Consider the following 45947-nt stretch of genomic DNA (forward strand, 5'->3'; position numbering starts at 1 on the left):
CCGACGCGCGCCCCCCCGCGGCGCCGCGCGGCCGTGCGGCGAGGGCGCGACGCGCGGCCATCTCGGCCGCCGCCCCGTCGCCGTCCGCCTGCGCCTGCGCGGCCTCGGAAATGCCGGAGAGCCAATCGCACAGCGGCTCCCGGGCGGCGGCGCGCGCGGAAGCAACCGATAGTAAAGCAAGCAGCGCGAAACCCACGCGGGCGTAAGCCCACGCGCGTGCGAACCTTTCCAGGCCGCGCGCGGGAGCGGGTTCACTCCGCGTCTGGTGGGGCTTGACTCGCTGCATCGAGCGGCGCCATATAGCGCGCGCGCCCAGCCCTTGTCGATGAGGGGCTCGCGCGAGCCACGGCGCTTGCATCGGCGCCGGGTCGTACGCCGGTTCTCGAGGGGGGACCGCGGCGATCGGACGGGGGCGGGTCGCGCCTTCGCGCCGCCTGGAGGGATGGCCCGGCCATCCAGAGGAGTCCATCGTGCTCGACAAGCCGTGCCCCACCGAGCTCACCGCTCCGATCAACCCCGACCGTGGTGTCGAGGGCCACCGCAACCTCTTCTGCAACTACTACGACGCCTGTCTCGACGAGGCCGTGAAGCAGGGCTGGAACAGCTGGACGTGCACCCGCTGCCCCCTGCACGCCCTCCAGCCCGAGGTCGAGGGGGGACTCGAGAGCTACGCCACCCAGCGGAGGCTCGTCTAGCCCCGCCAGACGTACACCGCGACCCCGGCGTACCCGGGCGTGCGCTCGATGCGTCCGGACGGCGCGCTCTTCCCCGTCAGTCCGTGTAGATCACCGCGATCCAGAGCCGACGCGCACCGTACCGCCGGCTGTCCCCCGTCGCCACGCCCACCCCCACGCGATGGAAGCGTGGATCCGGCAGGTTGCGCGACCGGGTCGCCTCCGCGGGCGCGCTCGCCACGAACACGTCCACCGCGGCGACGCCCCTGCCGGCGAGCGCTCGCGCCCCGAGGTCACCCGCGTCAGGAGAGTCCGCGCGCCGCATCGACTCGGCGGCGTCGCGCGCGAGCGCGTCGAGCGCGGGGTCGCCGAGGAGCGGCGGGCGTCCGAGCCGGGCGCGCTCGCGCCAGAGCGCCTCGCGCACGCGCGCGTCGGGGAGGAGCGCGCTCTCGGCGCCGTCGTCGGGCGGCTGCACGAGGACCTCGGTGAGGTAGACCGCAGGAGCGCCGGAGGGGAGCGTGCCGCGCGCGAGGCCCACGCCCACCCCTGTCGCCCGGGCGAGGAGGTTCGCGAGGTGCGCCGGGCTCTCCTCGATCTTGGCGTGCGCGGAGACCGCGCTCGGCCCCTGCGCGACGTTCTCGTACGCGAAGCGGTACGCCACCCCGGCGCGCCGCAGCCGATCGCCGACCTCGCCCGAGCCGGGGAGGACGTGCGCCACCGTCGCCGCGTCGCGCATCGCGGCGCTGTGCCGGCGGGCCACCCCGGAGAGCTCCGCCGAGGCCGTCACCGCCGGCAGGCCGCGACGGCGACGCGTCGCGTTGATCGCGCTGACGATCGCCGCCTCCGCGGCCGCAGGGTCCTCGGGGTCGACGGCCGCGAGCGCGGCCCGCGCAGGCGCTTCGACCGCGACGCCGCCCGCGGCGACGGTCAGGATCGCGGCGACCTCGGGCCCGCGCGCGCTCTCGCCGACCACCTCCACCGTGTACCGGCCGCGCGAGGGGAAGGAGAGGCGCGCCCGAAAGCCGCTCCCGCTCGCTGCGGTGTCCACCTCTCGCGCGTCGCCTGCCGGGACCGTGACGAACACGCGGGCGGCGCGCAGGCCACGCGACAGCGTGCCCGAGAGCACCGCAGCGGCGCCCGCCGGCACCTCGCGCGGGAACGGCTCGAGCGCCGCCTTGCGCTGCGACGCGAGCACGAAGGCGTAGAGCACGCCGTCGCGCTCGACCGCCCCCGCCCCGACGTGGCTCGCCGCGGAGCCGGGCAGGAGCCGAGCCAGCGCGTCGGGGGCGTCCTCGGCGCGCGCGCGCAGCGAGTACACGGTCGGTGACGGATCGTAGCAGAGGGCCCGCGCGAGCGCCTCGCGCGAGGCCGGGCCCGAGGTCGCCTCGGGATCGCCCGCGGCGGCCCTGGCGGCGAGCTCGCGCGCGGCGAGCGAGAGCGCCCCGGAGGACCGCGCGCCGCGCAGGTGCGCGAACGCGACGTCGAGGAGGCGCTGCTCGACAGGCGCGAGCGTCGCCTCGGGCTCGGGGCCGTAGCTCCCCTGGGCGGGCGCCGCGGCGCGCTGCGGGACTGCGCCCGGGCCAGCGGTCCCGGATGCGGCGTCGGGCCCCTGCGCGGTGGGGCCGGGCGGGCGCGGCGCCGCGCATCCCGCGAGGAGCGCCACGATCGTCGTCGCGAGCGCGGCGATCGACCGGGCGCGCGCCGGCGCTCCCGCGCGCAATCAGCGCTCCGGCGCCACGCGCACCTCGAGGCCGCTCGCGACGACGCGGCCGAGGCGAGCGTTCACGCGCTCGCACAGCGGGCTCTCGAGGGCGACCAGCTGGGCTGCCCACTCCTCCGAGCGAACGAGCACGAGGAGGCGGCCATCGCGCAGCACCCCGCGCATCGAGACCTCTCGCGCGAGGCGCGGCCCGCAGGCATCGGCGAACGCGGTGGTGAGCGCTGCGCCTTGCGCGGCGGGCCACTGCGAGAATGTCTCGGCGAGCACGGAAGCGACGGTTCGGCGGCGGCCTCTCACGGGGGTCGCAACGTACGGTCAGCGCGCGACATGCGTCAAGCAGCCGCGCCGTGAGGCACGCCTGCGGCAACGGGTCGCGCGGCGGCCGCACGCGTTCGGGTGTGGTAGTTTCGCCTGGAGGTATCGGTCGATGCGCGCCCCGCAGGCCCAGATGGCGACGGTGGAAGCACCCGCGACCACCCCCGTCCCACATCACACGACGGCGCGCGGCGAGACGCGCGTCGAGCGCGCACGCCTGAACCTCTCCTGGATCGTCCAGCTCCACTGGTGGGCGATCCTCGGCCAGGTCGCCATCGTGGTCGGCGCGTCGTCCTGGACCCACATCGGCGTCCCGATCGTGCCGCTCCTCGCGATCCTCGTGCTCGAGGTCGGAGGCAACCTGGCGCTCCGCACGTGGGCGCAGCACGCCAGCCCGCACGCCACGAGCGCGAGCGTCGCGGCGGTCATGTTCCTCGACGCCGCGGTGCTCACGGTCCTGCTCGATCTCACCGGCGGCGCCTCCAACCCCTTCTCCACGCTCTACCTCGTCAACGTCGCGCTCGGCGCGGTCCTCCTGCCGCCCCGCTGGTCGTGGACGCTGATGGTGGCGAGCCTCGCGGGGTTCGCGTCGCTCTACCTCCACGAGGAGGCGACCTCGCCGGCGCACCACATCCGCACGCACATGGATGCGGCGCAGATGATGGACTCGCACCTGCGCGGCATGTGGATCGCGTTCGCCATCGCGTCGGTGTTCATCGTGTTCTTCGTCCAGCGCGTCTCGCGGGCGCTCGCCGCGCGCGAGCGGGAGCTGCAGCAGGCGCGCGCGCTCGTCGAGCGGCGCGAGAAGCTGGCGTCGCTCGCGACGCTCGCGGCCGGCGCGGCGCACGAGCTCTCGACGCCGCTCTCCACGATCGCGGTCGTGGCGAAGGAGCTGCAGCGCTCGCTCCCCGACGTGCCGGCCGAGGTGCGCGGCGATCTCCAGCTCGTGCGCGAGCAGGTCGGACGCTGCCGCGACATCCTCGATCGCATGTCCGCGAACGCGGGCGAGCACGCCGGAGAGCCGCTCGCGCCGATGAGCGTGCGCGCCTGGGTGGAGACGGCGCTCGACGGGCTCCCGGCGCGGGATCGTGTCGAGCTCGCGCCCGAGGAGGATTCGCTCGACGCGTACCTCGTCGGGCCGCCCCGCGCCCTCGGCGACGCGCTCCGCGGCCTGCTCAAGAACGGCATCCAGGCCTCGCCTCCGGAAGAGCGCGTGACGCTGCGCCTCGCGGCGACGGAGGGCTGGGTTCGCGCGCGGGTGGTGGACCGCGGGCGCGGCATGACGGCCGACGTGCTCCGGCGCGTGGGCGAGCCGTTCTTCACCACCAAGAGTCCGGGGGAGGGGATGGGCCTCGGTCTGTTCCTCACCCGGGCCCTCGTCGAGCAGCTGGGGGGAAGCTTTCAAATCACCTCGCGTCCCGGTGCCGGGACGGAGGCCTGCATCGATCTGCCGGCGGCGGACGCCGCCGAGAGGAGCGGTCCATGAACGTCGAAGGAACGCACGAAACCCTCCCGAGCATCCTGCTCGTGGACGACGACGAGGTCCTGCGCGAGCGCCTGGCGACCGCCATCCGCGCCCGCGGCTACGAGGTCCGCACCGCCGGCAGCGCCGACGAGGCGCTGCGCGAGGCGGCGAGGGAATCGCCGGAGATGGCCGTCCTCGACCTGCGCATGCCTGGCGGCGGCGGGCTCGATCTGCTGAAAGAGCTGCGCAGGCACGATCCCGCGACCCGCGTCCTCATGCTCACCGGCTACGGCAGCATCTCCACCGCGGTGGAGGCCGTGCGCGAGGGGGCCGTCGGATACCTCCCGAAGCCGGCCGACGCCGACGAGATCCTCGCCGCGCTGAACGGCACGAACACCGCGAAGCAATCCGGCGTCGAGACGCCGTCGCTCGCGCGCGCGGAGTGGGAGCACATCCAGCGCGTGCTCACCGACTGCGGCGGCAACATCTCGGAGGCGGCGCGGCGGCTCGGGATCCACCGCCGCTCGCTGCAGCGGAAGCTCCACAAATACCCGCCGTCGCGCTGACGCGGGATCGCCCGCACGGGCGGCGTGCTGGACGGGGCCCTGCCGCCACGCCGCTCGCCGCCTCGCCGTGGCCCTCCCGGGGCGTCGTCCGTCCGCGGACGCGCCCCGAATCCTTTCGGCGCTCGGCGGATCCAACTTTTCGACAGGCGCCTGGGGCCGACGGACGGCGGGCGGCGCTGAAAGGATTGGAGATGGGGAACGCGACGGTCGAGATCACCGGCAAGAACTTCAAGGAGACGGTCGAGAAGGACGGCATCGTCCTCATCGACTGGTGGGCGCCCTGGTGCGGCCCGTGCCGGGTGTTCGGGCCCACGTACGAGAAGGTCGCGGCGAAGCACCCGGACGTCACCTTCGGCAAGGTGAACACCGAGGCCGAGCAGGAGCTCGCCGGGGCGTTCGACATCCGCTCCATCCCGACGCTCATGATCCTGCGCGACAAGGTGCTGCTGTTCTCGCAGCCGGGCGCGCTGCCGGAGGCGGCCCTCGAGGATCTCATTCGCCAGGTCCGAGCGCTCGACATGGAGAAGGTTCGCGCCGAGATCGCAGCCCAGGAGCGCGACGGGAGCGCGAAGCGCGCCACGGTCTGACGCGAAGATCGCGACGAAAGCAAAGGGCGGGCGGCCGTGCGGCCGCCCGCCCTTCGTCCGTCAGAGTGCCGACGTGAGCTAGTAGCCCTTGCTCGGAGGCGGCGTCGCGCCGCTCGAGCCGGAGCCCGTCGTGCCGGTTCCGGTCGCGCCGGTGCCCGTGTCCGACGGGGGCTTGGTCGTGCCGGTGCCCGTGTCGGATGGGGGCGTGGTCGTCGTCGTGCCCGTGCCCATGCCGGTGCCGGTCTCGCCCGCGCCGGTCCCCATCGAACCGGAGGTCATCACGTCGATCCGGTTCACCTGCAGCGTGTCGCCCGTGCCGGAGAAGCTCGCGCGGACCTGGTCGCCCTCCTTGATGTCGCTGAGGGAAGCGCGCTGGCCGTCCTTCATCACGCGCGTGCTGTCGCTCACCTTCAGCTTCTTGTCGCTGTTCGCGAGCGTGAGCTCCTTCGTGTCACGGTCGAACTTCTCGACCTTGCCCGTGAGCTCGTTCTTGCTCTTCATGCCGGACGTGTCGCTCGCCGTGCCGCTGGAGCCGGTGCCCATGTCGCTCGTCGTGCTGCTGGAACCGGTGCCCATGGTCGAGCCGCTCTGCGGCGACGTCGAGCCGGACCCGGTCGTCGAGCCGGTCTGAGACGACGTCGAGCCGCCCATCCGATCGTCGGTCGACTGGCCGCTGGTCGTGGAGCCTGCCGTCGAGCCCGACTGCGCGTGCGCGGGGATCCCCGCGACGAGAAGGCCTGCGACGCCGATGCCGGCCACGGTTCCCCATCCTAGACGCTTCATTCCAATACCCTCCCTGCTCCGAATGACGGAGCCCGGCCGAACTGCCGTGGCTCTCTTGTGTGCGCATACGGTGAGCATCGAGGTCCCGCGTGTCAGAGCGAATTGCTACAGGTTGCGGACTGAACGCATGAGCAGTTATCTTCCTGCGCGGAGGCAGCGGCGTCATGTCGGCGGGTGCGGAGCGTCATCAGGTGGTCGAGCGGCTCCGCGACGAGATCCGCCGCATCGAGCGGCGCCCCGCTCGACGGGCGGGTGCGCTCGCGTGCGGTCGCCCCGAGATCGACGCGCTGCTGCCCGAGGGCGGTTTCCGTCGTGGCGCACTCACAGAGCTGGCGGGTGGGCCGGCGAGCGGGAAGACCGCGATCGCGCTGGCGCTCTTTGCGGCGCTCGGACCGGGAGACCTCGCCGCCTACGTCGATGGCCGAGGCGAGCTGTATCCGCCTGCAGCCGCGGTGCTCGGGGTCGACCTCGCACGCCTCCTCGTCGTGCGGCCCCCGCCCCGCACGTCCGCCGAAGGCCCGGCGCGCGACCCCGCGCTCGTCGCGCTGTGGGCCGCGGAGGCGCTCCTCGCCTCGGGCGCGTTCGCCGCCGTGGCGGTCGACGTGCCCGTCGCGCGCGCCGTGCGGGGGGCGGACGCTGCCGCGCGCCGTCTCCAGGCGGCCGCCGAGAAGGGTGGCGCGGTGGGGCTGTGGCTCGTCGCGCCCGGCGGAGCGGCGCTCCGCGTGCCGGTGGCCGTCCGGCTCGAGTTGAGCGCGGAGGATGGGCGGATCGTCGGGCGCCGCCAGCACGTGCCGGACGAGGCGGCGCGGGCGAGCGGCGCGGCGCTCCGTTCGCACGGTGCCGGCCTGCGCGCATCGTGGCGGCCCCGGGCGGTGGTCCAGGAGGGTGACGATGCGGCGTGAGGCGAGCGGGCTGCGCGTCGTCGCGCTGTGTCTCCCCGAGCTGCCGCTCCAGCGCGCGCGGCGCCAGCGCGCCGACGGCTGCGACGGCCCGTTGGCGGTCGTCTCCGAGGGCCGGATCGTGCACTGCGACGGCGCGGCGGCCGCGGACGGCGTCCGCCCCGGGGCCACGCTGTCGGAGGCGCTCGCCGCGTGCGGTCGGATGCGTACGGTTCCGCTCGATCCCGCGGCGGATCGCGCCGCGCTGCGCGCGGTCGCCGAGGCGGTGCTCCTGCTCGCGCCCGCGGTCGAGCCGTGCGCGCCGGACGTGGTGCTCCTCGACGCGAGCGCCGCAGGGCTTCTTGCGAGGCCGAACACCGCTGCGCTCAGCGCGGGCGAGCGGATCCTCGCGGAGCGCGCGATCGCGGCGGCGGCGGAGATGGGGTACGCGGCGCGCGCGGCGGTCGCGACCGGTCGCGCCGCGGCGCGGGCGCTCGTGCGCCACGGCGCGTTCACCCGCACCGGCGAGCTCCTCCACGTCGCGCCCGAGGCGACCGCGGGTGCGATCGCGGCGCTCCCGCTCGAGGCGCTCGGGCTCGCGCCGGCGGTGGGGGCCCGGCTGCGCGGGCTCGGGATCGGCGACGCGGGCGCGCTCGCGCGGCTCCCGGCGGGCACCCTCGCGCACCGGTTCGGACCGGACGGCGTCGCCGCGGCGCGCCTCGCCCGCGGCGAGGACGACACGCCGCTCTCGCCGTACGTGCCGGAGACGTTGCCGGTCGAGGCGCTCGAGCTCGAGGCGCCGGCGGAGAGCGCCGAGCCGCTCCTCTTTGCGCTGAAGCGGCTCGCCGATCGGGTCGCCGCGCGCCTCTCCGGCCGCGGCCTCGGTGCGACGCGGCTCAAGGTCGTCCTGAAGCTCGATCCCCGCGGCGAGGAGCGGGTCATCGTGCCGCTCGCGCAGCCGACCGCCTCCGCCGCGCGCTGGCTCGTCCCGGCGAAGGAGCACGTGTTCTCGCTGCGGCTCCCCGGGGCGGTGACCGCCGTCGAGCTCGCCGCGATCGAGGTCGCGCCGCTCGCGGCGGAGCAGCTCGCGATCGACGACCGCCCCGAGGCGCTCGCCGCGCTCGAGACCGTCCTCGCGCGACTGGGGGTGCGGCTCGGCGACGGCGCGCTCTTCGCGGCCGAGCCGGTCGAGCGGTACCGTCCCGAGGCGGCGTACCGCGCCGTTCCGTTTCGCCCAGGCGGCGCGCGCGGCTCCACGACGCGGGCACTCGGCGCCGGGGTGCTCGCGCCATCCCCCGTGGCCGAGCCGCGGCCCACCCGACTCGTGGAGCCGCCCATGCCGATCCTGGCGGAGGGCGAGGGGGGGCGCGTGACGGCGCTCCGGGTCGAGGGCCGCGCGCGCGCGGTGCTCGCGATGGAGGGCCCGGAGCGGCTGCGCGGGGAGTGGTGGGCGCCCGTGCCTTTCGACCGCGACTACTACCGCGTCCGGCTCGACGGCCTCGGGGACTGCTGGGTGTACCGGGACGCCGCCGACGGGCGGCTCTACCTGCACGGATATTTCGACTGACGTGAACCACGAGCGACGCAGGATCGACACGGGTGGGATCGGGGCCGGCGCGCGGGAGGCGCCGCGGCCCGCCGCGGTGCGCTACGCGGAGCTCCGCTGCCACTCCTGCTTCTCCTTCCTCGAGGGGGCGAGCCACCCGGAGGAGCTCGTCGCTCGCGCCGCGGAGCTCGGGCTCTCGGCGCTCGCGCTCACCGACGTGAGCGGCCTGTACGGGATCGTCCGCGCGCACACCGAGGCCAAGCGGCGCGGGTTCCCGCTCGTCGTCGGCGGGGAGCTGGTCGTGACGGGGCTCACGCCGGGCCGCCCGGCGCGGCTCGTGCTGCTCGCGCAGGATCGTGAGGGGTACGCGGGTCTGTGCCGGCTCGCGACGCGCGCGCACGGGGCGGAGGATCCGGCGCGGGCGGCGCCGCGGCGCCCGCGGGAGGAGGTCGCCCTCGCGCTCGAGGCGGTGGCGGCGCGCGCGCGCGGGCTCTTCGCGCTCTATCCCGGCGCCGACGGCGACGCGGCCGCACGGCTGAAGGAGATCTTCGGCCCGCGCCTCGCGCTCGCGGTGGCGCGCCACCGGGTGGCGGGCGAGGAGGCGCGCGTGCTCGCCGCGCGCGCCATCGGCCGGCGGCTCGAGATCCGCGTGGCGGTCACGAACGACGTCCACACGCACGACCGGCGCCGGCAGGTGCTGCAGGACGTGCTCACCTGCGTCCGCCATGGGACCACCGTCGATCGCGCCGGCCGCCGCCTCTTCCCGAACGCGGAGCGGACGCTGAAGGGGCCGGAGGAGATGGCGCGGCTCTGGAGCGACTTCCCCGAGGGGCTCGAGGCCGCAGCGGAGATCGCGGACACATGCCGGTTCCGGATGGAAGAGATCCGGGGCGAGCACCCGCTGCCGCCCGTCGTCCTCGAACGCTCCGCCCTCGCGGGAGGCGCCGCGGTCGCGATGTCGAGCCCGCCTCAGGACGAGCGCGCCGTCGCGCCGGCGCCGAACCGGTCGCTGCGAACGACCTCGACCCCGACCCCGGCCCCGACCCCGACCCCGACCTCGACCTCGACCTCGACCTCGACCTCGACCTCGACCTCGACCTCGACCTCGACCCCGACCGCGACCCCGACCCCGACCCCGACCCCGACCCCGACCGCGACCGCGACCGCGACCGCGACCGACTCCGCCGACGCCATCACCGGCATGGCGCTTCTCCGCGAGCTCGTGCGCGAAGGGGCACGCTGGCGCTACGGCGGAGATCTTCCGGAGGAGGTCGCCCGGCAGCTCGCGAGGGAGCTCGAGCTCGTCGAGCAGCTGGGGTACGCGAGCTACTTCCTCACGGTCTGGGACATCGTCCGCTTCGCGCGATCGCGCGGGATCCTGTGCCAGGGGCGCGGCAGCGCCGCGAACTCCGCGGTCTGCTTCGTGCTCGGCATCACCGCGATCGATCCCGTCCGCATGGGCCTCCTGTTCGAGCGGTTCATCTCGGCGGAGCGCGGCGAGCCGCCGGACATCGACGTCGACTTCGAGCACGAGCGGCGCGAGGAGGTGATCCAGTACGTCTACGAGCGGTACGGGCGCGATCGGGCGGGCATGGTCTGCGAGGTCATCTCCTACCGGGGCAAGTCCGCGCTCCGGGACGTGGGCAAGGCGCTCGGCCTGTCGCTCCCGCAGGTCGATCGGCTCGCGAAGCTCATCGGCATGTACGAGGACCTCTCGCAGGTCGGACCGGAGCTCCTCGCGCAGGCGGGGCTCGACGTCGATGCGTCGGAGCGGGTGCGCATGACGCTCGACCTCGCGCGCGAGCTGCAAGGCTTCCCCCGCCACCTCTCGATCCACGTCGGCGGGTTCGTGATCACGCGCCGGCCGCTCTGCGAGACGGTGCCCATCGAGCCGGCCGCCATGCCGGGGCGGACCATCGTCCAGTGGGACAAGGACGACCTCGCCGATCTCGATCTGCTGAAGGTCGATCTCCTCGGGCTCGGCATGCTGACCGCGCTCTCGCGCGCGCTCGCGCTCCTCGCCGCCCACCGGCCGGCGCCGGCGCTCCTGAGCGCCGTCCCTCATCCCGACTCCCTAGCAACCATCCCGGCCGAGGACCCGGCCGTCTACGACATGCTCTGCAGGGCGGACTCGATCGGCGTGTTCCAGATCGAGTCGCGCGCGCAGATGTCGCTCGCGCCGCGGCTCAAGCCCCGGAACTTCTACGACCTCGTCATCTCGGTGGGGATCGTGCGTCCGGGCCCGATCCAGGGCGGGATGATCCACCCGTACCTGCGCCGGCGCGACGGCAAGGAGCAGGTCCGCTACCCGTACCCGCCGCTCGAGCCCGTCCTCGCGAAGACCCTCGGCGTGCCGCTCTTCCAGGAGCAGATCATGCGCCTCGCCGTGGTCGCGGCGGGGTTCACGCCGGGCGAGGCCGACGAGCTGCGCCGCCTCATGACCCACCGGCGCTCCCACGAGAAGCTCGCCGCGATGCGGGCGCGCCTCCTCGCGGGCATGGAGCAGCGCGGCATCTCCGCGGCGGACGCGGAGCTCATCTTCCACCAGCTGCTCGGGTTCGCCGGCTACGGCTTCCCGGAGTCGCACTCCGCCTCGTTCGCGCTGCTCGTCTACGCCTCCGCCTGGATCCGCCGCTATCATCCCGCCCCCTTCGCCTGCGCCCTCCTGAACAGCCAGCCGATGGGCTTCTACGCGCCGCACACGCTCATCGAGGACGCGAAGCGCCACGGGGTCGAGGTGCGGGGGATCGACGTCTGCGCGAGCGGGTGGGAGAGCGCGCTCGAGGGCGCGGCGGGCGCGCCGGCTGCTCCCGGCGACACACCCGCGCTCCGGCTCGGGCTCCACCTCGTCCGCGGGCTGCCGCGCGACGTGGGCGACGCGATCGTCGCTGCCAGGTGCGCGCGGCCATTCGCGGACCTCGGCGACCTCGTGCGCCGCGCGGGGGTGTCGCGCGCGTGGCTCGTGCGGCTCGCGGAGGCGGACGCCCTCGGGCCGCTCGCGCCGGATCGGCGCAGCGCGGTGTGGCGCAGCCTCGCGATGGAGGCGGACGGGGGCGACCTGTTCGCGGGCGTGACCCCGGCGGAGCCGGCTACCGCGCTGCCACCCGCGAGCGCCGCGGAGGAGGTTTCTGCCGACTTCGCGACCACCGGCGTCTCGGTGCGCGGCCATCCGATGGCGGTCCTCCGCGCCGCGCTCCCGAGCGCGACCGTCCGCACCGCACGCGAGCTCGCCCGCCTCCCGGACCGTGCCCCCGTGGAGGTCGCCGGGCTCGTCATCGTCCGGCAGCGTCCCGAGACCGCCGCGGGGATCGTGTTCGTGAGCCTCGAGGACGAGACCGGGATCGCGAACCTCGTCGTGATGCCCGACGTCTACGAGCGCTTTCGGCCGGTGGTGCGCGGCGCGCCGTTCCTCGTCGCGCGCGGGCGGGTGGAGCGGAGCGGCGAGGTGGTGAACGTGCGCGTGAGCTCGGTCGCGCCGCTCGCCCTCGCCCCGCAGGTGGGGAACCGCGCGCGGGAGTTCCGCTGAGCCCCGGCCTCGGTGACCCTGCGGCCGCGATCCGGATCTCTACGGGCAGACCCGGTAGGGCACCCGTCCCGGAGCGGCGCCGAACGCGCCGATGAAGACACGGAGCGGGCGTGGATCCCCGTCGATGTAGAGCGCCAGGTTCACGCAGCTGCCCCCGAAGTCGAACCCCGCGTCGTCGCCCGCCAGGAACGAGAAGCGGATGCGGCCGCCGCCGGCGCTCACCGCGTCCGGCGCCACGCCCTGCGGCGTCACCCGGCCGCTGGCACCCGCGATCTCGCCGTGGAACCGCCGCGGCAGGTCTGCCCGCGCGCGCAGGTGCCACCCGGCGCCGTCGTGCCACAGCCGGTACGCCTCCGACCCGGGATCCTCCAGCGGCGGACCGGGCTCGACCCGGCGCGCAAGCACCGCGCCCCGCGAGAAGCCGCATCCTCCGGCCAGGAGGAGCAGGAGGGCAGTGGCGGCACGCGCACGCGCGGTCATGGCGAGACCTCCGCCACGAACGTTCGGCTCTGCCGTTCCAGGGGCAACGGATGGCGGACGGTGAAACGGGGGAAGGGGAGGAGGGACCCGGCGCCGGTGGAGGGAGCGCCCCGCGGCTCGAGGCCCCGATCCGATCCGACCTCGACCTCGACCTCGACCTCGACCGCGACCGCGACCTCGACCGCGACCTCGACCTCGACCTCGCCGGCTCCGACGACCGAGGCCGAGCCCATCACCCACCCCGCCCGCAGCGCGCCGCCCCACGTGGCGGGACCTCGCGCCCGCAGGCGGGCCACTGGACTCGGTAGGCACCGCCCCGACCCACGGACCGCAATGCAACGCGGTCGGCCTCGGCACCGTCGCCCATGTGCAGCCAGCGCCCGCAGCCCCGCGTTGCCGGCGGCGTCTGGCGGACGGCACCGCTCCCCGTACCTTGTCCCCGTCCATCGTGGCCCGCCGAGGACGTGAGGTCCCGCCCAGGCGGCGCGCCACGGTGACCTCGGCCGGCTTCGACTCGAACCTCGTGAGGTGGCATTCACGGAGCGTCACCCCATGTCTTCGCGCAGGCGGCCGCCACCGACTGACGTCGCCTCGGGTTCCGTCCCTGCCGGCGCTCGCACTCTCGTGGGTCGTCCTGCCGTCCGCTGGAACCCCTCTTCGAGCGGACCTCGCTCGACCGATTCTCCAAACGCCCGCGAAACCCCTGGCGTATCGCACGGCCGGCACCTCGACCCCTGGGCTAGGGGTTCCCGCGTAGCGTCCTCGGGAGGCATACGTCGCTGCGCACGTCCACCTAGCGTCGACGAACGGTCGGCAGGAGGGGGACATGAAGACGACGAGGCGAGTGGAGAGGTGGCTCCGCACCGGCGCGGCCTTGCTGGCGGCGGTGTGGACGAGCGCCGGGTACGGTCAGACGCAGACGATGCTGCCCGGGAGCGCGATCCCGAAGTGGAAGGAGGCGCTCCCGCGGCTCGCAGGTCAGGGGGGAACGATCAACACGCTCCTCGGCTTCGTCCCAGGGACGACGCCGGCGCCGGGCCAGCTGACGCTGCACATGTGCGAGGTGAAGGTGAACGCGCTGCCGGCAGGCACGTTCGCACCGAACGTGAAGCCTGCGACGTGGGCCTGGGCGTACATCGCCGGTCCGTGTCCGGACTACACGAAGGATTCGACGCTGCCGCTCGACACGTACATCGGCCCGGTGATCCTCGCCCAGCGCGGGGTGCCTACCGAGGTCACCTACGTGAACGCGCTCGGCGACGCAGCGTCGACGAACGTGCTCGCGTACAAGACGAGCACCGACCAGACGCTGCACTGGGCCGATCCGCTCGAGCTCGGCTGCATGATGACGGCGGCGATGGGGAGCTGGACGGTGAACGGCGTCGGGGTGATGTACCCACCCCAGGCCGATCCGTGCGCCTGGAACTACGGCGGGCCGATCGCCGCGGTCGCGCACCTGCACGGCGGCGAGGTTCCGGCAGAGGTGGACGGCTCTCCGGACTCGTGGTTCACGAGCGAGGGCGCGGCTCTCTTCGGCCCCAAGTACTACACCAAGGGTGACGTGACGCCGGGCCAGGCCGTCTACACGTACCCCAACGTGCAGGAGGGTGCCCCGCTCTGGTTCCACGATCACACGCTCGGCGCCACGCGCCTCAACGTCTACGCCGGCCTCGCGGGCGGGTACTACCTGCTGGACCCCGAGGCGAACCTCGCGCCGAACCTCCAGCCGGTCTCCGACGTGATCCCGCTCGTGATCCAGGACCGCATGTTCGACACGAACGGTCAGCTCTTCTTCACCGCCGGGCTGAACGGCTTCAACCCGGCGCTGGCGAGCCCGGGCTGGGCGCTCAACCCCGAGCACCCGTACTGGAACCCCGAGTTCGTGGGTGACGTCATCGCGGTGAACGGGAAGGTGTGGCCGCGCCTCGACCTCCAGGCGAAGCGGTACCGCTTCCTCTTCCTGAACGGGTCCAACGCGCGCACCTACGAGCTCTTCCTCACGAACCCGGCGACGAAGGTGAACGGGCCGCCGCTATGGGTGATCGGCAATGACGGCGGGCTGCTCGACGCGCCGGCGCTCATCGATCCCAACGCGGCGAAGCCGAGCCCGACGAAGCTCGTGATCATGCCGGGCGAGCGCTACGAGATGATCATCGACTTCACGGCCTACGCCGGCCAGACGTTGTTCCTGCGCAACACGGCGAAGACGCCCTATCCCGGCGGCGCCACGCCCAACGGCGCGACGGTCGGGCAGATCCTGCAGCTCAGGATCGGCGCGGCGGTGGCGGACGCGAGCTACGACCCCGCGAAGGACGGCGCGCTGCGGCCGCCCATGCAGCGGCTCGTCGCGGCGGGCGCCGTGACGCCGGCCGTGAAGCCCGACCTCGTCCGCCAGCTCACGCTCAACGAGGTGATGGGGATGCCGATGGCCGCCGTGAACCCCATCAACGGCCTCCTCACCAACTATCCCGGTGGCCCGCTCGAGATCCTCGTGAACAACACGAAGTGGGCAGGCGCCGGCCCGATGGGCGCGGCGCGCGCCGACTTCGTCGAGCGTGACGACGATCCGCTCCGATACTCGGAGGTCCCGAACGAGGGGGCCGTCGAGGTCTGGGAGATCGTGAACCTCACCGCCGATGCGCACCCGATCCACCTGCACCTCGTGCAGTTCCAGATCCTCAACCGGCAGCGGTTCGACGTGGGCAAGTACTCCGCGGCGTACGGCGCGGCCTTCCCGACGACCTGTACGCCGAAGGACGCGACCGGCTACTGCCCCGGCTTCGGCCCGCCGCTCACGTACCAGCCGCAGGCGTTCACCCGGACCTACCCGGTCAAGGCGAACGTCCCGGTGGTCGGCGGCAACCCCGACGTCGCGCGGTTCCTGTCGTCCGCACCCGCGCCCGCCGCGACGCAGGAGCGCGGCTGGAAGGACACCGTCCAGGCGCCGCCGGGCATGGTCACGCGCATCATGGTCCGGTGGTCGCCGACCGACGGACAGAGCTCGACCTTCGCCTTCGATCCGTCGGGCGGCGGCACGCACAACTACGTCTGGCACTGCCACATCATCGACCACGAGGACAACGAGATGATGCGGCCTGACTTCGTTTCGCCCGCCGCGAATGCGATCCGGACGTTCACGAAGGGCACGGAGCTCACGAGCTACTGACCCGTGGGAGCAGCGGACGGCGCCCCGGCCACGAGCGGCCGGGGCGCCATCGCCGAGCGGGCGCTCGGGCGGGTGCGCGGGCGCGAGGAGGCGAACGGGCCGAGGGCCTTGGCCGGGCCCGCCGCTCCATGCTCTCATGCGCCCGTGCTGTCGCTCCCCGACGAAGCCGCCGCCGCGCTCGAGTCGCTGCGGCGCACCGGCAAGGACGTGCGGTTCGAGATCAAGAAGGCCTGCGAGCAGGAGCGCTGGCGGCTCAAGGCGCTCTACGACGTGGTCGACGAGGACGGCGCGCCGCCGCGGACGATCCACCTCGGGCTCCTCTGGTCCGACGACCGCCAGGGCGTGCGCGATCTCAAGGATCGGCTCGAGCGGGGCGAGAGCGGCCGGGCGCCGTAGCGCAGTCGCAGCCGCGCGAGGGTCCGCGGATCGGCCGATCGGGAGTTTACGCTACGCACGGGTACTCGTCGTGAAGGGCCGCTCCGCCGAGCCGAGGGGCGCCGCCCTCGACCGCGCCGCGGCAGCCCCTTCTCCCGCTGCGCCAGGTGCGGACGAAGGGCGACGAGGTGCGGCACCGGCGCACGTGGAGCAGAGCACCACGCGCCACGCCCGGGCCCGGGCGCGCCGCCGCGTTCCACGATAGATCGCCGGCGCATGAAGCTCCCCCTCTTCGGCAAGGCGCACGAGGCGACCGCGGGCGCGGACTTCGTCTGGTTCGTGTACGGCTCGTCGCTCGATGGTGAGGCGTTCGCCGCGTGGGCCCACGAGCACGGCTACGCGGTGCCGTCCTTCGAGGGCGCCCGGCGCGCGCGGCTCGTGGGGTACCGCCTCGCGTTCGACGTGCTGTCCCGTGCGTGGGGCGGGGCCGTGGCGAGCCTCGCGCGATCCCCCGGCGACTTCGTCGAGGGGCTCGCGCTGCCGATGCCCGGCGCGTCGCGCGGCCTCGCCGATCACAAGGAGGGGGCGGTGTCCGGGCTCTACGAGGCGTTCGAGGTGCAGCTCTCGCCGGTCGGGGGCGGGCCGCACATCCCCGCGATCGCGTACCGCGCCGCCAACTCCCGTCGCCTCGCGAACGACGCGCCGCCGTCCCCCGCCTACCTCGAGGTGCTGCTCCGCGGCGCCCGGGCGCGCGGCCTCTCCGAGGACTGGATCCGGCGCCTCGAGGCGCTCGCGGCGACGCCCAGAGGCGCCCCCCCGATCGACCGGAGCCACCCGCGCTCCCCGGCAGGCCAGCGCGTCCGCGCTCGGCGGCGCCGAGCGGCGGCGGATGACGGCGAGGTACGAGAGCGCCGCGAGCTTGCCGGCGCTCATGGTCAGGTAGCTCGCCCAGCTCCAGGGGATCCCGAGCGCGAACGCGATGCCCACGAGGAACGCGCCCGTGTCGAGCGCGACGCCCGCGAGCTGCGACCAGAGCACGCGCGCGCGGAACGAGCCGCGCACCTTCGTGAACACGAGCTGGTCGAGGAGCTCGGCGGCGAAGAAGGAGCCGCCGGACACGAGCGCGAGGCGCGGGTTGAAGGCGGCGGTGATGAGCGCCCCGGCCAGCGAGGCGAGCCAGACCTTGCCGCCGATCTCCTGCTGGGCGTAGTCGCGGACGATGAACGTCGCGCCCACGAGCAGCGTCGCGAACGAGAACACGCCGCCCCACGGCGGGTGGACCGGCGGGAACACGACGAAGGCCGCGTTCACCGCGATGATGGAGACGACGTAGAGGAGCGTGCGCACCGGGGGCCTTCGGAGAGCGGGCGAGAGGTATACCCGGAAACCGGCCCGTCGCACGACGCCGTCACCTCACCTCGATGACGCCCTGGAACATGTTCATCGCGCAGGCGTACTTGAGCTCGCCGGTGCGCTTCGGGGTGAAGGTGATGGTGACCGGCTCGTTCAGCGGCAGCTTCTGGTTGATGCCGTACTCGGGCAGCACGAGCTCGGTCGCGCAGGTCTCGTCGGTGGTGCGCGTGACCACGAGGGTGAGGGGGACGTCCTTCTTCGCCTGCACCTTCCACGGCTCGTAGCCGCGCTTCGTCACGGTGATCTTCACCGGCTCGCCGGGCTTCGGGCCGCGCTCGCAGGCGGACACGCCGGCGAGGCCGGCGAGCAGCGCGACGAGGGTGAGGGTCGTGGTGCGCATCGTGAGTCCTCCAGGATCGCGGCCCGTGTCCTCCGGGCGGCGGCGGCGCAGTCTCGCACGCAGGAGACGGCTGGCGCGACACCATCGGGGGGCGGCGCCCGGGTGCGCCCGCGGCCATCGAGGGAGGCCCGGACGGCGCGACCGGGGAGTCGCGCCCGGGCGGCGGCGGCACCTAGCGTCTGCCGTGGTGCTGAGCGCGTCCCTGCTGCTCGCCTCCCTCGTCGTGTCCGCCGCGGCCGAGGCCTGGCCAGGCTCGCCCGACTGGCCGCTCGTCCCCGGGCTGATGGGCTACAACGCACTCCCGGTGCTGCCCAACGTCGACCCGGTGATCGGCACGCGCGCCGAGGTGGAGGTCACGGCGGCGGCGCAGGTCTCCGACCTCGCGCTCCGGGACCACGCCGTCACTCCCTACCTTCGACTCACGGTGCCGTTTCGCGAGACCGCGGCGCTCGAGGTGGACGGCACGCCCATCGAGATCTGGCGCACGACGGCGGCGACGCAGCTCCGGCTCGGGGCGCGCAACCGTGCCGACGGCACCCCAGGGGACGCCCGATTCGGCGCACGCTTCCTCCTCCTCCGCGAGCGCGCCGGGCCTGCGCTCGGGCTCAGACTCTCCGTGAAGTCGGCGAGCGGCAAGGGGCTCGCCTCGCGCCGGTTCACGAACGCGCCGGGCTACGCGATCGATCTCCTCGCCGGCAAGGACGTGGGCACGCTCGGCGAGGCGCGGCTGCGCGCGCTCGCACGGGTCGGGTTCGTGTCCTGGCAGTTCGGGCAGAACGAGCAGGACGACGCCTTCGCCTACGGGGCGACCGTGCGCGCGACCGCTCCGTCGGGCGCGGCGGTGGAGCTCGACTGGCGCGGCTACGCCGGCTGGCGGTTCGCGGATCGCCCGAGCGTGATCGGGCTCGGCGCGATCGTGCCGGTGCCAGGCGGCGAGCTGAAGGCGGCGTTCAACGCCGGGGCCTCCGCCGACGCGCCGCCGCTCGAGCTGCGCGTCGGCTACGTCTGGCGCTTCGAGGTCCCGGCGCTGCTCCGGGCGCGGTCGGCGCCTGGGCCGTCTACGCCTTGAGCGCGGCGCCGTCGAGGATGCGCTCGCACAGGTCGGGGAACGCGAGGCCCAGGCCGGCGGCGATCTTCGGGACGAGCGAGGTCGCCGTCATGCCGGGGAGGGTGTTCACCTCGAGGATGAACGGCGTCCCGTCCGCCGCCACGATGAAGTCCACGCGGCTCACGCCGCTGCAGCCGAGGCCGCGGTGGGCCACCCCCGCCGCCGCCATCACGCGCGCCACGTGCGCTTCGGGGATGCGCGCGGGGTAGTAGTACTTCGTGGTCCCCGCGGTGTACTTGGCGGCGTAGTCGTAGAACTCGTTCGCGGGGGCGATCTCGATCGCGCCGAGCGCCTTGCCGTCGAGCACCGCCACGTTCACCTCGGTGCCCTTCACGTACCGCTCGACGATGACGTCGCCCTTGTAGCGCGCCGCCTCGCGGCACGCCTCGACGAGCCGGGCCGCGTCCTTCACGATCTGCACGCCCACCGAGGAGCCCTCGCCGGCGGGCTTCACGACGCAGGGCACGCCGAAGGGGAGGTCCGCTGCGCGGATCTCGGCCGCGCGCTCGGGCGGGAACGCGCGGTACTCGATGACGTCGAGGCCGAGCGCCTTGAAGATGGCCTTCGAGACCGTCTTGTCCATGCCCATCGCCGAGGCCGTGACGCCGGAGCCGGTGTACGGGATCTCCATGCACTCGAGGAGCCCCTGCACGCAGCCGTCCTCGCCCCAGCGGCCGTGCAGCGCGACGAAGGCGACGTCGATCCGGAGCTCGCGCAGCCGCGCGGCGAGCTCGGTGTCGACGTCCACGAGCGCGACGTCGTGGCCCTTCGCGCGGAGCGCGTCGGCGCAGGCGGCGCCGGTGCGGAGCGAGACCTCGCGCTCCGAGGAGCGACCGCCGTACAGCACCGCGACCTTCTTGCCCGTCCACTTGCCCATGTCCGTCTCCTGATCCGTCAGCCAGCGATCTCGACCTGGATACCCGACCTGCGACTCTAGTCCGCGCCCAGCCCCGCGAGCTCCTCTGCAAGGAACTCGCCCATGAGCCGGACCTCCGTCTCGAGCGCGATCCCGAACCGTTCCATCACCTTCCGCCGCGCGAGCGCCACGAGCGCGAGGACGTCGTGCGCGGTCGCCCCGCCGAGGTTGGAGATGAAGTTCGCGTGGACGTCCGACCACGTGGCATTCCCGACACGGTACCCCTTGAGGCCGACGGCCTCGATGAGCCGGCCGGCGAAGTCGCCGGGAGGGTTCGTGAAGGTCGAGCCGAAGGTGGGACGGTCGAGCGGCTGCGTCCGCCGGCGCCGGTCGCGGTCCTCCTGCATGATGCGCGCGCTCTCGACGACATCGCCCGGCCGCAGGGTCACCGCGAGCCGCGTGACCACGGCGCCCGCGGGGACGAGGCAGGTGCGGTAGGCGAAGCCGAGCGCCGCGGCGGGGACGAACCCCGCGCCGTCGGCCGTCGCGAGCTCGACCTCGGTGACGACGTCCTTCATCTCGCCGAGCTTCGTCCCGGCGTTCATCGCCACCGCGCCGCCGAGCGTGCCGGGGATGCCCGCCACGAACTCCACCCCGACGAGCCCGGCCGCGTGGGCCTGGATCCAGAGCCGGGTGGTGGGCGCGCCCGCGCCGAGCACGAGCCGGGAGCCCTCCCGGCGCTCCTCCCCGAACCCCTGCGGGAGCCGGAGGACGACGCCCCGCACGCCCGCGTCGGCGACGAGGGTGTTCGCGCCGCCGCCCAGGATCGTGAGCGGCACGCCCAGCTCGCGCACCGCGCGGAGCAGCGCCGCGAGCGCGTCGGGATCCGCCGGGCGGACGAGGAGATCCGCGGGGCCGCCGACCCGCACCGCCGTGCGCGGCGCGAGGGGCGCGTCGGGCACGAGCTCGCCGCGCACCCGCCGCGCGATCTCCGCGCGCCAGTCGCCAGCGCCTGGCCCCAGGATCGCGCCCGGCACGCTAGCCCTCGAGCAGCGCGAGCAGCTCGGGGCCGACCGCGGTGATGTCGCCGGCGCCGAGGGTGAGCACGATGTCGCCGGGCCGCACCCGCTCGCGCGCCGCGCGGGCGAGCTCGGCCCGGGGCGCGAGCGTGACGTCGCGGTGGCCGCAGGCCCGGATCGCCTCGGAGAGCGCCTGGGAGGTCGCGCCGGGGATGGGCTCCTCGCCCGCCGCGTAGATGTCGGTGAGCACGAGCACGTCCGCGTCGTTGAAGGCGGTCGCGAACTCGGGGAGCAGATCGCGCGTGCGCGTGTAGCGGTGCGGCTGGAACAGGCACACCACCCGCCGGCGGAACGCCTCGCGCGCGCCGAGCAGGGTCGCCTTCACCTCCGCCGGGTGGTGGCCGTAGTCGTCCACCACCGTCACGCCGCCCGCCTCGCCGCGGACCGTGAAGCGGCGCTGCACGCCGCCGAACGAGGCGAGCGCCGCGCGGGTCACGTCGGGCGGCACGCCCATCTCGTCGGCGAGCGCGACGACCGCGAGCGCGTTGAGCGCGTTGTGGCGGCCGACGAGCCGCACCTCGAACCGGCCGAGCGGCTCCTCGCGCCGGAAGGCGTCGAAGCGGACCGCGTGGCCGGAGACCTCGATCGCCTCGGCGCGGTAGTCGGCCTGGTGGCTCTCGCCGTAGGTGACGTAGCGGCTCTCCACCTCCGGCAGGAGCGACTGCACCGTGGGGTGGTCGATGCAGAGGATGGCGCGGCCGTAGAACGGCACGCGGTTCACGAAGTCGAGGAAGCCCCGCCGCAGCGCCTCCTCGGTCTTCCAGTGGTCGAGGTGCTCGGGGTCGATGTTCGTGACGATCGCGATCGTCGGCGGGATGTGGAGGAACGAGCCGTCCGACTCGTCCGCCTCGACGACCATGTAGTCGCCCCGGCCGAGCTTCGCGTTCGAGCCGAACGTGTTCACCTTGCCGCCCACCACCGCGGTCGGGTCGAGGCCGGCCTGGGCGAGGAGGTGCGCTGCGAGCGAGGTGGTCGTGGTCTTCCCGTGCGAGCCGGCGATGGCGACCCCGTACTTGAGCCGCATGAGCTCGGCGAGCATCTCCGCGCGCGGGATGATCGGGATCTTGCGGCGGCGCGCCTCGACGACCTCCGGGTTGTCCCGGCGGACCGCCGAGGAGGTGACGACCACGTCGACCTGCTCGACGTGCTGCGCCGCGTGGCCGCGCTCGATCCGGCCGCCGAGCCCGGCGAGCCGGCGGGTGATCTCGGACTCCTTCAGGTCCGAGCCGGAGACGGCGTAGCCGAGGTTGAGCAGCACCTCGGCGATGCCGCTCATGCCGATGCCGCCGATGCCGACGAAGTGGATCTTGGCGGGTCTGGAACGGAAGAGGCTCATCGTGTGGGCTTCCCGGCGGTCAGGCGAGGTCGGTGGGGCGGACGGGGCCGTGCCCGGGAGCGCGCTCCTGGCCGGCGGGCGAGCCCCAGCGGCGGCGGACGAGCTCCGCGCACACGTCGGCGATCTCCTTCGCCGCCTGCGGGCTGCCGAGCCGGCCGGCGGCGCGGACCATCCGCTCGCGCCGCTCCGGGTGGGTGAGGATGGAGCGGATCTCCGCGGCGAGCAGCTCGCCGGTGAGGTCGCGCTCCTCGATCATGACCGCCGCGCCGGCGTCCACGAGGCTCCGCGCGTTCAGCACCTGGTGGTTGTCGGCCGCGGCGGGGAAGGGGACGAGGATCGCCGGCTTCTTGCAGACGGTGAGCTCGGCGAGCGTCGTCGCGCCGGCCCGGCAGACGACGAGATCGGCCCCCGCGTAGGCCGCGCTCATGTCGTGGATGAACTCGCGCACGTCCGGCTCGAAGCCGCAGGCGCGGTACCCCCTCTCGACCTGCTCGCGGTCCCGCGCGCCGGTCTGGTGCGTGATGCGGAGCCCGTCGCGGAGATCGGCGAGGTGGGGCAGCGCCTCGACCACGCGCATGTTGAGCGCGTGCGCGCCCTGCGACCCGCCGAAGACGAGGAGCCGCGGCCGGTCGTGCTCGACCTCCGGCCGCATGTAGTTCTCCATGAGCTTGCGGCGGATGGGGTTCCCGAGCTGGTAGACCTTGCGGCCGGGGAAGTGCCGCGCCGCCTCGGGGAAGGCGGTGAACGCCGCCTCGACGAACCGCCCGAGCACCCGGTTCGTGAACCCGGCGATGGCGTTCTGCTCCTGGACCGCGGTCGGGATCCTGAGCAGCGCGGCCATGAGCACGACCGGCCCGCTCGCGTAGCCGCCCACCCCGATCACCACGTCCGGCCGCCACTTGCGCAGGATCCGGTAGGACTGGAGGAGCGCGCGCGGGATGAGGAGCAGGTTCACGAGGAGCGAGAGGAGCCCCTTGCCCTTCAGCCCCTTCACGTCGATGAGCTCGATCGGGAAGCCCGCCGCCGGCACGACCTTCGCCTCGAGCCCGCGCTCGGTGCCGACGAAGACGACGTCGTTCACCGGGTGACGCCCGACCACCTCCTCCGCGAGCGCGATGCCGGGGAAGACGTGGCCCCCGGTGCCGCCGCCGGCGATGAGCATCCTCATGGCGTCGTCCCTTCCGCACCCGTGTCGAGCCGTACGTCCTCGCCCGCCCGCGACCGCTCGCCGCCCGTCCGGACCATCACCGCCGAGGGCGCGCGGCGCAGGAACCCGCCGCGCTCGGCGCTCACGGCGAGCAGGACGCCCGCGGCGCCGAGGAGCGTCATGAGCGAGGAACCGCCGTAGGAGACGAAGGGCAGGGTGAGCCCCTTCGTCGGCAAGAGGCCGAACACCACCGCCAGGTTCACGAGCGCCTGCGCCCCGACGAGCGAGGTCACGCCGAGCGCCGCGTAGCAGCCGAACGGCTCGGACGCGTTCAGCGCGGCGCGCACGCCGCGCCAGACGACGACCGCGTACAGCGAGACGAGCAGCAGGATCCCGAGCAGCCCCGCCTCCTCCGCGATCACCGCCGCGATGAAGTCGGTGTGCGCCGCCGGCAGGTAGAAGAGCTTGCCCTTGCCCTGGCCGAGCCCCTGGCCGAGCCAGCCGCCGTGCGCGGTGCCGAGGAGCGACTCCCAGAGCTGGAAGCCCGGTCCGTAGCGGTAGCGCTCCGGATCGAGGAACGCCATGACGCGCTCGTACCGGTACGGCGTCGACTTCACGAGGTGCCAGGCGACGGGCAGCGCGAGCAGCCCGGCGCCGAGGAGATACGAGACGCGCGCGCCCGCCGCGAAGAGCATCGCGAAGAGGACGAGGAAGAGGATGACGCCCGTCCCCATGTCGCTCTGCCACAGGCAGAGGGCGACGAGCGCGCCCGTCACGATGAGGTGGGGGAGGAGCCCGATGGAGAAGATCCGGACCTTCTCCTGCTTCCGCGCGAGCGAGCGCGCGAGGTAGAGGACGAGCGCCACCTTCGCCGCCTCGGCGGGCTGAAACTGCAGCGGTCCGAGGGGGATCCAGCGCTGGGCGCCGCCCGCGGTCTTCCCGAGCACCGGGACGAGGAGGAGGGTGAAGAAGGTGAGGCCGAGGAGCGGGTAGGCGAGCGCCGAGATCCGGCGGGCGCCGAGGCGGAGCGCGAGCACGAGCAGGCCGACGCCCACGCTCGCCGCGAGGAGCTGCCGCTTCAGGTAGTAGAACTCGTCGTGCCCGAGCCGCGCGCTCTGCGACGCCGGGATCGCGCTCGCCGAGTACACCATCACCGCGCCGAGCGCGGTGAGGGCGAGCAGCGCGCCGAGGAGGATCCCGTCGATCGGGGCCCCGGAGCGCGGCGCGGACGTCTCCTCGGCTCGGCTCATGCCAGCTCCGCGACGTGGCTGCGGAACGCGTCGCCACGCTCCTCGTAGTTGCGGAACTGATCGTAGCTCGCGCAGGCCGGGGAGAGGAGGACCGCGTCCCCCGGACGGGCGAGGACCGCGGCACGACGCACCGCGCCGGCGAGGGTCCCGCAGGCCTCGGTGGGGCAGAGGTCGCCGAGCTCGCGCTCGACGGCGGGCGCGTCCTCGCCGACCGTGAGGAGCGCCTTCACGCGGCCGGGGAAGAGCGGGCGGAGCGGTGCGTACGGAGCCCCCTTGCCGCGCCCGCCCATGACGAGCACGACGCGCGGCGTCCCGGCGGGAAAGGCGGAGAGGCCGACGAAGGTCGAGTCGACGTTGGTCGCCTTGGAGTCGTTCACCCACTCGACCCCGCCCCGCTCGGAGACGAGCTCGAGCCGGTGCGGCAGGCCGGGGAAGGCCTCGAGCCCGGCCTGCACCGCGTCGCCCGGCACGCCGAGGAGCCGCGCGCAGAGCACGGCGGCCATCGCGTTCTCGCGGTTGTGCCGGCCGCGGAGCGCCCGGTTGGCGAGGCGGTAACGCTCCGGCGCGCCGCCGCCGCGCCGGACCCACACCTCGGTCGCGCCGCCCGCGCCGGGCTCGCCGCCGGGATCGCGCGCGCCGTCCGGCACGGGGGGCCCGAAGCCGAAGGTGTGCAGGGTCGCTCGGGAGGCCTCGGCCATGGCGAGCGCGCGCGGGTCGCGGGCGTTCGCGACGGCGTGGTCGCCCGCCTGCTGGAGCGCGAAGAGCCTCGCCTTCGCGGCGGCGTAGTCCTCCACGTCGCGGTAGCGGTCGAGGTGATCCGGGGTGACGTTCAGGATGGCGGCGACGCGCGGCCGGAGCGAGAGGAGCCCCTCGATCTGGAAGGAGGAGAGCTCGAGGACCACGACCTCCGCGCCCCCGCCCTGGAGGACGTGCTCGCAGAGCGGCGTGCCGAGGTTCCCGCCGGTGAACGTCGGCCGGTGGCGCGCGAAGAGCGCTCCGGCGAGCGCGGTCGTCGTGCTCTTTCCGTTCGTCCCCGTGATCGCCACGATCGGCACCCCGGGAAGGAAGTGGGCGGCGAGCTCGGCCTCCCCCCACACCGGGACGCCCGCCGCGCGGGCCGCGCGGAGCTCCGGGATCGCCATGGGGACGCCGGGCGAGACGACGACGAGGTCGGCCCGCTCGAAGTCGGCGGGATCGTGTCCGCCGAGCGCGCGGCGCACGCTGGCGCCGGCGAGCGCGGCGAGCGGGGCGGCGAGCTGCTCCGGGCCGCGCCGGTCGGTGACGGTGACGCGCGCGCCCTCGCGCGCGCAGAGGCGCGCCGCCGCGACGCCGCTCTTCGCGAGGCCCACGACGGTGACGCGCTTGCCCTGGAGGTCGGGGGTGCTCAAGGCCGCTACCTCAGCTTGAGCGACATGAGCGCCACGAGGGCGAGCATGATCGACATGATCCAGAAGCGGACGATGATCTTCGGCTCGGCCCAGCCCTGGAGCTCGTAGTGATGGTGGATGGGCGCCATGCGGAAGATGCGCTTGCCGGTGGTCCGGAACGACCAGACCTGCAGGATGACGCTGACCGTCTCGGCAAGGAACACGCCGTGGAGGATGGCGCTCGCCACCTCGTTCTTGGTGAGCACGGCGAGCATGCCGAGCCCGCCGCCGAGCGCGAGCGAGCCGACGTCGCCCATGAACACCGACGCGGGGTACGTGTTGTACCAGAGGAAGGCGATGCCCGCGCCGAAGATGGCCGAGCAGAAGACGCCGAGCTCCTCGGCCCCCGGGATGTAGGCGATGCGCAGGTACTCGGCGAGGCTGAAGCCGGCGATGGTCGCGCCGGCCACGTAGGAGAGCGCGAGGAACGTCATCGAGGAGACGATCGTCGGGCCGATGGCGAGGCCGTCGAGCCCGTCGGTGAGGTTCACCGCGTTCGACGTGGCGACCACGACGAAGATCATGAACGGCAGGTAGAGCCAGCCGAGCGACGGCGCGAACAGGTGCGTCGGCACGAAGGGCAGCGTGAGGTGCAGGTCCACGAGGCTGCCCACCGTGAAGAACGGGAACCCGTCGACCCGGCGCAGCTGCCCGTCGGTGAGGAACCCGTAGTACACGGCCAGGACCACGAGCACCTGGAAGACGAGCTTCTTCTTCCCGGCGAGCCCCTTCGAGTTCTTCTTCGAGATCTTGAGCCAGTCGTCCCAGAAGCCGATGACGCCGTAGCCGAGCGTCACGAGGAGCGCCGCCCAGACGAGCCGGTTCGAGAGGTCGGCGAAGAGGAGCGTCGACACGGTGACGGCGAAGAGGATGAGCGCGCCGCCCATCGACGGCGTGCCCGCCTTCTTCTTGTGCCGCTCCGGCGTGTCCTCGCGGACGTTCGAGTGCCCGTACTGGAGCACGCGCATCCGCTCGATGAAGAACGGCCCGAAGAGGAGCCCGATGAGGAGGGAGACGAGGCCCGCCGCGACGATGCGGAAGGACGGGTAGCGCAGGACGTTGAAGAGCCCGAACTGCCCGGAGAGCGGATAGAGGAGGTGGTAGAGCATCTAGCGGAGGGCCTCGACGAGCCGCTCGAGCTTCATGCCGCGGCTGCCCTTGACGAGGAGGACGTCCATCGACGGCGCGAGCGCGGTCCGGGCCCAGCGGACGAGCGCGTCCATGTCGTCGGTGTGGAAGGTCTCGAGCCCGGCGGCGCGCGCCGCCTCGGCGGTGCTGCGCGCGCGGGGCCCGAACGCGGCGAGGAGCGAGACGCCCGCGCGGGCGGCCTCGGCGCCGAGCGCGCGGTGGGCCTCCTCCTCGAACGCGCCGAGCTCGAGCATGTCGCCGAGCACCGCCACCGGCCGGGCGTCTGGCCGGGCGAGGTCGACGAGCGTGCGGAGCGCCGCGGACATCGAGGAGGGGTTCGCGTTGTAGCAGTCGTCGACGAGCCGGAGGCCCGAGGGGAGGCGATCGAGGCGCAGGCGGCGCCCCACCGGCCGGACCGCCGCGAGCCCCTGGGCGATCTCGCGATCGCTGCAGCCGAGCGCGACGCCCGCCGCGGCCGCCGCCGCCGCGTTCGCGGCGTTGTGCGCGCCCACCAGCGCCGGGATGTGCACCGCCACCTCGCGGTTGCCGATGCCGAGGACGAAGCGGAGCCCGTCGTCGCCCTGCGAGGCGATCTCGAGCACCACGACGTCGCCGCGCCGGCCCGCCGCGGCGGCGAAGGTGAGCATGCGGTGACCGCTCGCCTGGGCGCGGCGCAGCATGCGCGGATCGTCGGCGTTCGCGATGACGATGCCGGTCTCCGGGAGCCCCCGGTACAGCTCGGCCTTCGCGTCGGCGACCGCGTCCACCGTGCCGAGCCCCTCGAGGTGGGCGGGCGCGGCGAGCGTCACGACCCCCACGTACGGCTCGGCGATGGCGGCGAGGCGCGCGATCTCGCCGGGGTGGTTCATCCCCATCTCGACGACCGCCGAGCGGTGCTCGGGCCCGAGGCCGAGGAGCGTGAGCGGGACGCCGACCTCGTTGTTGAGGTTGCCCTCGGTCTTCAGGGCCGGGCCGCGCGTCCCGAGGATCGCCGCGATCATCTCGCGGGTCGTGGTCTTGCCGTTCGACCCGGTGACGCCGACGACCGGGATGTGGAAGCGCCGCCGGTGGTGTCGCGCGATCGCGCCGAGCGCGGGGAGGGTGTCCGGGACGGAGAGGAGCGGCAGCGGCGCGCCGGCGGGCGCGCGCCCGTCCGCGACGACCGCGGCGACGGCGCCCCTGGCGGCGGCCTCGGCCAGGTAGCCGTGCGCGTCGAAGCGCTCGCCCACGAGGGCGACGAACAGCGCCCCCGGCGCGATCGTGCGGGTGTCGGTCGAGACGCCGGCGACCTCCGCGGGCGGTGCGCCGATCCAGCGCCCGCCGGTCGCGGCGGCGAGCTCTTCGGAGGAGAAGCGGGGGACGGTCATGCTGTTCCGAGGGCCCTCTGGGCCTCCTCGCGATCTGAGAAGGGGTGCCGGGTCGTGCCGACGATCTGGTAGTCCTCGTGGCCCTTGCCGGCGATGAGCACGGCGTCGCCCGGGCGCGCGAGCGAGACGGCGAGCGCGATGGCCGCGCGCCGGTCGGGCTCGACGAGGAAGCCGCGCCCGCCGTCCTGCGCCGCCGCGGCCGTGAGCCGCGCCGCGCCCGCCCGCTCGAGGCCGGGCAGCACGTCCGCGATGATCGCGTCCGGCTCCTCGGTGCGCGGGTTGTCGCTCGTGAGGATGACGAGGTCGGCCCCGCGGGCGGCGACCTCGCCCATGAGCGGGCGCTTGCCGCGATCGCGGTCGCCGCCGCAGCCGAAGACGCAGAGGAGCCGGCGGGGACCCGTGGCGCGGAGCGCCTCGATCGCGCGCGCGAGCGCGTCGTCGGTGTGGGCGTAGTCGACGAACGCCGAGACGCCGCGGCCGTCGATCCGCTCGAGCCGCCCGGGCGCGCCGGGGGAGGCGGAGAGCCCGCGCGCGATCGCGTCCGGCGCGAGGCCGATCCCGAGCGCGAGCCCGGCCGCGCAGAGGAGGTTCTCGAGGTTGTGCGCGCCGACGAGCGGGGAGCGGATCGCGATGGAGCCCTGCGGGGTCGCGAAGGTCGCGCGGATGCCGGCGAGCCCCATCGCGACGTCCTCGGCGCGGAGGGCGTCGTCGGCGCGCGTGCCGTACCGCCAGACGCGCCGCCCCGGGCCGAGCTGGTCGGCGAGCCTGGCGCCGTAGCGATCGCGGGCGTTCACCACGGCCACGCCGTCGGGCGCGAGGTGCTCCGTGAAGAGCCGGCGCTTCGCGGCGAAGTAGGACTCCATGTCGCCGTGGTAGTCGAGGTGATCGCGGGTGAGGTTCGTGAAGCCGGCCGCCGCGAAGCGCATCCCGGCCACGCGCTCCTGCGAGAGCGCGTGCGACGAGACCTCGAGCACCACCGCCCGCGCGCCGGCGTCGCGCATCTCCGCGAGCACCGCCTGGATCGCCGTCGACTCGGGCGTCGTGTGCGTCGCCGCCCGCTCGACGCCCGGGAAGCGCTGCGTGACCGTGCCGAGCACGCCGATGGGCAGGTCCGCCGCGCGCGCGCACGCCTCGACGAGGTAGGTGACCGTCGTCTTGCCGTTCGTGCCGGTGACGCCCGCGACGCGGAGCGCGTCGGCCGGCCGGCCGTGGAAGCTCGCGGCGGCGATGGCCATCGCGCGGCGCGAGGACGGGGCGAGGAGGAGCGCGGCCGGAGCGCACCCCACCGGATGCTCGGCGACGACCGCCACCGCGCCCCGGGCCGCCGCCTGCGCGGCGAAGTCGTGGCCGTCGTACACCGCGCCGGGGAGGGCGAAGAACACCGCGCCCGGGACGACCTCGCGCGAGTCCCCCGTGACGCGGACGATCTCGGGATCGCCCGCCACGTCGCCCCGCGCGCCCGTCCCCTGGATGACTGCCGAGAGCTTCATCTCACCGCACCGGAATGCAAGCCGCCCTCCGGAATCTCTTCCTCTGTGCGCTCGCCCGGTTACGCGCCGGCGTGTCACCGGGGACACGCCACGGCGCGGCGCGGCACATCTTACAGCAACGGGCCCCGGCGCTAGTGCCCGCCCGCAGGACTTCCGTCCGGGGGGGCGCCAGGTCACCCGGTGGGCGCGAGCCGCATCCGCACCCGCGTCCCGCGCTCGACCACCTTGCCCGCCGCCGGCCACTGCTGCACGACCCGCCCCGAGCCGTCGAGCTCCGGGGCGAGGTCTGCCCGCTCGAGCGAGCGGATCGCCGAGCGCGCAGGCAGGCCGGCGAGCGAGGGCACGGCGACGCTCGCGCCGTCGACGGGGGCGGCCGCGCGCGCCGCGAGCTCGACGGGGGGCGGGCCCTCCGGCTCCTCCTCGACGGGGGCAGCGGCGGCGAGCGCGAGCCGCTCCGCCTCGGGGCCGGTCGCGGGCACGCCCATGAGCCTCATGACGTCCTCCACGATCTCGCGGAAGGCGGGCGCGGCCACCTCGCCGCCGTGCACGTCGCCCTTCGGCTCGTCCAGGAAGACGCCCACCACCACCCGCGGCGCCTCGGCGGGCGCGAACCCGACGAAGGAGCTGAAGTGCCGGTCGGAGGCGTAGCCGCCGGAGACCGGATCCACCTTGCGCGCGGTGCCGGTCTTGCCGGCGACCCGCCACCCGGCGAGCCGCGCGCGCTTCCCGGTCCCCTTCGGATCCTCCACCACCCCCACGAGGAAGCGCGTCATCGTCTCCGCGACGTCCGGCGGGACGGCCTGCCGGACCACCTCCGGCGCCGCCGCCTGGAGCACCTCGCCGGTCGCCGGATCGACGACCCGGCGCACGGCGATGGGGCGCATGAGCTTGCCGCCGTTCGCGATCGCCGCCATGGCCGTGGTGATCTGGAGCGCGTTCGCGGTGAGGCCGTGGCCGAAGCTCTGGGTCGCGAGCGCCACCTCGGAGCGGGGCGGCGGGAGCTGCCCGCGGATCTCGCCGGGGAGGCCGACGCCGGTCTTCTCGCCCAGGCCGAACGCGGCGAGCGACTCGTGGAGCCCGGCGCGCCCGAGGCGCGCGCCGATCTTGGCGGCGCCGATGTTCGAGCTCACCGCCAGGATCTTCGACGCGCCCGCCCAGCCGAGCGCCTCGTGATCGTGGATGACGTGCGCGCCGATGGCGTAGCGGCCGTTGCCGCAGTCGATGGGGTCGAGCGGGCGGAGCGCGCCCTGCGCGAGGGCGCCGGCGATGGTGAAGGTCTTCACCGTCGAGCCGGGCTCGAAGGAGTCGGTGACGGCGCGGTTGCGGAGCTCCGCGCCGCGCTTCGGCGCGTTCGGGTTGTACGGGGGGAAGCTCGCCATGGCGAGCACCTCGCCCGTGCGCGGGTCGAGCGCGACCGCCATGCCGGAGAGCGCGCGCGAGCGCTTCACCGCCGCACCGAGCGCGCGCTCCGCCGAGAGCTGGATGCCCTGGTCGAGCGCGAGCTCGACGCGCGCGCCCTCGCGGGCCTGCCCGGCCGTGGGCGCCTCCCCGAGGACGGTCTTCCCCGCCCCGTCGCGGAGCGACGGCACCTTCGCAGGCTCGCCGCGCAGCACCTCGTCGAGCCCGAGCTCGACCCCCTCGAGCCCCTCGCCGTCGTCGCCGACGAGCCCGAGGACCTGGCTCGCGAGCTCGAGCTTCGGGTAGTAGCGGCGCGTCTCCGGGACGAGCGCCAGGCCGCGCACGCGGCTCGCCTTCAGGATCGCCTCGACCTGCGCCGCCTGCGCGGGCGAGATCCTCCGCGCGATCCAGACGAAGCGGCTGCCCTTGCCGAGCTTCCTGCGGGCGGCGCCCAGGTCGAGCTTCAGCGCCTGGCAGACCTTCCTGAGCGCCTCTCCGCGGCCGTCCTCCTTCTCGAGGACCACCGGATCCGCGAAGACCGACCGCGCGTCGGCGCTGCCCGCGAGGAGCACGCCCGAGCGGTCGGTGATGACGCCCCGGCGCGGCTTCAGCACGAGCTGACGCCGGTACTGGTCGACCATCTCCTCGACGAGCGCGTCGCGGCGCAGCACCTGGAGCTGGAACGCGCGGCCGGCGACGATCGCGAAGCCGGCGGCGAGGAGGACGGCCAGCGCGCCGATCCGGACGGCGATCCAGCGGGTCGCGCGCGGATCGGGCCCCGGGCGCAAAGGCTACCTCTCGCGCGGCATGGAGCGGCCTGCCCGCAGCGGGCCCCGGAGCGCGACGCGCTCGGAGTCCGCCGCGGGCCCCGCCGCCGCCCGCCCAGCCTTCGTGGAGAGGGATGGCTCCGCCGGCCCGGATCGGTGATCCACACCGTCCACGCCCGCCCCGCCCGCGCCCGCCGAAGCGGAGCGCGGGCCTGCCGCCCACACCGGACCCGAGTCCGGCGGAGCCATTCCCAGCTTGTTCCGAGCGAACTCCTCGAGCGCGCGCGGCGCGCGGAGGGTCTCCACCTCGATGCGGAGGCGGTCGTGCTCGGAGGTGAGCTTCGTGTGCTCGGCCTGCAGCGCGCCGAGCCGGTATCCCGCCGCGACCACGCGCGTGCGGGACCAGATGTGGAACACGCCCAGGACGACGACGAGGAGCGCCGCGATCGCCCCGGTGGCGATGGGCAGCGTGCTCGCGCGCACCGCGGCGCGGGGACGGGCCGCGGCGCGGCGGCGTGCGGGGGCGCGCCTCACCGGATCTTCTCCACCGCGCGCAGCTTCGCGCTCCGGGCGCGGGCGTTCGCCGCGACCTCGTCCTCGGCCGGCACGATCGCCTTGCGCGTCACGGCCGCGAACGACGCGCGCGCGCCGCAGGCGCACACGGGCAGATCGGGCGGGCAGGTGCAGGCCTGGGTGAGCGCGCGGAAGCGCTCCTTGACCATCCGGTCCTCCAGCGAGTGGAACGAGATCGCCGCCGCCCGGCCGCCGAGGTTGATCATCGCGGGCAGGCCGTCGAGCCACGCCGCGAGCGCGCCGAGCTCGTCGTTGACGGCGATGCGGAGCGCCTGGAAGGTGCGGGTGGCGGGGTGGATGCGCCGCGGCCAGGCCTTGCGCGGGATCGCCTTCGAGACGATGTCGGCGAGGCGCGCCGTGTCGAGCTTCTCGTCCGTCTCCACCGCGCGCTTCACCGCGCGCGCGATGGGCCGCGCGAACGGCTCCTCGCCGTACTCGCGGAGGATGCGCGCGAGCTCGCGCTCGTCGATGCGCCGGAGCAGGTCCTCGAGCCGCTCGCCCTCGTCGCCCATGCGCATGTCGAGCGGGCCGGGGCGCGAGAACGAGAAGCCGCGCTCCGCCTGGTCGAGCTGGGGGGACGAGACGCCGAGGTCCACGAGGGCGCCGTCGACGCCCGCGAGCCCGAGCGCGGAGAGCACGTTCTTCGCGTCGCGGAAGTCGGCGCGCACCGCGCGGAACGCCTCGCCCCAGCGCGCGAGGCGCGCGGAGGCGGCGGCGAGGGCGCGCGGGTCCTTGTCGAGGCCGATCACGCGCGCACCCCGCTCGAGCAGGAGCTCCGAGTGGCCGCCGCCGCCGAGCGTCCCGTCGAGCAGGAGCTTGCCCGGCTCGGGGCGCAGGATCTCGACGACCTCTCTCGCGAGTACCGAAGCATGGACGAATTCCCCGCTCACGCCGCCCGGAAGGCCGCCTCCACGTCCTCGAACAGCTCGAGGTGTCCGCCCGCGCCGCCGGCGTGGACGAGATCACGGACGTAACGGCTCGCCCCCGCCGCGCGCAGCCCGGGGATCGCCTTGAGGAGCGCCGCGCCCGCGTAGTGGAGGTGCGTCACGTTCTTGAGGTCGATGACCACGCGGCGCCCGTCGTCGCGCGCGCGCCGCGCGATCGCGGCGATCGCCGACAGCTCGTCCTTCGTGAGCTCGTCCACGCCGCGGATGATCGTCACGTCGTCCTGGTGCCTCGCCTCGAACATCGCCCGCCTCCTTCTCCCTGCGCCCGCTAGACCTTCCCGAAGAAGTCGACCACCTGGTCGCTCGGGATCTCCTCGGCCACCTGCGCCTCGTAGGCGGCCTTGTCGTAGAGGTGGATGGTCCGACCCATCCCCACCCAGACGACGTCCTTCTGCAGCCCCGCCCACTCGCGCAGCGCCGGCGGGACGAGGACGCGGCCGTTCGCGTCGAGGTCCACCTCGTGCGCGGAGGACACGAACTTGAGGACGCTCCGCTGCGTCCTCGCGTCGAGCGGGGAGGCGTCCATCACCTTCTTCACGAGCTCGTTCCAGACCGACTGCGGGAGCGCCTGCACCGCCCGCCAGTGCGGGTACTGCATGAGCACGATCCGCGGCTCGCCCGCCGCGGCCAGCGCCTCGCGGAACTTCACCGGGAGGCTCGTTCGCCCCTTCGCGTCGATCGCGTGGTTGAAGGTTCCGAAGAACACGGGCTGGCCGATCCTGCCGCTCTGATCCGCTGCTTGCCACTTTTTCCCACTGAATGGTCCCGATCTACGGACAACGGCCGGCGAAGTCAACGGGCGCCCGGATCAGCCGTTTCACGGCCTGGCAATGCGTTCAGCGCGGGATCACGGCCGGTGGGTGTAGGTGTTCGCGCACACGCGACCGGCAGGCGCCTGGGTCCCGTGGGGTCGCCCGAAGGCTTGCTCGGGAGGCTGCCCGAGCGGGAGTGGGAAGGCGGTGCGAGGGGGCTCGGCAGGGGCCGATCTGGATCAGCCGGGAGGCTCGAGCGGGGGTCGCCGGCGGCTCGTCAGGGGCCGATCGGGGGTCGAGGCGGGGGTCGCAGTCGAGGTCGAGGTCGGGGTCGGGGTCGGGGTCGGGGTCGGGGTCGGGGTCGGGGTCGGGGGTCGGGGTCGGGGGTCGGGAGTCGGGGGTCGGGAGTCGGGGGTCGGGAGTTGGGGGTCGGGGGTCGGGGGTCGGGGGTCGGGCGTCTCGTTCCTTCGCCCCGCCCCGTCCGTCCCATTGCTCCCCGCCGGGTCCCTCCGTCATCCTGCCCGACCACCCCAGCGCGAGGTCGCCATGCCTTCACTCAAAGGGAAGACGCTCTTCATCACCGGCGCGAGCCGGGGCATCGGCAAGGCGATCGGGATCGCCGCGGCGCGCGAGGGCGCCAACGTGGTGGTGGCGGCGAAGTCGAGCGTCCCGAACCCCAAGCTGCCCGGGACCATCCAGGAGACCGCCCGCGAGATCGAGGCCGCCGGCGGCAAGGCGCTCGCGGTCCACTGCGACATCCGCGACGAGGCGGAGATCGCGACGGCGGTGAAGGCGGCGGCGGAGCGGTTCGGGGGGATCGACGTGCTCGTGAACAACGCGAGCGCGATCTTCCTCGCCGGCACCGTCGAGACGCCGATGAAGCGCTACGACCTCATGCACCAGGTGAACGCGCGCGGGACCTTCGCCTGCTCTCAGGCGTGCATCCCGCTCCTCGAGAAGAGCGCGAACCCGCACATCCTGAACCTCTCGCCGCCGCTCTCGCTGAACCCGCGCTGGTTCGCGCCGCACGTCGCCTACACGATGGCGAAGTACGGCATGAGCCTGTGCGTGCTCGGGATGGCCGAGGAGCTGCGCGACAAGGGGATCGCGGTGAACGCGCTCTGGCCGCGCACCGTCATCGCCACCGCGGCGCTGAACCTGCTCGGCGGCGAGGAGACCGCGAGGCACGGCCGCACGCCCGAGATCGTCGCCGACGCGGCGGTCGCGATCCTGAAGCGCGGGAGCCGGAGCTGCACCGGCAACTTCTTCATCGATGAGGACGTGCTGCGCGAGGAGGGCGTCACCGACCTCGCGCGCTACGCGGTGAAGCCCGGCGAGGAGCTCATGCCGGACCTGTTCCTCGACTGAGCGGTCGGGGTGGGCGTCAGGACCCGGCCGCTCAGTCCGCCGTCGCCCCGCCCACCTCGGCCTGCGCGTGCCGCGCCTGCTCCTCCATCACCATCTGCGAGATCTCGCGCTTCAGCGCGTTGAACTCGGGCGCGGCGGGGTCGCGCGGGCGGGGGAGCGTCACCGGGACGATCCGCTTCACGGTGCCGGGGCGGTAGGTCATCACCACCACGCGGTCGGCGAGGTAGATCGACTCCTCGATCCCGTGCGTGACGAAGACGATGGTCTTGCGGAGCTTCGCCCAGATGCGGAGCAGCTCGTCCTGGAGGTTGCGGCGGGTGAGCGCGTCGAGCGCGCCGAACGGCTCGTCCATGAGGAGCATGGGCGAGTCGATGGCGAGCACGCGCGCGATGGCGACGCGCTGGCGCATCCCGCCGGAGAGGTCCTTGGGGAAGCGGTCGCGGAACTCGCGCAGGTTGAGCATGGCGAGGAGCGCGTCCACCCGCTCGCGCCGCTCGCGCGCCGGCACCTTCGCCATCTCGAGCCCGAAGGCGACGTTCTTCTCGACCGTCATCCACGGGAAGAGCGCGTACTCCTGGAACACCATCGCCCGGTCCGGGCCCGGCGCGGTCACGGCGCGCCCGTTCGCGACGATGCTGCCCGAGGTCGGCGGCGAGAAGCCGGCGATGGCGTTGAGGAGCGTGGACTTCCCGCAGCCCGAAGGCCCGAGCAGGCAGACGAGCTCGCCCGGCTCCACGTCGAGGTCGATCCCGTCGAGGGCGAGGACCTCGCCCTCGCTCCCGCTGAACACCTTGCGGACGCCGCGGACCTGGATGGCGGGCGCGCCGCCCGCGAGGGCCGCGGCCATCACCCCTCCACCCCGCGGTGCCAGCGCAGGAGCCACGCGTTGAGGCGGTTCATGCCCACGTCGATGCCGAGCCCCGCGAGCCCGATGCTGATCATCCCGGCGATCACCTTGTCCGACCAGAAGTACTCGCGCGCCTCGAGGATCCGGTAACCGAGCCCGGAGTTCACCGCGATCATCTCGGCGACGATCACCACGATGAAGGCGACGCCGAAGCCGATGCGCACGCCGGCGAGGATGTAGGGCATCGCCGCGGGCACCATCACGCGCCAGAACAGCGTCCACTCGGAGGCGCCGAGGTTGCGGGCGGCGCGCACGTAGATGGCGTCCACGTTCCGGACGCCGGCGATGGTGTTCATGAGGATGGGGAAGAAGGCGCCCAGGGAGATGAGGAAGAACGCCGGCGGGTTGCCGAGGCCGAACCAGAGGATCGCGAGCGGGATGAACGCGATGGGCGGGATGGGCCGGACGATCTGCACGAGCGGGTTCATGAGCTCGTACACCATGGGCTTCGCGCCCATGAGCAGCCCGAGCGGCAGCGCGAGCACGAGCCCGACCGCGAACCCGCCCGCGACGCGGATGAGGCTCGCGAGCGCGTCGTGCGGCAGCTCGCCGGAGAAGATCCAGCGGAGCCGGCTCCCCTCCGCCGGATCGTACGGCGCGAGCGGGCGGGCGTAGTCGATCCAGCGGACGAGCACCTGCGACGGCGCGGGCAGGATGATGGGCGAGACCCAGCCCGCGCGCGAGATCCCCTCCCACGCGAGGAGCACGATCGCGGGGACGAGGAGCTGGCGCGCGAGCCGGGTCGCGCTGGAGCCGGCGGTCTTCACTTCTCGAACTTCGCCTTGGCCTTCTGGAGCAGATCGAGCTTCACCCACTCGGACGCCTTCGGCGCGCGCTGCATCTTGCCGACGCCGTACTTCATCATGAGGTCGGTCGTCGTCTGGACGTGCTCCACGGTGATGTCGTGCGTGAAGGGCGAGTTGGCGATGGCGTCCTTGTAGTCCTGGCTCGTGATCTGGCCCTTGAACATCTGCTCGACGACGTACTTCTCGGCGAACTTGGGATCGGCGAGGAACTTGTTCGTCGCGTCCACGAAGCAGTCGAGCACGCGCTGCGCGACGTCCGGCTTCTCCTTGTAGAGCTTCTCGGTCATCACGAGCGCGCGCACCGGCTCGCCGAGCGGCGTGTCGTAGGGCTTCATGATCTCGCGGCCGAAGCCCTTGTTGATGGCCTGCGACGACTGCGGCTCGGACTGGCACATCGCGTCGATCTGCTTCTGCATGAGCGCCTGGTTCAAGTCCGCGAAGGGAAGGTAGACGAGCTGGACGTCCTTGCCGGGCTTGTCCGCCCAGGTGAGCCCGTGCTTCGAGAGCTCGGCGAGGAGCAGGAGCTCCTGCGCCCCGCCGCGCGCGACGCCGACCTTCTTGCCCTTCAGATCGGCCACCGACTTGATGGGCGCGTCCGTCGCGGCGACGAGCCGGGCGCCGCCCTTCGCGAACCCGGCGACGATGTAGATCTGCCCGCCGCCGGCGCGGTTCGCGATGGCGGCGTCGGCGGCGCTCGCGGCGAGGTCCACCTCGCCCTTCACGATGGCGGGGAAGATGTCGATGCCCTTCGGGAAGACGATCTCCTCGACCTTGAGGCCGAACTTCCCGCAGTGGTCCTTCATGTACGAGACCGCGCCGTAGTGCGCGAACTTGAGGTTGCCGAGGCGGACGACGTCCTCCGCGCGGGCAGGCCCGGCGAGCGCGAGCGCGAGCGCGGCGAGGGCGACGAGACGGGTCATGAGGGGATCCTCCGATGGGCGTCGCGGCACAGCTCCACCGAGACCGACGCGGGGCGTACACGCTGGCTTACGCCGCGAGCGAGGCCCTCGCCGGTCCCCCATGGGGCGTCCGGGCAGGCGGCGGGGCTGCATCGATGACGCGTCACGGCGAAGCGTGCGCCCCGCCCGGAGTGGCGGTCAGCCCGGCTCCGTCTCGCGCGTCCCGGAGCGCACCGTCGCGGGCGCCGGGGTCGCGCGCGCCGCGACGCGGCCGGCCTCGCCGCTCCTGAGCAGGGCGAGCCGGTACACGGCGGGCGCCACGAGCTCGTTCATGGCCACCACCCCGAGCGCCACCGCCGAGGCCTCGCCACCGAACTCCGGGAACGCGCGCGCGAAGAGGAGCGCGAGCGCGAGCGCCACGCCCGCCTGCGGCAACAGCCCGAAGGGCGCCCAGCGCGCCACCTCCGGCGGAGCGCCCGCGGCGCGCGCTCCCACCCGCCCCGCGGTGAGCAGCGAGGCCGCCCGCACCGCCACGATCGCGAGCACTGGCACGGCGACCGGGGGGACCGCGGAGAGGTGCAGCTTCGCGCCCGTGACGGCGAAGAAGATGACGTACACGGGCAGGGACGCCCCCGCGACGAGCTCGTGCAGTTCGTCCCCGTGACGGGTGAGGTTCCGGATGAGGACGCCCGCGGTGAGCGAGACGAGGAGCGCATCGAACCCGATGCGCTGGCCGACCTCGGCGACCACGAAGGCCGCGGCGAGCACGAAGAGCGTCGCGCCGCGGCGGACCCAGCGCAGGTAGGCGGCGAGCAGCGCGGCGAGGACGAAGCCCGCCACGATCGAGCCGAGGAGCTCCCACGTGATGTGTCCGATCGCGTCGCGCGCGCCCCCCGCGATCCCGAGCGTCACCTTGGCGACCGCGGAGGTGAGCGCGAAGAGCACGATGACGAACAGGTCCGCGAGGACCACGACGCCGAGCACGACGCGCGTCACCGGGCCGTCGGCGCGGAGCTCGTCGGAGAGCGCGACGACCACGGCCGGCGACTGGGCGACGAGCACGACGCCGAGGACGAGCGCCACCGCCGTCGCCTGGAGCGCCGGGAGCGCCGAGAGGAACGCGAGCTGCCCGCGCAGGAGGAGCAGCGTCGCGGCGATGGCGAGCGCGCCGCCGATCACGCCCATCGCGGTGGTGATGCCGATGGTGCGCGCGAGCGGCCGGATGCGGGCGAGGCGCAGCTCCGTCCCGGCGGTGAGGGCGATGAGCGACACCGCCACCCCGTTCACGATCTGGAGGTTGTCGACGACGGTGGCGTCGAGGAACCCGAGCACGGAGGGGCCGACCACCACGCCCGCCGCGATGTAGCCGGTGAGCTTCGGGAGCCGCGCCGCGGCGAAGATCCGGCCGGAGAGGAAGGCCGTGAGGAGCAGGTAGCCGAAGCCGAGCGAGGTGCCCGCCGGCGCGGCGCCGCCCGTCGAGAACGTGCGCGCGGCGTGCATGAGGCCGGCGAGGAGCGCGAGGAGGACCGCGTCGATCACGGCGTCGGCTCCGAGCGCGGCTCCGGGGCGGGCGCGCGCCGGCCGCGCCGGACCGCGTGGACGAGCGCCTCGGTGGCGAGCGCGCCGCCCACGACCGCCACCACCGCGTCGGCGATGGAGCCGCCCGGGTAGAGGAGCTGCGCGTTCACCACGATGGCGATGGCGAGCGACCCGACCGGCGCGACGGTGACGACGCGGCGGGCGCCCGCGTCGAGGTCGAGCACGCCGAGGCGCGTCGCCATCCTCACCCCCGCCCAGCGCCCGAGCACGCGCGCGCCGACGAACACCGGGATGAGCAGCCAGCCGGTGACGGACCCGGTCGGCCAGAGCGCGCCGAGGATGACGAGGAGGACGAGGTAGACCGGCCGCTCGAGCAGGTCGAGCACGGCGCGGAAGCGCGCCTGGTGGGCGCCGGGGAAGTTCGCGAGGATCACGCCGGCCACGAAGCAGACCACCACCGAGGAGAGGTGCAGGTAGCCGGCGAGGCCCGACGAGAAGGCGACCGAGCCGAGCGTCAGCACGGAGAACTCGGGGCCGCTCCGCGCCCGTCGCAGCAGGACGAGCACGACGAGGCCGAGCAGCGTCCCGGCGCCCGCGGTGAGCATGAGCCACGCCGTGCCCGGGAGCCGCCAGGTCACGGCGTCGCCCTGGGGGCGGAAGTACGCCGCGACGAGGGCGAGGCCGAGGATGCCGGCGATCTCCTCGAGCCGCACGATCCGGCCGAGGACCGCGACGGCTGCGGGCGGCGTGCGGGCGGGCAACAGGTGCGGGACCGTCGCGGCGGTCATCGACGCGGCGGTCCCGAGCACGAGCGCGTCGCGCAGGAACACCGGGTCCCGGAGCCGCTCCGCGAGCGGGCCGGCCGGCAGGAGCACCGCCGCGGCCCCGGCGACCACCGCCGCGAACGGCAGGGAGCTGAGCAGCGCGGCGGACGCCACGGCCCGCTCGTCGGTGCCCGAGAGCTCCCGCGCGTCGAGGCGGAACCCGACGATGAAGCCGATCCAGCCGAGGCCGAGCCGCAGCACCGGCGCGAGCTGGGCGAGGACGTCGTCGGACAGCACGCCGAAGGGCGGCGCCCGGGCGATCATCCCGAGCGCGATGAAGGGAAGCCCGGCGGCGACGAGCTGCGAGACGCGGATGCGCCGCTCCCAGCGCACGACGGCGGGGTGTGCCGCCGCGTAGGCGAGGGCGACGAGCAGCGCGAGCCCGATGATGGTGCGGATGACCACCGCGGGCCGCTGGGGCGGCGTGACCGCCTCGGGCCGCTCGGGCGACTCGAGCACCGGGGCGAGGGACGGGCTGGGCGAGACGGGCGGGAGCGCCCGCGGCGGAGGGCGGAAGGGCGTCGGCTCGTGGGGAGCGGGGTCGCCGGGCGTGAGGGTCGGGGTCCAGATCGCCGGTGGGGTCGCGGTCGGGGTCGGGGTCGCGGTCGGGGTCGCGGTCGCGGTCGGGGTCGGGGTCGGGGTCGCGGTCGCGGTCGGGGTCGGGGTCGGGGTCGGGGTCGGGGTCGGGGTCGGGGTCGCGGTCGCGGTCGGGGTCGCGGTCGGGGTCGCGGTCGGGGTCGCGGTCGCGCGCGAGTCCGCGGCGGCGGCCGGAGCGGTCGCGGCGACGAGGAAGCAGGCGGCGAGCGAGGCCGCGGCGAGGCGCGCGCGGCCGGGGAGCGTACGGCCCGGCAAAGCTAGAGCTTTACCTTCGGGAGGTTCGCGAGCGAGGCCTCGACCTTCTCGGCGGGGTACTCGAAGTCCTCGAGCTGCCCCGCGAAGTAGGCGTCGTAGGCTGCCATGTCCACGTGCCCGTGGCCGGAGAGGTTGAAGAGGATCACCCGCTCCTTGCCCTCCTCCTTCGCCTGGAGCGCCTCGTCCACCGCGCCGCGGATCGCGTGCGACGACTCGGGCGCCGGGATGATCGCCTCGGTCCGCGCGAAGAGGGTGGCCGCCTCGAAGCAGGCGAGCTGCCCGACCGCGCGCGCCTCGACGATCCCGTGGTGCACGAGCTGCGACACGAGCGGCGACGCGCCGTGGTAGCGCAGGCCGCCGGCGTGGATGCCGGGGGGCATGAAGTCGTGACCCAGGGTGTACATCTTGGTGATGGGCGCCATCCTGGCGGTGTCGCCGTAGTCGAAGGCGTACACGCCCTTCGTGAGCGTCGGGCAGGACGTCGGCTCGACGGCGACGATGCGGACCTGCTTGCCGGCGGCCTTGTCGGCGACGAACGGGAACCCCACGCCGGCGAAGTTCGAGCCGCCGCCGTGGGCGGCGATGATGACGTCCGGGTAGTCTCCCGCGAGGGCGAGCTGCTCCTTCGCCTCGAGGCCGATGATGGTCTGGTGCAGGCAGACGTGGTTCAGCACGCTGCCGAGCGCGTAGCGGGTGTCCTCCCGGGAGACGGCGTCCTCGACCGCCTCGGAGATCGCGATCCCCAGCGACCCCTGGCTCTCCGGATCCTGCGCGAGGATCGCGCGGCCGGCGGCGGTGCGGGGGGAGGGCGACGGCACGACCTCCGCGCCCCAGAGCTGCATCATGCTCTTCCGGTACGGCTTCTGCTGGAACGAGACCTTCACCATGTAGACGGTGCACTCGAGGCCGAACATCTGGCACGCGAGCGCCATCGAGCTGCCCCACTGGCCGGCGCCGGTCTCGGTGGCGATGCGCTTCGTGCCGGCGAGCTTGTTGTAGTAGGCCTGCGGCACGGCGGTGTTCGGCTTGTGCGAGCCGGCGGGCGAGACTCCCTCGTACTTGTAGTAGATGCGGGCGGGGGTCCCGAGCGCCGCCTCGAGCCGGCGGGCGCGGAAGAGCGGGGAGGGGCGCCAGAGCGCGTAGATCCGGCGGACCTCCTCGGGGATCGGGATCCAGCGCTCGCCCGACATCTCCTGCTCCAGGACCGCCGGCGGGAAGAGCGGGAGCATGTCCGCGGGCGTCACGGGCGCGCCGGTGCCGGGGTGGAGCACGGGCGCCGGCGGCGCGGGGAGATCCGCCACCACGTTGTACCAGTGGGTGGGGATGCGATCCTCGCCGAGCAGGAACTTGGTCTGCTGCATGGGTCTCCTCGAGAAAAAGGAGGGCGATTAGCGCAGGTGGAGCCGCGGCGCGTCAAGGCCCGGCGCGCGAGCGGCGGGCGAGCGCCCGATCACGGCCGCAGAGGTCGTGGCCTCAGGCCATCACCTCGCCGCCGTCCACGTGGATCGCCTGCCCGGTGATCGCGCCGTTCGTCGCGAGGAGCACGGCGACGTCCGCGACCTCCTCCGGCAGGGCGGCGCGGCCGAGCGGGTTCTCGCGAAGCATCGCCTCGCGCGCCTCCGCCTCGCTCCGGCCGGTGGCCACGGCGACGTCGTGCGCCGCCTCCTGCATCATCCGCGTCTCGGTCCAGCTCGGGCAGATCGCGTTCGCGGTGACGCCCTTGCGCGCGCCCTCGAGCGCGAGGCTGCGCGTGAGGCCGATGAGCCCGTGCTTCGCCGCCGAGTAGGCCGCGCCGTACTTGAGCCCGATCTTGCCGGCGACGGAGGCGACGTTGATCACGCGGCCGAAGCGACGCTCGTACATCCCGGGCAGGCAGGCGCGGGTGAGGACGAACGGCGCCGTGAGGTCCACGGCGAGGATGCCATCCCACTGGGCGTCGTCGAGCCGCTGCAGCGGCGCGCTGCCGTGGATGCCCGCGTTGTTCACGAGCAGGTCGACGGGCCCGAGCCGCGCCTCGACCTCGCGTGGCGCCGCCGCGACGCGCGCGCGGTCGGACACGTCGAGCGGGAAGAAGTGCGTCCGCCGGCCCAGCGCGGCGATCTCCGCCGCGACTGCCTCGATCTCGGGCACGGTCCGGGCCGCCACCGCGACGTCCGCGCCCGCGCGCGCGAGCGCGATCGCGATCGCGCGCCCGATGCCCCGTCCGCCGCCGGTCACGAGCGCGACGCGTCCTTGCAGGGAATCCATGCTGCCTCCTCAGGTGCGAAGGGGAACCCGCCGACGATACCGGCGGGCGGGCGCCGCTCGCAACGAGCGGCCGGATCGGCTGCGCGCGGCGGCCGACGCGACGGGTCGGCAGGCGCTGCGCCTCCGGTGCGAGCGAGGCGCACCTGCTCCCCCGCGACGAAGCGTCGTGCGGTCGCGGGACGCCCGGAATGGGTTCACCCGCAGCGTGTACGGAGCTCACCAGATCGGGTGATGATGACGAGGTGGCCATGGCCGTTCGCCGCGGCCCTCCGGAGGCCGACGTGAGAGACGACGACCGCGCCCGCTCGATCCCCTCGCTCGCCGCAAACGCCGGCGAGGAGCCCCTCGCCGCGGTCCCCGTCCCGCGGGTGCTCGTCGTCGAGGACAACGCGCTCGTCGCGTCGATGTACGAGGCGGCGCTGCGGAAGCTCTCGAGCGCGGACCGGCGCCCGCTCGCGATCGAGCTCGCGCGCGACGGGGGCGAGGCGTTCGCACGCCTCCTGCGCGCGCCGCCCGTGGACCTCGTCCTGACCGACGTCTTCATGCCGGCCATCTCGGGCGTCGCGCTCGTCGAGCAGATCCGCGCCGCGCCGCTGCTCGCCGCGCTCCCCGTCATCGTGGCGACGAGCGGCGGCGCGAACGAGGAGGCGCGCCTCGCCGCGCTCGGAGTGGCGCGCTTCCTGCGAAAGCCCGTGAGCTTCGAGGCGCTGGCCGACGCGGTGCGCGAGGTGCTGCGCGCGTCCGCTCCCCCCGCCGGGGCCACGGGCTCGGCGGGGTTGACGCCTCGCGAGCCGATGGCCATCCATCGACTACACGCGATACCGGTCTCACGCCGGTAAACCGAGGAGTGGTCGCCCCCGGATCATCGCTGCAAGGGTCCGCCTTCGTGCGGACCCTTTTCATTTTCGGCGAGCGCGCCGAGCTCCTCGCCGACGCCGGCTCGACCTCCGTGCGGGTTGCCGGACGCGCGCCCCCGGGCTAACGTCGCGCACCCGTCGGTCTCTCACCCCTGGCGAGCGGAGAGCGCATGAAGAAGCACCCGGCCCACACCTCGGTGGTGGAGTAGCCCGATGGCCCCCCGCGTGCGCGCCGAGGACCACGGCCCGGTCCGCGTCCTCGTCCTCGACAACGCGGCGAAGCGGAACGCGCTCGACTTCCAGGCGCTCGAGGAGCTCGAGGCCGCGTGCGTCGCGGCGTCGGAGGAGGGCGTGCGCTGCCTCGTCCTGCGCGGCGCCGGCGAGGAGGCCTTCTCCTCCGGCTTCGACCTCGCCGAGATCGCGCTCACCTCCGCGCGCGGCGAGCGGCCGGACGAGGCGGTCGAGCGCACCGCCGCGGCGCTCGACGCGGTGCCGTGCCCGACGGTCGCGTTCCTGAACGGCGGCGCGTTCGGCGGCGGGTTCGAGCTCGCGGTCACCTGCGACCTGCGCGTCGCGCGCGAGGGGGTGAAGCTCGGGATGCCGCCCGCGAAGCTGGGCGTCGTCTACCCGGAGGGCGGCCTGCGGCGCTTCGCCGATCTCGTCGGGGCGGCGCGCACGCGCGAGCTGTTCTTCACGGGCCGCCCGATCGACGCCGAGACCGCGCTCGCCTGGGGGATCGTGAACCGCGTGGCGCCGGCGGAGGCCGCCGAGGCGGACGCGCTCGCGCTCGCCGCGGACATCGCGGCCAACGCACCGCTCGCGGTGCGCGGCATGAAGCGGATCCTGCGGCTCCTGGAGGGCGCGCACGAGCGCGGGCTCTCCGACCCGGAGCGCGGCGAGATCGCGGATCTCAGGCGGCGCGCCTTCGAGAGCGCGGACATGCGCGAGGGCCGGTCGGCCTGGCAGGAGCGGCGCCGGCCGCGCTTCAAGGGCGAGTGAGCGCCGCCGGCTTCTCGGGCGCGGTCGCGACTCCGATCGCGTAGCCCGCTGCCGCGCCGACGAGGAGCGCGGCGAGGCCGGCGACGAGGGCGCGCCGGATGGTCGCGCCTGCGCCGTCGCCGGAGGGGGCGCGGGCGGGCTCGCTCGCGGGGCGGGGCGGCAGCGGCGCGCGCGCAGGCTGCGCCGGTTG

At 74.2% G+C, this 45947-nt stretch carries 43 protein-coding genes and 1 pseudogene; 15 read left to right on the plus strand and 29 right to left on the minus strand.

The features are described from left to right. The coding region (locus MNY62_RS17990) for a hypothetical protein (protein ID WP_242345578.1) at nucleotides 1-196 on the minus strand (196 nt) is incomplete at its 3' end. 274 nt (nucleotides 197-470) lie between these two features. Between MNY62_RS17990 and MNY62_RS17995 the strand changes: the two genes are divergently transcribed. After that, nucleotides 471-695 carry a hypothetical protein gene (locus MNY62_RS17995; protein WP_242339112.1) on the plus strand — a complete coding sequence of 75 codons (225 nt, stop codon included), beginning with the start codon at nucleotides 471-473 and terminating at the stop codon, nucleotides 693-695. A 76-nt stretch (nucleotides 696-771) separates the two neighbouring features. On the opposite strand, the gene MNY62_RS18000 is transcribed toward MNY62_RS17995, so the two are convergent. Together MNY62_RS18000 and MNY62_RS18005 are read right to left on the minus strand one after the other, a co-directional pair. Next, the gene (locus tag MNY62_RS18000; protein ID WP_242345579.1) at nucleotides 772-2394 is read right to left on the minus strand and encodes a CAP domain-containing protein; all 1623 of its coding nucleotides are present in this window, start codon (nucleotides 2392-2394) and stop codon (nucleotides 772-774) included. Continuing rightward, entirely contained in the window at nucleotides 2395-2661 is a 267-nt protein-coding gene (locus tag MNY62_RS18005) for a DciA family protein (protein WP_242345580.1), read from the minus strand. It lies immediately after the preceding gene. Between the two features lie 160 nt (nucleotides 2662-2821). Between MNY62_RS18005 and MNY62_RS18010 the strand changes: the two genes are divergently transcribed. From MNY62_RS18010 to trxA, 3 genes are all read left to right on the plus strand, one after another. Next, the gene (locus MNY62_RS18010) at nucleotides 2822-4195 is read left to right on the plus strand and encodes an ATP-binding protein (protein ID WP_242345581.1); all 1374 of its coding nucleotides are present in this window, start codon (nucleotides 2822-2824) and stop codon (nucleotides 4193-4195) included. Then, nucleotides 4192-4740, plus strand: a complete 549-nt coding sequence (locus MNY62_RS18015) for a response regulator transcription factor (protein WP_242345582.1) — start codon at nucleotides 4192-4194, stop codon at nucleotides 4738-4740. Before MNY62_RS18010 ends, MNY62_RS18015 begins: the two co-directional genes overlap by 4 nt. Nucleotides 4741-4931: 191 nt before the next feature. Next, entirely contained in the window at nucleotides 4932-5327 is a 396-nt protein-coding gene (gene trxA, locus MNY62_RS18020; protein ID WP_242345583.1) for a thioredoxin, read from the plus strand. A 78-nt stretch (nucleotides 5328-5405) separates the two neighbouring features. Here trxA and MNY62_RS18025 read toward each other — a convergent pair whose 3' ends face one another. After that, complete coding sequence (locus tag MNY62_RS18025) at nucleotides 5406-5828, minus strand: hypothetical protein (RefSeq protein ID WP_242345584.1); 423 nt, start codon at nucleotides 5826-5828, stop codon at nucleotides 5406-5408. Here MNY62_RS18025 and MNY62_RS18030 point away from each other — a divergent pair. From MNY62_RS18030 to MNY62_RS18045, 4 genes are all read left to right on the plus strand, one after another. Continuing rightward, nucleotides 5806-5958 carry a hypothetical protein gene (locus MNY62_RS18030; protein WP_242345585.1) on the plus strand — a complete coding sequence of 51 codons (153 nt, stop codon included), beginning with the start codon at nucleotides 5806-5808 and terminating at the stop codon, nucleotides 5956-5958. The two genes, MNY62_RS18025 and MNY62_RS18030, sit on opposite strands and share 23 nt — an antisense overlap. Nucleotides 5959-6274: 316 nt before the next feature. Next, on the plus strand, nucleotides 6275-7012 hold the full coding sequence (locus MNY62_RS18035) for a DNA recombination/repair protein RecA (protein WP_242345586.1): 738 nt from the start codon (nucleotides 6275-6277) through the stop codon (nucleotides 7010-7012). After that, nucleotides 7002-8555, plus strand: a complete 1554-nt coding sequence (locus MNY62_RS18040; protein ID WP_242345587.1) for a Y-family DNA polymerase — start codon at nucleotides 7002-7004, stop codon at nucleotides 8553-8555. The genes MNY62_RS18035 and MNY62_RS18040 overlap by 11 nt, the downstream gene beginning before the upstream one ends. A 76-nt stretch (nucleotides 8556-8631) precedes the next feature. Beyond that, entirely contained in the window at nucleotides 8632-12060 is a 3429-nt protein-coding gene (locus MNY62_RS18045) for an error-prone DNA polymerase (protein WP_408629094.1), read from the plus strand. 39 nt (nucleotides 12061-12099) lie between these two features. Here the strand turns inward: MNY62_RS18045 and MNY62_RS18050 are convergent, their stop codons facing one another. Together MNY62_RS18050 and MNY62_RS18055 are read right to left on the minus strand one after the other, a co-directional pair. After that, nucleotides 12100-12540, minus strand: a complete 441-nt coding sequence (locus MNY62_RS18050; RefSeq protein WP_242345589.1) for a hypothetical protein — start codon at nucleotides 12538-12540, stop codon at nucleotides 12100-12102. Then, a complete protein-coding gene (locus MNY62_RS18055; protein WP_242345590.1) occupies nucleotides 12537-12836 on the minus strand; it encodes a hypothetical protein in 300 nt (99 codons plus the stop codon). Before MNY62_RS18055 ends, MNY62_RS18050 begins: the two co-directional genes overlap by 4 nt. A 530-nt stretch (nucleotides 12837-13366) precedes the next feature. Between MNY62_RS18055 and MNY62_RS25580 the strand changes: the two genes are divergently transcribed. From MNY62_RS25580 to MNY62_RS18075, 3 genes are all read left to right on the plus strand, one after another. Continuing rightward, on the plus strand, nucleotides 13367-15706 hold the full coding sequence (locus tag MNY62_RS25580) for a multicopper oxidase domain-containing protein (protein WP_279426693.1): 2340 nt from the start codon (nucleotides 13367-13369) through the stop codon (nucleotides 15704-15706). A gap of 144 nt (nucleotides 15707-15850) precedes the next feature. After that, a complete protein-coding gene (locus MNY62_RS18070) occupies nucleotides 15851-16102 on the plus strand; it encodes a hypothetical protein (RefSeq protein ID WP_242345591.1) in 252 nt (83 codons plus the stop codon). Nucleotides 16103-16624: 522 nt separating this feature from the next. Then, complete coding sequence (locus MNY62_RS18075) at nucleotides 16625-17506, plus strand: gamma-glutamylcyclotransferase (RefSeq protein WP_242345617.1); 882 nt, start codon at nucleotides 16625-16627, stop codon at nucleotides 17504-17506. Here the strand turns inward: MNY62_RS18075 and MNY62_RS18080 are convergent. Then, nucleotides 17490-17834 (minus strand): cupredoxin domain-containing protein, encoded by a 345-nt coding sequence (locus MNY62_RS18080; protein ID WP_242345592.1) that lies wholly within the window; start codon nucleotides 17832-17834, stop codon nucleotides 17490-17492. The two genes, MNY62_RS18075 and MNY62_RS18080, sit on opposite strands and share 17 nt — an antisense overlap. Before the next feature lie 187 nt (nucleotides 17835-18021). Between MNY62_RS18080 and MNY62_RS18085 the strand changes: the two genes are divergently transcribed. Further along, a complete protein-coding gene (locus MNY62_RS18085; protein WP_242345593.1) occupies nucleotides 18022-18903 on the plus strand; it encodes a hypothetical protein in 882 nt (293 codons plus the stop codon). Here the strand turns inward: MNY62_RS18085 and MNY62_RS18090 are convergent. The 14 genes from MNY62_RS18090 to MNY62_RS18155 all read right to left on the minus strand — a co-directional run bounded on the left by MNY62_RS18090 (nucleotide 18893) and on the right by MNY62_RS18155 (nucleotide 34413). Beyond that, entirely contained in the window at nucleotides 18893-19819 is a 927-nt protein-coding gene (locus MNY62_RS18090; protein ID WP_242345594.1) for a D-alanine--D-alanine ligase, read from the minus strand. The two genes, MNY62_RS18085 and MNY62_RS18090, sit on opposite strands and share 11 nt — an antisense overlap. 56 nt (nucleotides 19820-19875) lie before the next feature. Beyond that, a complete protein-coding gene (gene murB / locus MNY62_RS18095) occupies nucleotides 19876-20835 on the minus strand; it encodes a UDP-N-acetylmuramate dehydrogenase (protein ID WP_242345595.1) in 960 nt (319 codons plus the stop codon). 1 nt (nucleotide 20836) lies between these two features. After that, nucleotides 20837-22213 (minus strand): UDP-N-acetylmuramate--L-alanine ligase, encoded by a 1377-nt coding sequence (gene murC / locus MNY62_RS18100; protein WP_242345596.1) that lies wholly within the window; start codon nucleotides 22211-22213, stop codon nucleotides 20837-20839. Between the two features lie 19 nt (nucleotides 22214-22232). Beyond that, nucleotides 22233-23381, minus strand: a complete 1149-nt coding sequence (murG, locus tag MNY62_RS18105; protein WP_242345597.1) for an undecaprenyldiphospho-muramoylpentapeptide beta-N-acetylglucosaminyltransferase — start codon at nucleotides 23379-23381, stop codon at nucleotides 22233-22235. Continuing rightward, complete coding sequence (gene ftsW / locus MNY62_RS18110) at nucleotides 23378-24610, minus strand: putative lipid II flippase FtsW (protein WP_242345598.1); 1233 nt, start codon at nucleotides 24608-24610, stop codon at nucleotides 23378-23380. The genes murG and ftsW overlap by 4 nt, the downstream gene beginning before the upstream one ends. Next, a complete protein-coding gene (murD, locus tag MNY62_RS18115; RefSeq protein ID WP_242345599.1) occupies nucleotides 24607-25998 on the minus strand; it encodes a UDP-N-acetylmuramoyl-L-alanine--D-glutamate ligase in 1392 nt (463 codons plus the stop codon). The genes ftsW and murD overlap by 4 nt, the downstream gene beginning before the upstream one ends. A 5-nt stretch (nucleotides 25999-26003) precedes the next feature. Further along, on the minus strand, nucleotides 26004-27146 hold the full coding sequence (mraY, locus tag MNY62_RS18120) for a phospho-N-acetylmuramoyl-pentapeptide-transferase (RefSeq protein ID WP_242345600.1): 1143 nt from the start codon (nucleotides 27144-27146) through the stop codon (nucleotides 26004-26006). Then, a complete protein-coding gene (locus MNY62_RS18125) occupies nucleotides 27147-28532 on the minus strand; it encodes a UDP-N-acetylmuramoyl-tripeptide--D-alanyl-D-alanine ligase (protein WP_242345601.1) in 1386 nt (461 codons plus the stop codon). Next, nucleotides 28529-30022: a UDP-N-acetylmuramoyl-L-alanyl-D-glutamate--2,6-diaminopimelate ligase gene (locus tag MNY62_RS18130; RefSeq protein WP_242345602.1), complete on the minus strand. Its 1494-nt coding sequence runs from the start codon at nucleotides 30020-30022 to the stop codon at nucleotides 28529-28531. Before MNY62_RS18130 ends, MNY62_RS18125 begins: the two co-directional genes overlap by 4 nt. Before the next feature lie 173 nt (nucleotides 30023-30195). Next, nucleotides 30196-32208, minus strand: a complete 2013-nt coding sequence (locus tag MNY62_RS18135) for a penicillin-binding protein (protein ID WP_242345603.1) — start codon at nucleotides 32206-32208, stop codon at nucleotides 30196-30198. 3 nt (nucleotides 32209-32211) lie between these two features. Then, nucleotides 32212-32721: a cell division protein FtsL gene (ftsL, locus tag MNY62_RS18140; protein ID WP_242345604.1), complete on the minus strand. Its 510-nt coding sequence runs from the start codon at nucleotides 32719-32721 to the stop codon at nucleotides 32212-32214. Next, a complete protein-coding gene (rsmH, locus tag MNY62_RS18145) occupies nucleotides 32718-33650 on the minus strand; it encodes a 16S rRNA (cytosine(1402)-N(4))-methyltransferase RsmH (protein WP_242345605.1) in 933 nt (310 codons plus the stop codon). The genes ftsL and rsmH overlap by 4 nt, the downstream gene beginning before the upstream one ends. Next, nucleotides 33647-33949, minus strand: coding sequence for an anti-anti-sigma factor (locus tag MNY62_RS18150; protein WP_242339138.1), 303 nt, complete (start codon nucleotides 33947-33949; stop codon nucleotides 33647-33649). The genes rsmH and MNY62_RS18150 overlap by 4 nt, the downstream gene beginning before the upstream one ends. A 26-nt stretch (nucleotides 33950-33975) precedes the next feature. After that, nucleotides 33976-34413, minus strand: coding sequence for a division/cell wall cluster transcriptional repressor MraZ (locus tag MNY62_RS18155; RefSeq protein ID WP_242345606.1), 438 nt, complete (start codon nucleotides 34411-34413; stop codon nucleotides 33976-33978). A 592-nt stretch (nucleotides 34414-35005) separates the two neighbouring features. Between MNY62_RS18155 and MNY62_RS18160 the strand changes: the two genes are divergently transcribed. After that, nucleotides 35006-35827 (plus strand): SDR family oxidoreductase, encoded by an 822-nt coding sequence (locus MNY62_RS18160; protein ID WP_242345607.1) that lies wholly within the window; start codon nucleotides 35006-35008, stop codon nucleotides 35825-35827. A 31-nt stretch (nucleotides 35828-35858) separates the two neighbouring features. Here the strand turns inward: MNY62_RS18160 and MNY62_RS18165 are convergent, their stop codons facing one another. The 7 genes from MNY62_RS18165 to MNY62_RS18195 all read right to left on the minus strand — a co-directional run bounded on the left by MNY62_RS18165 (nucleotide 35859) and on the right by MNY62_RS18195 (nucleotide 43901). Further along, the gene (locus MNY62_RS18165) at nucleotides 35859-36674 is read right to left on the minus strand and encodes an ABC transporter ATP-binding protein (protein WP_242345608.1); all 816 of its coding nucleotides are present in this window, start codon (nucleotides 36672-36674) and stop codon (nucleotides 35859-35861) included. Beyond that, complete coding sequence (locus MNY62_RS18170; protein ID WP_242345609.1) at nucleotides 36674-37501, minus strand: ABC transporter permease; 828 nt, start codon at nucleotides 37499-37501, stop codon at nucleotides 36674-36676. The genes MNY62_RS18165 and MNY62_RS18170 overlap by 1 nt, the downstream gene beginning before the upstream one ends. Further along, the gene (locus MNY62_RS18175) at nucleotides 37498-38460 is read right to left on the minus strand and encodes an ABC transporter substrate-binding protein (protein WP_242345610.1); all 963 of its coding nucleotides are present in this window, start codon (nucleotides 38458-38460) and stop codon (nucleotides 37498-37500) included. The genes MNY62_RS18170 and MNY62_RS18175 overlap by 4 nt, the downstream gene beginning before the upstream one ends. Nucleotides 38461-38637: 177 nt before the next feature. Further along, nucleotides 38638-39978 (minus strand): cation:proton antiporter, encoded by a 1341-nt coding sequence (locus MNY62_RS18180; RefSeq protein WP_242345611.1) that lies wholly within the window; start codon nucleotides 39976-39978, stop codon nucleotides 38638-38640. Beyond that, nucleotides 39975-41654: a cation:proton antiporter gene (locus MNY62_RS18185; RefSeq protein ID WP_242345612.1), complete on the minus strand. Its 1680-nt coding sequence runs from the start codon at nucleotides 41652-41654 to the stop codon at nucleotides 39975-39977. The genes MNY62_RS18180 and MNY62_RS18185 overlap by 4 nt, the downstream gene beginning before the upstream one ends. 2 nt (nucleotides 41655-41656) lie before the next feature. Further along, a complete protein-coding gene (locus MNY62_RS18190) occupies nucleotides 41657-43015 on the minus strand; it encodes a TrpB-like pyridoxal phosphate-dependent enzyme (RefSeq protein WP_242345613.1) in 1359 nt (452 codons plus the stop codon). A 112-nt stretch (nucleotides 43016-43127) separates the two neighbouring features. Then, nucleotides 43128-43901 (minus strand): SDR family NAD(P)-dependent oxidoreductase, encoded by a 774-nt coding sequence (locus tag MNY62_RS18195; RefSeq protein WP_242345614.1) that lies wholly within the window; start codon nucleotides 43899-43901, stop codon nucleotides 43128-43130. Between the two features lie 248 nt (nucleotides 43902-44149). Between MNY62_RS18195 and MNY62_RS18200 the strand changes: the two genes are divergently transcribed. Continuing rightward, entirely contained in the window at nucleotides 44150-44740 is a 591-nt protein-coding gene (locus tag MNY62_RS18200; protein ID WP_242345615.1) for a response regulator, read from the plus strand. A 231-nt stretch (nucleotides 44741-44971) separates the two neighbouring features. Beyond that, nucleotides 44972-45757 (plus strand): enoyl-CoA hydratase-related protein, encoded by a 786-nt coding sequence (locus MNY62_RS18205; RefSeq protein WP_242345616.1) that lies wholly within the window; start codon nucleotides 44972-44974, stop codon nucleotides 45755-45757. Here MNY62_RS18205 and MNY62_RS18210 read toward each other — a convergent pair. Continuing rightward, nucleotides 45744-45947, minus strand: a pseudogene (locus MNY62_RS18210) (FHA domain-containing protein); the annotation flags it as partial. The gene MNY62_RS18205 and the pseudogene MNY62_RS18210 overlap by 14 nt on opposite strands.

Origin of the sequence: Anaeromyxobacter terrae, assembly GCF_022690685.1 — a bacterium.
Classification (GTDB): domain Bacteria; phylum Myxococcota; class Myxococcia; order Myxococcales; family Anaeromyxobacteraceae; genus Anaeromyxobacter; species Anaeromyxobacter terrae.

What these genes read in the sequence shown, in the direction of transcription:
- trxA (WP_242345583.1), top strand. Translation starts at nt 4,932, where the DNA reads ATGGGGAACGCGACGGTCGAGATCACCGGCAAGAACTTCAAGGAGACG.
- MNY62_RS18175 (WP_242345610.1), bottom strand. Translation starts at nt 38,460, where the DNA reads ATGACCCGTCTCGTCGCCCTCGCCGCGCTCGCGCTCGCGCTCGCCGGG.
- murG (WP_242345597.1), bottom strand. Translation starts at nt 23,381, where the DNA reads ATGAGGATGCTCATCGCCGGCGGCGGCACCGGGGGCCACGTCTTCCCC.
- MNY62_RS18025 (WP_242345584.1), bottom strand. Translation starts at nt 5,828, where the DNA reads ATGAAGAGCAAGAACGAGCTCACGGGCAAGGTCGAGAAGTTCGACCGT.
- MNY62_RS18160 (WP_242345607.1), top strand. Translation starts at nt 35,006, where the DNA reads ATGCCTTCACTCAAAGGGAAGACGCTCTTCATCACCGGCGCGAGCCGG.
- MNY62_RS18165 (WP_242345608.1), bottom strand. Translation starts at nt 36,674, where the DNA reads ATGGCCGCGGCCCTCGCGGGCGGCGCGCCCGCCATCCAGGTCCGCGGC.
- MNY62_RS18050 (WP_242345589.1), bottom strand. Translation starts at nt 12,540, where the DNA reads ATGACCGCGCGTGCGCGTGCCGCCACTGCCCTCCTGCTCCTCCTGGCC.
- MNY62_RS18150 (WP_242339138.1), bottom strand. Translation starts at nt 33,949, where the DNA reads ATGTTCGAGGCGAGGCACCAGGACGACGTGACGATCATCCGCGGCGTG.
- MNY62_RS18075 (WP_242345617.1), top strand. Translation starts at nt 16,625, where the DNA reads ATGCCCGGCGCGTCGCGCGGCCTCGCCGATCACAAGGAGGGGGCGGTG.
- MNY62_RS18200 (WP_242345615.1), top strand. Translation starts at nt 44,150, where the DNA reads ATGGCCGTTCGCCGCGGCCCTCCGGAGGCCGACGTGAGAGACGACGAC.
- MNY62_RS18130 (WP_242345602.1), bottom strand. Translation starts at nt 30,022, where the DNA reads ATGAAGCTCTCGGCAGTCATCCAGGGGACGGGCGCGCGGGGCGACGTG.
- MNY62_RS18205 (WP_242345616.1), top strand. Translation starts at nt 44,972, where the DNA reads ATGGCCCCCCGCGTGCGCGCCGAGGACCACGGCCCGGTCCGCGTCCTC.
- murC (WP_242345596.1), bottom strand. Translation starts at nt 22,213, where the DNA reads ATGAGCCTCTTCCGTTCCAGACCCGCCAAGATCCACTTCGTCGGCATC.
- MNY62_RS18080 (WP_242345592.1), bottom strand. Translation starts at nt 17,834, where the DNA reads ATGCGCACCACGACCCTCACCCTCGTCGCGCTGCTCGCCGGCCTCGCC.
- MNY62_RS25580 (WP_279426693.1), top strand. Translation starts at nt 13,367, where the DNA reads ATGAAGACGACGAGGCGAGTGGAGAGGTGGCTCCGCACCGGCGCGGCC.
- mraY (WP_242345600.1), bottom strand. Translation starts at nt 27,146, where the DNA reads ATGCTCTACCACCTCCTCTATCCGCTCTCCGGGCAGTTCGGGCTCTTC.
- MNY62_RS18125 (WP_242345601.1), bottom strand. Translation starts at nt 28,532, where the DNA reads ATGACCGTCCCCCGCTTCTCCTCCGAAGAGCTCGCCGCCGCGACCGGC.
- MNY62_RS18015 (WP_242345582.1), top strand. Translation starts at nt 4,192, where the DNA reads ATGAACGTCGAAGGAACGCACGAAACCCTCCCGAGCATCCTGCTCGTG.
- MNY62_RS18190 (WP_242345613.1), bottom strand. Translation starts at nt 43,015, where the DNA reads ATGCAGCAGACCAAGTTCCTGCTCGGCGAGGATCGCATCCCCACCCAC.
- MNY62_RS18195 (WP_242345614.1), bottom strand. Translation starts at nt 43,901, where the DNA reads ATGGATTCCCTGCAAGGACGCGTCGCGCTCGTGACCGGCGGCGGACGG.
- MNY62_RS18035 (WP_242345586.1), top strand. Translation starts at nt 6,275, where the DNA reads ATGTCGGCGGGTGCGGAGCGTCATCAGGTGGTCGAGCGGCTCCGCGAC.
- ftsW (WP_242345598.1), bottom strand. Translation starts at nt 24,610, where the DNA reads ATGAGCCGAGCCGAGGAGACGTCCGCGCCGCGCTCCGGGGCCCCGATC.
- MNY62_RS18090 (WP_242345594.1), bottom strand. Translation starts at nt 19,819, where the DNA reads ATGGGCAAGTGGACGGGCAAGAAGGTCGCGGTGCTGTACGGCGGTCGC.
- MNY62_RS18040 (WP_242345587.1), top strand. Translation starts at nt 7,002, where the DNA reads ATGCGGCGTGAGGCGAGCGGGCTGCGCGTCGTCGCGCTGTGTCTCCCC.
- MNY62_RS18010 (WP_242345581.1), top strand. Translation starts at nt 2,822, where the DNA reads ATGCGCGCCCCGCAGGCCCAGATGGCGACGGTGGAAGCACCCGCGACC.